This is a genomic window from Nocardia sp. NPDC059154, from assembly GCF_042755705.1.
Classification (GTDB): Bacteria; Actinomycetota; Actinomycetes; order Mycobacteriales; family Mycobacteriaceae; genus Nocardia.
The window spans coordinates 239495-293517 of sequence record NZ_JBHZCS010000002.1 but is presented as its reverse complement, the minus strand read 5'-3'; the positions used below and the strand labels follow the sequence as shown (position 1 = coordinate 293517).

The following is a 54023-nucleotide window of genomic DNA, read 5'->3' as shown; positions in this document are numbered from 1 at the left end:
CCCGCCCGTGGCCAGCACCACCGCACCGGCGGTGATCCGGTAGTCCTGCTCGGCCTGCCGCCGATAGCCGGCCGCCCCGCGCACCACCCCCTCGGCATCGACGAGGAGTTCCAGCGCGGGTGAATGGTCGAGGATCAGCACACCGAGGCGTTTCACCCAGGCCCGCATCCGGCGCATGTATTCGGGCCCCTGCACACCGGTGCGCACCGGCTCGCCGGTGCCGGGATCCACCGGGAACGGGTACCGGCCCTCGACGGCAAGCCGGTTCATGTTCGCGTAGGTCTGGTCGAGGACCCGGTCCATCCAGTAATGGTCGGCCAGATGCCCGCCCAGCGCCTCACGGGCGGCCTTGGCATTGGCGCGGGCTGTGGCCTCGGGCGCGACGTACCAGACGCCGGTGCCGGAAGGCGCTGTGGCGCCGCTGGTTCCGCAGTAGCCCTTGTCCACCAGCACCACCTCCGCGCCCGCTTCCCGGGCGTGCACCGCCGCCCAGCACGCGGCGGGCCCGCCGCCGATCACCAGCACGTCGGTACTGATCTGCCATGGTTCGCTCATCGGCCCGTTCCTCCCGGGAGAGTTGGTGTCCGGAACGGTAAGGCGGCCGGTCGTACTCGCCGAAGGGTTCGAATCAGGACGATCCTTTGGCGGCGGAATTTTCCATATCGTGGAAATCCGCTTGCTTCTCGCGGCGGGATCGGCGCGGGTCAGCGGCAGGCTTCGGCCATGCCGCTGAGCCATTCCCGGACCGCGGCGCGCTGCCCGGGGGTGAACCCGGCTTCCAGTTCGGCTTCGCGGCGGCCGACCGCGGCGTGGGCCTCGGTGTAGATGGCGCGGCCCGCGTCGGTCACGTGGATCTGGTGGGTCCGGCGGTCGGTCGGGTGCGGGCGGCGCTCGATCAGGCCCGCCTTCTCCAGGCCGCCGAGCATCTCGTTCGCGGCCTGCCGGGTGCTGCCGACATCGCGGGCGATATCGGTGACCGACTTCCCGGGCTGTTCCTGCGTCATCATCAGCGTCGCGTACTGCGAGGTCGTGAGGCCGAAATCCTTGAGTTCCTCGCCGATGGCGGAACGCATGCTCAACCACACCGTGCGGACCATGAAGGTCAGGGATCCATCCTGCGATCCGGAACAGCTCACCGCGACAACCCTTTCCAAAGATTGACAGGTTCCTGACAATCACGCACACTGGCGATCGTCAGGTTCCTACCAATCTTATCGAAGGCATCCATGACCGTGCCCGCGACGCTGCCGAGATCCCGGCAGCGGCTCATCCTCGCCGTTCTCCTGCTGTCCTCCCTGCTGATCTGGCTGGACAACACCATCCTCGCCACCGCGCTCGAGACCCTCGCCGATCCGGTGCGCGGGCTGGGCGCGAATCCCGCTCAGCTGCAATGGGCCTCGGGGTCCTACACGCTCGTGTTCGCCGCGCTCATGTTCACCGCCGGGGCGCTGGGCGACCGCTACGGGCACCGGACCGTGCTCGTCACCGGATTGATCGTCTTCGCTGCCGCCTCGGTCTGGGCGGCCTACGCCGGTGATCCCGCCGGGCTCATCGCCGCCCGCGCTGTCATGGGCGTGGGCAGCGCGCTCATCATGCCTGCCACCATGGCGACGGTGACCTGGACGTTCACCGGTCCGGCACGGGCATCGGCCATCGGGCTGTTCTCAACCTCCGCCGGGGTCGGACTGGCAGCCGGGCCGCTGCTGGCGGGGGTGCTGCTCGACCACTTCTGGTGGGGCTCGGTGTTTCTCGTGAACGTGCCCGTCGTCGCGGTCGCACTGATCGGGATCGCGGTACTGGTCCCGAACTTCCGCAGCCCGACGCCGCGGCCGCTGGACCTCGGCGGACTGGCGCTGTCGGTGAGCGGATTGGCGGCCCTCGCCTACGGACTCATCCGGGCGGGCCAGGTCGCCGCGTGGACACCGGTGCAGGTGTGGGCACCCATCGCCGCCGGGCTGGCCCTGCTCGCCGCGTTCGTGGTCGTCGAATTGCGTTCCGAACAGCCGAGTTTCGATCCACGACTGCTGGCGCAGCGGGTCTTCGGCGGCGGCAACGCGGCCCTGGGCCTGCTGTTCCTGGCCATGACCGCGGCCGGCTTCTACGGCGCGTTCTACCTCCAGGGCGCCCGCGGCTTCTCACCGCTCGCCGCGGGTCTGATCAACTCCCCCGCCGCCGTCGGCGTCATCATCGGCGGTCCGCTCGGCGTCCGCCTGGTCCGTCGCTTCTCGCTGCGCGCGGTGACCGCGACCGCCCTCACCGTCGGCGCGCTCTGCATGGGCAGCGCGGTCTTCTTCGGACTGCACACGCCCATCATCTGGAACGTGGCACTGGCTGCGGCACAGGGCTTCTCGATCGGCATGGTGATCGGTTCGGTCACCAGCGCCCTGATGAGCACGCTCCCACTCGACCGCGCCGGCGCGGGATCGGCCGTCACCAATACCGTCCGGCAAACCGGCAGCGTCCTGGGTATCGCGCTCGGCGGCACCATCATGGCCATCACCTACCGCACCGGCATCCAGGCCGCGCTCACCGGCCTGCCCGACGCCGCCCGCGAACCCGCCCAGGTATCCGCCGAACAGGCGCGCCATGTGGCCACCGCCATCAACCGCCCCGACCTGTCCCACGCCGCCGACGACGCCTTCATCCACGCCATGCACGTCGGCGGTGTCTGGACCATGATCTTCGCGCTCGCGGGAGCCGCCGTCCTGGCCCTCACCCTGCGACCCCGCCCCACCCCGGCCACCCCGGACCCGGAGCCGACCCTCGCGGCCGCCGGTCAGAACTGAGCCGACCGGCCCGCTCTCACCGAGCGCCACGCCACGCGTCCTGCGCCACCCGACAGCGGTGCAGGGCGCTGCGCTCGTCATCCCGACCCCGATCGGCCTGCACCAGTTTCGAGTGCACACGCCGTGCTTGCTGCAACGATTTCCGGATCGACATGGCCGGCTTCCTCCTGTTCCGAGGGCACGGTGTTCGCGCCACCTACCTCGTAAGACGGTCCGGAGCAGGGAAATTCATCGCCTCGGGCAACCCGGTTCGACGGATTTCCCACCACACGCGAATCACGCACGCGCGCAGCGCGGGAACGTTTGCTACTCGGACGTCACTCCTGCAGCGAGGAGCTTCCCGGGCAAGGTCGTCAGCTGGACCCGTTCCCCGGGAGTGAGCGCGGCGAAGGCGCCGGCCAGGAAGCCCGGGATCGCGACCTCGGCGGTCCGCAACCGCTCCCGTCCGGCCGCGGTGATGGTGACCGCGTACGAGCGCCGGTCCTTCGGGTTGCGTTCCCGGCGGATGTAGCCCGATCGCTCCAGGTCGTCACAGACGGTCACCATGACGCTGCGATCGATGCGGAGTTCGGCGGCCAGCGTCTGCTGCGCGCACTCACCGACCGCGTCCAGCATCTTCAGCACCAAATGCTGTCCGACTCCCAATTCCGTTGCGGCGGCATGGGCTTCACCAGCCTTGGCCACCGCGGCGGAGGCGCGGCAGAGGGCGATATCGGGGCGTTCGGCGGCGAGAGCCGCGAGGTGGCCGAGATCTTCCGCCGTGCGCTCACACTGAGCGAGGCCGCGCCGCTGTCGCGGGACGACCTGGCGCGCATGCGCATCCGGCCGGGCAGCATGGCGCGGGTGTTCGACGGCGTGCGTCATCTGGCCGACAACATTCACCGCGTGCCCGCGTTCGTGATCCCCGCCGTCGAGGGCCGCACCGACGCCGCCTCGGTCCAAGTCCAGTCCGGCACCTGGGGATCGATCCTTCCCGCGGTCTGGGCTTTCATGCTCGCCGCCCGCGCCCGCGGGCTCGGGACCGTGTGGACCACGGCCCAGGCTCCGCTCGAGCGCGAACTGTCGGCAATCCTGGACGTGCCCTACGACGAGGTCATGCTCGCCGCGTTCCTGCCACTGGCCTTCACGCTCGGCACCGAGTTCAAGCCCGCGGCCCGCGTCCCCCGCGACCGGGTCCTGCACTGGCAGCGCTGGTGACAGGCGGGGCACCGGGCGAATCCCGGGACATGCGGGCATTTCGGGGTTGTCTGTAACCCTAGTTAGCACTTACCTTGGAGTGTGTTGCACCGCACAGGAGCGGCCTCGGCTTCGGCTTCCGGGCGGCGCGGCACAGAGACGAGGAGGCAATGATGGCTCTGACGACGATGTCGGGCTCCGTTCCGGCGGCACGAGACTATGCGGATGTGCTGCACACCCTGTCGGAGGGATCGGTGTACCGCCGATTCGATCCGCATCTCGATATCGCCTGGGACTCACCCGAATTCGCGATCGACCCTCGGGACCCGCGATGGGTGCTGCAACCGGACATCGATCCGCTCGGCGCGACGCAGTGGTATCAGAACCTGCCCCTGGAACGGCAGATCGAGATCGGGCGGTGGCGGATCGCCAATGCCATCAAGGTCGGCGCGGCCTTCGAGAGCATCCTGATCCGCGGCATGATGCAGTACATCATGAGGCTGCCCAACGGGTCGCCGGAGTTCCGCTACTGCCTCCACGAGATGACCGAGGAGTGCAACCACATCCAGATGTTCCAGGAGCTGGTCAACCGGATCGGCGTGGACGTCCCGGGGATGCGGCCCATCTTCCGGAGGCTGTCGCCGTTCATCGGCGTGGCCGGCGGCTATGCCTGGCCGATTCTGTTCATCGGCATTCTCGGCGGCGAGGAACCGATCGACCACTATCAGAAGGCCGTCATCCGCAATGGCGCGAAGCTGCCGCCCGCGGTGGTGCGCTGCATGGAGATCCATATCGCCGAGGAGGCCCGGCACATCTCCTTTGCCAATGAGTTTCTGAAAGAGCATGTGCCGGGTTTCAATCCGCTGTATCGCAATGTCTGCGGTATCGCCTTCCCGCTCGCCATGCGGTGGCTGGCCGGTGAGATCATGGCTCCCCCACCGGAATTCGCCCGCACCTTCGACATCCCCCGCGAGGTCATCAAGGAAGCCTTCTGGCGCTCCCCCACCGCGTCGAAAATCCTCTCCGGATACTTCGGCGACATGCGCTCCCTCGCCGACGACCTGGGCCTGATGAACCCGGTCACCAAGCGGCTGTGGAAGCTCCTGCACATCGACGGCGACCAATCCCGCTACCGCAGCGAACCCGAACGCCGTGCCGCCTGACCCCGGGGATACCCACCGGAATCACCCTCCGAAGTACGATCGGGAAATGCGGTCCATATGGAAGGGCTTTCGGTAGCGCGAAATCGCGAATACCGAAGGCCCACACCAGGACCGACAAACAATCAGCTCAAAGGCCATAGAGGCGGTCCGATATTCCAGATTGCTCGTGCGCAGGGGCCTCGGCGTCTACCGTAATCGGAACGTCGTTCGCCGACGCTGACGACCGCTACTGATCGGACCTGCTCGGCCACGAGTCAATCGTCAAGCTCAGCGAGCACTTTCAGGATCAGCGCACGCGCATCCCGCCCGTAGACCGCAGCCTGTTTCAGTACCTCGAACATCCGCACATATAGGTTGCACTCCGTCGGCTGTGTGACCTGAAGGCTCGCGGTCGGCGTTTCAAGAGCGACGAGGTCATCATCGAAGATCCAGAACCCCGCTGATGCGACCGCCTCGCGTTCTCGCATGAGCGGAATGATGCCGAGCGAGATGTTCGGTAGCGACATCAACTCGAGTAGCCGTCCGAGCTGCCCCGCCTGAACTTCGGCGTCACCGAACCACGTTCGCAGCGCTTGTTCCTCGAGCACCGTCACGAACCGCTTGCCACCTCGCTGCAGGATCCGCTGACGCTCCATCCTGACGGCGACCGCGGCATCGATGTCGTTTGGTGTGCCCAGGAACCGAATCCAGAACGACAGCATGGCGGCGGAGTACTCGGCAGTTTGGAACAGGCCCGGGATCACGTTGTGCTCATAGATCCGGAACACCTTCGTCGCCTCATACCGCTGCTGGGTGTGAGCGCCGAGTACTCGCTTCAGGCCAGCTCGGCTCTGACGCCGGAACTCGAGGTAGGCCGAATCGGCTACCCGCAATGTCGCGATGAGATCGGCCACCTGGTCCTCGGCGCCGCAGACGCGACACCACTCCCTGATGTCATGGTCGGTCGGTGCCTGAATGCCGTTTTCGATCTTGGAGACACGTGTGTAGTGCTGCTGTGTCGCATCAGCGAGGCGGCGGGCACTGAGACCAGCATCTCTGCGGATATCCCGCAGCCTGGCCCCGAGTGCCCGTCGCGCCTCCTGGGCTGAGCTAGAAGGGCTGGTATTCATGGTGAGGAATCGCCAGCTTCCACACCGCCTCGAATGCCGTGCGGCACAGCTGGATATCGGCGGGGTCTGTCGATGCGGCCTTGCCGGTTCCCAGGCCGTTGCCTGCGTAGTGAAGGAACACGGCAAGGCGGTCATCGAACAGGTAGAAGTCGTTGCCTGGCATGGCAATCGACGAGACCAGACGCCTCGGCGTCCAGCGGATATCCTCGCCGGCATCAACCATCGGCCACGCGATGCTGTACGACCACCTCTGGTAGTCGCTGAGCGGTTCCGAGACGATGCGCGCCCGCCGGATCGACTTCCCCGCGGCAGTGTGTTCTCTCAGCGTTGAACACCAGCCCTGGAGCCATTCCAGGTCGTCCGGTTCGCCGGCCGTCCACTGCGCCATGTGCGGCAGCTCTACCACGGTGCCGTAGGCGTCCCGGGTCTCCAAATGGATGGACTCCGTCTGGAATTCGATCAGTAGTTGCTCGAAGTCGTCATCGCTTATCGGAGTCACTGTCTCCCTGTTCGAAGAACGGAACCAGACGGTCCGGAATCTCTACACACGATTCGCCGACAGGAATATCCATCTGCGCCAGCGTTGCCGGATCGTCGATCACCCAGCCCTGTACCACCCATGAACCACGATCGGTGCGGTACAGAGTCGGAGAGCCCGTCGGGTTCGATCCCGGATCCTTGGCGATGAAGGTCAAACGCATGGTGTCCCCCTGCGTGCAGTGCATGCGTGGTGCGGATCAGGGGCCCGCGAGGACATGGTGGCCGACGGTCCCACCCCCACCGAAGCGGTGGCGAACGCGATCCGCACTGCCAACGACGTACTCGAGCACCGGCCCGACTGGCTGAAGAACCCGGACGAGCACACATGAAGCCGTTAGTTCTTTAACCTCCCGATTCCAAACTGTTTGGCCTGCTTGGGTATTCGTGGCAGGCGACCTTCGCCTGATCATGTGCTCCGACCAAGGAATGCACTGATCGAGACGAAGGCCTGGGATGAGTCTGCCGGTCGGCGGCGGGGCAGGGGAAGCGTTTGCCGAACTGTCGCGGATGCGCGGCGAGTTCTACGCGTGCCTGACCGCGCGGGGCGACGATTTGTTCGAGCTCACCGATGCAATGCTGTGCGCGCAGGGCGCGGTGCGGTCGGTGGTGGAGCTGACACTGACCCCCGAGCATCGCCGCGGACACGGCGCGCTCTACGACGGCCTCAATGACGGTCGGGTAGATATCCCACTGTTGCGGAAACTGTTGTCCAGCATCAGTTTACCGAGATTCAGCGCGCACAATAGTCCGGCTGTTATCCGCGTGGTCATGCCACCGCCTTCCACGTGCGCGGGTCACACCCGTTCTCGCACGGCACGAGACCTGTGTGGACCGCCGCGCCGCATTGCACGCAGTGCAATGTGCCAGGGTTTTGGACGACCGATTCCCTGACCGATTCAGAAGCCGATCCCCACAGGCGAATTCTCTGCAATACTTCTCCACTGCTCGATCCGCCTGATGGGTCGGGTACCGTCCTCGACTCGCTGCCAGGTCCAACGTGCCCAGCGGCCAGAACCAGGAGTTCTGTGCACAACCATGCCATTTCGGCCGGATCGTTCACGCGTCGCCTTGTGGTCCTGATCGGCCTCGCCTGCGCCGTGGCCGGTTGCGGGATCGCAACCGACACGGCACATCCGACAACGACGGTCTCGAAATCCCTCCCCCTGGCCACCGTTTCGCAAACAACGACCTTCGCGCCATCGAGCACCCCTGACCCGACGCTATCGCCCCTGGCAACGACTCCTCCCACGACGACGGCTGTCCCGGCATCCCCGGCGGCCGTCATGCCCGCCGTCGTCTGCATGAATCTGCAAGACGCACAGAACAAGATCCACGAGGCTGGTGTCTTCTACTCCCGATCGAAGGACAACACAGGCAAGGGCCGCCACCAGGTCATCGACCGCAACTGGCTCGTGGTCGCCCAATCCCCCTCCCCGGGAACCCCTTTCGGCGAGGGCGACGCGGTCCTGTCCGTCGTCAAATATGGCGAACCCAACAACTGCTGACGACCGGCGATCGCTCAGGCGAGACGGTCCGGGTGTACCGGATTGGTCGTAGAGCTCGGCGATGAGGAACCAGTTGCGTCCCAGCACTTGTGGGACATCGGTGAGGCGTCGGAACGATTCGGGTCGGATCCCGGCATGGTCGCCGAGGTCGCGGTAGCTGTAGCCGATTGCCTGCAGTGCATGAATTCGACGCCGGACACCCAGTGCTGACACGAACAGGGTCGACTGCTCGGCGACGGGAACATGGGTGACGCTCATCAGCCGCATCGCCTGCTCCAGCCGTGTCTTCTCATAGGTCCGCCCGCGGACCAGCCACAGTGTGCGTTGCGGGAGACCCGCAGCGGCGCCGATCCAGCCATCAGTTCGACCCGTTCAGTGCTTGTTGACCTTGGTGCCGGACATGCCGAGCTCTTTGCCGATGCGACCCTTGGCCCAGCCGTGCTCGCGATGAAGGACTCGCGCGTAGACGGGTTTGTCCTTCGCGACGATCGCGAAAGAGCTGCCGGCCAAGATTCGTGTCAGGACGTCCTCGTCGACGATGGTTCGGGAAGGGGGTAGAGGATGTACAGGTCTTCGGGGGGTCGACGGCGAGCAGTCTCCGTTCGAGTTCCAGGTTGACCAGTCGCGAGCGGCCATCGGTCAGGCGCAGCAGGGACATGGACGGCATTGGATCTGCAGCGAAAGCCGGTGGAAGGAAACGCATCTGGTGGCCATGATCTTCGCCAGGTGGGTCTGGGCGCGGGTGGCGTCGATGTAGCCGTCTGCGATCAGCCGGCGGGCAGGGTAGGAGGGTTCGGTGGTGGTCATGCTGCTTCGGCTTTCGGGGAGTAGAGGGGCCACGTGGTCTGCACGTCGGTGAAGGGACGGTCGTGGCGGCGGAGGCAGTCGATGAAGCTGTATGCCTGCTCGCGGTACCAGCGGGCTTGCGCGGCCATGAGTTCGGCGGCGGTGTAGCGGGCGAGATCGGGGTGAAGAAACATTAGCCCCGCTAAAATATGCTGATTCGTGCCATTCGCAGCATTTCCTATGGACATAGGCGTCCCGATATGAATTCATTCCAACCATGCAAGGTCAGCTAGTTATAAGCAGATTTGCAAGATGCCTCGCCGAAGCGCTTCCCCGCGCGTCACCGAGACAATACCGACAGCCAATCGCACGCGACTCGCTTTCGAGGCGAAATGCGCACACGACACACGCTTCACCGCCTCTCGATTCTCCGAACGAAGGGCTCGATGCGATCCGAGGCAGATTCGGGGTGAGCGGGGTCGCAGGCTCGAGCAACGCTGCTGGCCGCCCTCGATAATCTAGGCGTCGGGGTTGATTGCCAGGCTTTGGGCCGACGTGAAGGCAAAGGGGTGCAACGTGATTCCATCCGCGCAAATGCGATCTATGCTGAACGACACCGGCACAAACACAATATTCACCCGAGACGTTGAGACGAGGTGTGCCATGTCCATGTCTCCTACCCTGCAGGATTGCCTGCGCCAGAAATCCTCGCGGTACGAAGTCGTGAACCACCCTCATAGCGATACGAGTATGCAGACGGCCACGGCGGCGCACATCCCCGCGGATCGCCTCGCGAAAACCGTGCTGCTCGAGGACGACAACGGCTATGTCGCAGCTGTGTTGCCGGCGACGCAAGCGGTGCGCCTGGACGATCTCTGGGCGCGGACCGGCCGGCATCTGGTGCTCGCGAAGGAAGTTGAGCTGCGCGAGCTGTTCAAGGACTGCGATACGGGCGCGGTGCCGCCGGTCTGCATGGCGTACGGCATGCAGACGTTCCTCGAGCAGGATCTGGCGCTGGAGCCGGAGGTCTATTTCGAGGCCGGCGATCACGAGGCGCTCATCCATATGGAGCAGCGCGAATTCCTGTTGCTGATGGAAACGGCCGAGGTCGCGCATTTTTCGTACAGGATGTAGGGCATCGTGTCTCGAGCGGCAACCATTGCATGACCGCAAGTAGCGGAGCGGGTTCCCAGCCGCTTTCACGAGCCTGCGAGCACGCGGGCCGGACGGCACGTTGTAGCGGCACCAGGCATCGGGTTCGCGAGCCGAAGCCGTCCACAAGCCGTCAGACGCTCACCGGCAGTCACCAACAACCACCGACGACCAGGGCGAACAGGCAGGTCCTGGCGCGGTGCGGTAGAACGCTGACCTGGGACGACGTACGCTGGCCAAATGCGGTCCATTTGGAAGGGCTCCATCGCGTTCGGACTGGTGAATGTCCCCGTGAAGGTCTACACCGCCACGGAGGACCACGACATCAAGTTCCACCAGGTGCATGCCGCCGATGGCGGGCGCATTCGCTACGAGCGGTTGTGCACGGTGGACGGGCAGCCGGTGCAGTATTCCGATATCGACCGGGCCTACGAATCACCCGACGGGGATCGGGTGATTCTCACCGACGAGGACTTCGCCAAACTTCCGGCGGCCGAGAAACACGAAATTCCAGTGTTGCAATTCGTGCCGTCGGAGCAGATCGATCCGATTCTCTTCGACAAGAGCTACTACCTCGAACCCGATTCGACCACGCCGAAAGCCTATGTGCTGCTGGCGAAGACCCTCGAACGGGTGGACCGGGTGGCGCTGGTGCATTTCACGCTGCGCCAGAAGACCCGGCTCGGCGCGCTGCGGGTGCGTGACGGGGTGCTGGTGCTGCAGACGCTGCTGTGGCCGGACGAGGTGCGGGCGGTGGCGTTCGACAAGCTCGAGGGCGTGACCGAGCCGAAGTCCCAGGAATTGCAGATGGCCGAGACGCTCGTCGACACGCTGTCCGACGATTTCGATCCGAGTCTGTACGTGGATGAATATCAGATCGAATTGAAGAAGCTGCTCGACGAGGCGATCGCCAGCGGTTCCAGCAGGGTCACCCGGGCGCCCGAGGCAGTGGCCTCGGCAATAGATGCCGAGGTCGTGGACCTGGTCGCGGCCCTGCAGCGCAGTCTCGAAGCCTCCGGACGCAAGGCGGGTACCGTACCGGCCGCGCCGGCCAAGGCCACCAAGGCTGCGAAGGCGACCGCGGAGAAGAAGCCCGCCAAGAAAGCCGCGAAGAAGGCTCCGGCCAAACAGACCCGCAAGGGCGCGTGATAGCACGCCACCCGCGCGGCCTCGCTACCCGGCGGGCGCCCGGGTAGCCAGCACCCACCTGGCAAACTGTCGGGCATGGATTCCGACATATCCAGCCATCCGGATATCGCCGTCGTGCCCATGGGGCTCGGGCATCTACGCCAGGTCATCGACCTCGGCTACCAGGCGTTCGACACCCAGGCCAAGCCCTACACCTCGTGGTCGCTGACCTCGGTGGCCGAGCACCTCGACAGTGCCGGCCGATCCTGCTGGGTGGCGGTGGATTCGGATCGGGTCGTCGGATTCGTGCTGGCCTCCATGGAATTCGAGCTGCGCGAGGACTGGGCGTACCTGGAGTGGATCGCCGTGGCGCCCGATACGCAGGGGCGCGGTGTCGCGGGCCGACTCATGACCGCGTGCTGCGATCTGCTGTTCCGGCACGGCGCGGCCCGCATCGTGACCGACGTGGAGAACCACAACACGGCCTCGGCGTCCATGATGCGCAGGAACGGGTTCACCGAGGGCACCACGGTGACATTGTTCGTGCGGCCGAATCCGGACGAGGCCGTGGCCGGGGCCGACGAGCAGGTCACCCTCGGACCCGGCACCAAGCGCGATCTCATCCGGCGCGGCCGGATCACCGGGGACGGGCGGCACGGGCGGCCCGCCCGCTAGTTGTCGGACCCGCGCGCTACGGTCGCGGGCATGACCGCCGTCGACGAGACCATGACCGCCATCAACGACGCCGTAACCCTTGGCCGCCAAGGTGATACGGCGACGGCACGGAAGCAGCTGACCGCGCTGTGGGACACCATCGGCGCGGGCAGCGACCCGCTGCACCGGGTCTCGCTCGCCCACTTCATGGCCGACCTCCAGGCGCATGCGGCGGACGCGCTCACCTGGGACATCCGGGCCCTCGATGCCGCCGACGCGCTGACCGACGAGCGGGCCCAGGCCCACCATGCGGGGTTGAGTGTCCGGGGTTTCTATCCGTCGCTACACCTGAATCTCGCCGACAATTACCGGCGCCTGGGCGCGTTCGACACCGCCCAGCGCCACCTCGACGACGCCCGCAACCGGCTCGACGCCCTCGACGAGGACGGCTACGGGCTCGGAGTGCGGGCCGGCATCGCGAATGTCGAAGCAGCACTGGCGGAACGCTCCACCGAGCAGCTGCCCACGCACCCCGCCGCGTCGTAACGGCCGCCCGGCCTTCGAAAATGTCGGCCCGGTGATCATTGCCGGGCTGGACCAGGCGATATACGCTGGCCGCGACCACCGCCCAGCGAAGGGAGCGCCTCGATGCCGGAGCCGCGATCGGAAGTAGCTGCGCCGCAAGCGGATCCCAGGGGACGACGCGCCGGACTGGGCGTGACCCTCCTGCTGGCCGTCGCCGCGGGCGGACCCGTCGCGATGGCCGGTCCGGTCGCCGCCGATGTACCCGGCACCGCCACGACGGTTTCCTGCTCCCCCGCCGAACTGGCGATGGGCCTGCCCGCCCGCACGCCGGTGGGCGACTGGTCGGAGAATCTGGGATTCGACGCGACCGGGGACATCTGGATCGCGCGCACCTACCGCAATGCGGTGGAGCGGTACGACCGGGACGGTCACCTCGTCGTCAGCGTGCCGGTGTCGAGCCCGGGCGCGGTCCGGCTCGGCCCGGACGGGCTGATGTACGTGACATACGGCAACTCACCGTTCGCCGGGCTCACCGGGCAGGGCGGTGTGCTCCGATTCGATCCCGGCGCGGCCGTTCCGCAGCCCGAAGTCTTCGTCTCCGGGCTCGGCCAGGCCAATGGGGCCGTCTTCGATGCGGCCGGGAATCTGTTCGTCGCCGACACCACCGCCAATACGGTGGAGCGGATCCGGCCGGACGGGACCCTCGACACCGAGTGGACCGAGCGGGCCCGGAACGCGCTGGCGGCCAAGGGATCCGGCGCCGACGGGATCGCCGCGGCCGGGAACATCCTCTATGTGACCCTGCTGGAGAGCCCCACGGCACGCATCGTCGCGCTGCCCATCGACGATCCGGCCCGGGCCGGCGTCGCCGTCGATCTGGCGCCCGCGCCGCTCACCGCACCGCTGCTCCCCGACGATCTGGCGATCGCTGCGGACGGATTGCTCTACATCGCCACCGGCAGTGGGCAATTCGTGCGGGCCGATCCGGTCACCCACACCAGCTGCACGCTGCTGTCGGGACAACCGCTGACCTCCGTGGCCGTCGACCCGTCCGACGACCACACCTTCATCCTCGGCACCGAGGGCGGCGACGTACTGAAGGCGCACCTGCGCTGACGTCAATTGTCCTGCGCGGCACGGGCTCTGCCCTCCCGGAAGAACTCCAGCAGGCGCTCGACCGTCGCCACCTCGGCACGCGGGCGCATCGCCCCGAAGGACGTGTTCCAGAACTCGCCCTCGCGCCGGGTCCACGGCCCTACGTACGCGTACGGCTGCGGGTTGTCCCAGTCCCCCGGGGAGACACCGTAATTCACCTCGTCGATGGCGACGGACAGATCGAAGTGTTCGGGCCACAGCACCGGTTGTTCCTCGGCGAAGCGCCGTAATGCGGTGTCTCCCACCGCGAACCAGTCGTGCACCGTGGTGGCGGCGTCGGCGTCGGCCCTGAAGGGTTCGTCCGGATCCATCCGGGTGCCATCGGCATACAGGCCCGCGGGCGGGGCGTCGGCCGCGAATCCGGCGGTCGAAGCGAGGTCACTGTAGGTGCCGTGCAGGCGGATGCGGCCCTGTGGCCACACCAGATCGGTGCCCGTCACCGACACCGGCCACTTGATGCCGGTGAAGCCGCCCAGCACGATACGCATGCGGATACTGCCGAATCGGCGGTACTGCGGGCCGGCGATCAGCAGTTCGGCCGCCGCGTGCATTGCGAACCGGGTGTCCTCGTAGGTGATGTCGTCCACGGGGAAATCATCTCCGTCCGGCCGGGCGTGTTGCTGGAAAATGGAGTCCGGCAAACAAAACAGCGCCACACCGGACGAATCCGGTGTGGCGCCGGGGTGATTCGCGATCGGTCAGCTCGCGTTGTCGGTGCACGCCGACAGGATGACCTTGGCCTGGCGCGGCGAGGACGACCCCGTGTCCGGGAAACCCGGGGCGCTCTTGCCGAGCACGTTGATGGCGGCCGACTCGGCCTCCACCTTGGACGGGGCCCACGCCCAGCCGAAGCGGGTGTCGGCGCCCTGTGCGACCGCGCCGCAGGCATTGGCGAAGTGCACGACGACCGCGCAGTCGCCGCCGCCGCACTTGTCCACGGCGGTGCTGTCCGCGCTGTCCCAGCTGCCGTAGTTCACGGCATAGGCGACGTTTCCGGTGCTCTTGGACAGCGCGAGCGCGCCGTACAGGTCACCGGAGGTGGCCACGAAGACCGGTTCACTGTCCGCCGCGGAGGCGGTTCCGGCGGCCACGGTGCCGATCGCGGCCATCGACGTAACGGCGAGGCCTACACCGGCCTTGCGCAGCAACGACATTCGATACTCCCCGGGGATGGAAGGTGATAACGGCCGTCATCATGCCAGACGCTCAGACCCTGCGCATGACCGAGACAACCTTACCCAGCACCTGGGCGTGGTCGCCATCGATCACCGGGTAGGCCGCATTGCGCGGCTCCAGATAAACGTGACCATTGGCACGGCGGTAGACCTTGACCGTGGCCTCGCCGTCGATCATGGCGGCCACGATCTCGCCGGTGTGCGCCTCCTGCTGCTTGCGCACCACCACGATGTCGCCGTCGCAGATGGCGGCGTCGACCATGGAGTCACCGCGAACCCGCAGGCCGAAGACGGTGCCGCGGCCGACCAGCTCGCGCGGCAGGGACAGCACGTCGTCGGTGTGCTCCTCGGCCAGAATCGGCGTACCGGCCGCGATATCGCCCACCACGGGCACCGGCACCGAATTCTCGTCCTGCTGCCGCTGCGGCCCGGTCGCCCGCAGGAACAGCCGCACATCCATGGGCCGGGTCACCGATTCACTGCGCTTGAGGAACCCCCGCTCCTCCAATTCGCGTAAATGCCGCGAAACAGACGAAGCCGACTTCAACCCGACCGCATCGCCGATCTCCCGCGTACTCGGCGAATACCCGTGCCGCTGCACCCAATCGCGAATACTGCACAGAATCCGCTGCTGCCGCTCCGGCAATGTGGAGGTGTCGAGATGCTCGAACCCGTCGAAGTCGTCATAGGTCACCGGAGAATCCTACGGTCCGAACCGGCTGTTCCCGGCCACGACCGGCCGTGTCACTCCCGGCGACGACCACCGTGGACCGCGCGAGTGCCGCCTCGGCCGCGGCGGCGAGAACACCGACCAGGTCGAGCCCGCCACCCTCGGACACCGCTGCAGCCAGAGCCCCACCGGCCGACCCACCCATCGGCGCCGACACGATCGGATACCGCACCCCGAGCAGCTCGGTGAACGCACTGCGTAATGCCATGGGCCCCTCCGCTTCCGCACCGACGCGTGGCCGCGAGCCGCCCACGCCGACCTCCACGGTAGCGGCAGGTCTGCGGCAAAACCGGCCGGGACAAGCGCGGCCACGCCTTCGCGCCCAGGATCTGGACGGTGCGGCAGGCTTGGTCGACACTACGGTCGGTCAGGACGATCGACGGCCACAGACTCGGAGAGGCTGTCCAGCAACGGGATACGAGCCAGAGGGACCTGCTTGCCGGGCCGCCGCTGCCACGCCCTGCCCGCGACGGATGCGACGCATCGTGACAGCTCTGCGGGCGACGCGCATAGGGTGGGTGGCGTGCAAGATCACGAGAGGCTGTTCGGCCGGGTGCGCGGGGCGTTGCTGGGTGGGGCGATCGGGGACGCGCTGGGGTGGCCGATCGAGTTTCTGTCGCTGCAGCAGATCCGGGGGCGGTACGGGGCGGCGGGGGTCACCGGATTCCTGCCCGGCCCGGATCCGGCCGCGCCACAGCAGATCACCGACGACACTCAGATGACACTGTTCACCGCCGAGGGCCTGCTGCGCTGTCCGCCGGGTGCGGACCCCGCGCCGGTGTTGCGCCGCGCGTACCTGCGGTGGCGGGATACTCAACAGCAAGAGAAGCCTGCGGCCGATGTGGACGGGTGGCTGGCGGGGCACCGATTCCTGTATGCCATGCGGTCTCCGGGCAATGCCTGCCTGACCGGGCTGCGGCGGCAGGCCGAGGGGTTCGTGCCGCCGTTGGAGTTCGGGGAGCCGGGGCCGGTGAATCCGAAGTCGAAGGGGTGCGGGACCGTGATGCGATCGGCGCCGTTCGGGCTGGCCGGATTCGGCGCCGACCGCGCGTTCTATACCGCCATGCGATGCGCCCAGCTAACACATGGCCACCCGACCGGCTACCTCGCGGCGGGCGCCCTCGCCATCTTGATCGACAGCGTCCTGTCCGGAACCGAACTACCGATCGCGGTGCAGGACACCATCTCCCGGCTCGCCCCGATGCCCGCAAGTGCGGAAACGATCACCGCCCTGGCCGCCGCCCTCACCACCGCGCATCTGGGTGACGCCACCCCGGAGCGGCTGGAGCGAATCGGCGCGGGGTGGTGCGCCGAGGAGTGCCTGGCCATCGCCGTGTACTGCGCACTGCACACCTACCGCACCGGCGACATCCGCACCGGGCTCCTGCTGTCGGTCAACCACTCCGGCGACTCCGACTCCACGGGTGCGGTGGCAGGCAACCTCATCGGCGCCATCCACGGCCTCGAGGCCCTGCCCATGGAATGGGTGGCCGCCGTCGAGGGTCGCGACGAATTGTTCCGAGTCGCCGACGATCTCGTCCTCAACTTCTTCTACAACGATCGCACGGCCCTGGCCGACCGCTACCCCCTCGACCGAGGCCTCGACCAATGATCGGGAAGGGCGTCGTCCACGAATTCAGGGCCGCACGAACCGAATCGCCGAATCCCTTCCAGGTCAACGGCATAGGGGCATGATTCCGTAGGACAAGGCTTTCTCCCCCAGTGAAAACGTCGGCGCACCGTAACACGGTGGGCCGACCGTTCTTTCGGTTCGGCGTCACGGCCCGGTAGCCGGACGACTCAGTCGTCCATGCTGCCCGCGGCGCGGAGGCGGGCGGTGATGTGGCGGGCGGATGGCCGGGGCCGGCCCGGTAGCGCGGCGGGTCGAAGCCGGCGGCGGGAGACAGGCCTTTTGCCTCGTCAGGGATCACTCCTTTTCAGGATCCGACTATCGCACAGTGGTTCCGGTCAGCCGAATGAATATGGACTCCAGCCGAAAACAACGATGCGGGCCGATCCGCATCGGATCGGCCCGCATCGTCGGCGGATTGCTGGTCCCGCTAGACCGTGAAGCCGAGGGCGCGCAGCTGTTCGCGGCCGTCGTCGGTGATCTTGTCGGGGCCCCACGGGGGCATCCAGACCCAGTTGATCTGGAGGTCTTCGGCCAGGCCGGAGCGCACGAGGGCGTTGCGGGACTGGTCTTCGATGACGTCGGTCAGCGGGCAGGCCGGGGAGGTCAGGGTCATGTCGAGTTTGGCGATGCCGTCCTCGAAGGCCATGCCGTAGACCAGGCCGAGGTCGACGACATTGATGCCGAGCTCGGGGTCGACGACGTCGCGCATCGCCTCCTCCATGTCCTCGAGGTGCTGGATCTCCTCGGGGGTGAATTCCTTGGCCTGCTGGTCGGTTTCGCTCATCTCTACTCCCCGTTGCCCATCGTCTTCTTGGCTTCCTCGGCCGAGGCTATCCGTACCACGGCATCCTTGAACGCCATCCAGCCCAGCAGCGCGCACTTCACGCGGGCGGGGTACTTGGCGACGCCGACGAACGCGATGCCGTCGCCGATCACCTCTTCGTCGCCCTCGACGGTGCCGCGGCTCGTGACCATCTCGTCGAAGGCCTCGACCACCTTCAGCGCCTGCTGCACCGGCAGGCCGATGACCTGGTCGGTGAGCACCGAGGTGGACGCCTGGCTGATCGAGCAACCCTGGCCGTCGTAGGACACGTCCTTGACGTCGCCGTCGTCGTCGATGTGCACACGCAGCGTCACCTCGTCACCGCAGGTGGGGTTGACGTGGTGCACCTCGGCGCCGAAGGGCTCGCGCAGCCCTCGGTGGTGCGGGTGCTTGTAGTGGTCCAGGATGACTTCCTGGTACATCTGCTCCATGCGCATGTTCTATGCAACTCCGAAGAAGCTCTGGGCCTTCCGCACCGCGGCCACCAGCTGATCGACCTCGTCGAGGGTGTTGTACACCGCGAACGAGGCCCGCGCGGTCGCGGCGATACCGAAGTGCCGGTGCAGCGGCCACGCGCAGTGGTGACCCACGCGGACGGCGACACCCTGGTCGTCGAGGATCTGGCCGACGTCGTGGGCGTGAACACCGTCCACCAGGAACGACACCGCGCCGCCGCGGTTCACGTTCTCGGTCGGGCCGATGATGCGGACGCCGTCGATCTCGCCCAGGCCCTCCAGTGCCGCGCCGATGAGCAAGTGCTCGTGCGCCGCAACGGCTTCCATGCCGACTTCGCTCAGATACCGGACAGCCGCGCCCAATCCGACGACCTGCGAGATCATCTGCGAGCCCGCCTCGAACCGCAGCGGCGGCGGGGCGAAGGTCGAATGATCCATGTACACGGTCTCGATCATGGAACCACCGGTGATGAACGGCGGGGTGTCCTCGAGCAGCTCACGGCGGCCGTACAGGATGCCGACACCCGAGGGGCCCAGCATCTTGTGACCGGAGAAGGCCGCGAAGTCGACGCCCAGCGCCTTGAAGTCCACCGGCATGTGCGGCACCGACTGGCAGGCATCCAGCACCACGATCGCGCCGACTTCCTTTGCGCGGCGCACCAATTCGGCGACATCGGCGACCGCGCCGGTCACGTTCGACTGGTGGGTGAAGGCGACCACCTTGGTGGCGGGCGACAGCTCCAGCGAGTCCAGGTCGATGCGACCCTCGTCGGTGATGCCGTACCACTTCAGCGTCGCACCGGTCCGGCGCGCGAGCTCCTGCCACGGCACGAGATTCGCGTGATGTTCGAGCTCGGTGATGACGATCTCGTCGCCGGGCCCGACGCGGTACGGGAATCGGTCGTCGGAGAAGGCGTAGGCCACCACGTTCAGCGACTCGGTCGCGTTCTTGGTGTACAAGATCTCGTCCGCGCCGACGCCGACGAACGCCGCGATCGCCGCACGCGCCGCCTCGTAGGCCTCATTGGCCTCCTCGGCGAGCTGGTGCGCGCTGCGATGCACGGCCGCGTTGTGTTCGAGCAGGAATTCCCGCTCGGCGTCGAGCACCTGCAGCGGACGTTGCGACGTCGCACCGGAATCCAAGTACGCCAACGGCTTTCCGTCGCGCACGGTCCGGCTCAGGATCGGGAAGTCGGCCCGGATCCTGGCGATGTCGAGAGTCCCCACGGTGCTGGTCATTTAGGCTCCTACGACAGAATCTGATTCGCGGCTCGCCGCGGATGAGGTGAAGCGCACGTAGCCGTTGGCGTCGAGTTCCTCGGCCAGCTCGGAGCCGCCCTCGGCCACGATGCGGCCGTTCACGAACACGTGAACGAAGTCGGGCTGGATGTAGCGCAGGATGCGGGTGTAGTGGGTGATCAGCAGGATGCCGCCGGTCTCCCGCTCCTTGTAACGGTTCACACCCTCGGAAACAATCCGCAGCGCGTCCACGTCCAGACCCGAGTCGGTCTCGTCGAGGATGGCGATCTTCGGCTTGAGCAGGCCCAGCTGCAGGATCTCCTGGCGCTTCTTCTCACCGCCGGAGAAACCCTCGTTGACCGAGCGCTCGCCGAAGGCCGGATCGATGTCCAGCTCGGACATGCCGTCCTTGACTTCCTTCACCCAGGTGCGCAGCTTGGGGGCCTCGCCGCGGACGGCGGTGACGGCGGTGCGCAGGAAGTTCGAGACCGAGACACCCGGGACCTCGACGGGGTACTGCATGGCCAGGAACAGGCCCGCCCGCGCACGCTCGTCGACCGACATCTCCAGCACGTTCTCGCCGTCGAGGGTGATGGTGCCCTGGGTGACGGTGTACTTGGGGTGCCCGGCGATGGCGTAGGACAGGGTCGACTTGCCGGAGCCGTTGGGGCCCATGATCGCGTGGGTCTCACCGGACTTCACGGTCAGGTTGACGCCCTTGAGGATCTTGATGGGCTCGGCGTTCTGGTCCGGGTTGGCGACCTCGACGTGCAGGTCCTTGATTTCCAGGGTGGTCATCGAATTCGAATTCCTTTGCGGGGATGGGAAGTTGGTGTCAGGCGCCGACGGCGGCGAGCTCGGCCTCGATGGCCGCCTCGAGCCGCTCCCGGACCTCGGGGACCGTGATCTTCTGAATGATCTCGAAGAAGAAGCCGCGCACGACCAGACGCCGCGCCGCCTCCTCGCTGATACCGCGCGAGCGCAGGTAGAACAGCTGCTCGTCATCGAAACGCCCAGTGGCCGAAGCATGTCCGGCGCCCACGATCTCGCCGGTCTCGATCTCCAGGTTCGGCACCGAGTCGGCGCGCGCGCCATCGGTGAGCACCAGGTTGCGGTTGGCCTCGTAGGTGTCGGTGCCCTCGGCCGCTGCGCGGATGAGCACGTCGCCCACCCACACGGTGCGCGCGTCCGGCTTGCTGGAGGACGGATCGCCCTGCAGCGCACCCTTGTACAGCACGTTCGACTTGCAGTGGGGCACCCCGTGATCGATCAGCAGGCGCTGTTCGAAGTGCTGGCCGTCATCGGCGAAGTACACGCCGAGCAGCTCGGCGTCGCCGCCCGGACCGTCGTAGCGGACAGTCGCGGTCAGGCGCACCAGATCGCCACCGAGGGTGACATTGGCGTGCCGCAGGGTGGCGTCCCGCCCCAGCTTGGCGTGGTGCGCGGTCGCGTGCACGGCGTCGTCGGCCCAGTCCTGGATGACGGTGACATTCAGCTTGGCGCTGTCGCCGAGCACGAATTCCACGTTCTCCGCGTAGGTTCCGCTGCCGCGCTGATCGACGACCACGTTCGCGTGGGCGAAGTTGCCCAGCCGGATCTGGGTGTGCCCGTAGGCGGTCTTGCCCTCACCCGGACCGGTGATGGTGACGACGACCGGTTCGGCCACTTCGGTTTCCGCGCCGATCGACACGATGGTCGCGTGCTCGAAACCCGAGTACGCCTGCGCGGCAACGCGATCGGTGGGGGTACCGGCGACACCGAGGCGAGCGTCGTCACGGCCGACGGTCTCCACCGTCACGCCCTCGACAGCGTTCGCCTCGACGACGGCCCGGCCGTCGCGAACGGCGGTGCCGTCGTGCAGGCCACGCAGGCGACGCAACGGGGTGAAGCGCCAGACCTCGTCATGCGCGGACGGCACTTCGAAGGCGTTCACGTCGAAGGACGCAAAAACCTCACCCTTGTTGATCGCCGGCACACGGCCCTCGGTGGCAACGGCAACATTCTCGACCGTCATCAGCCGACGGCTCCTTCCATCTGCAGTTCGATCAGGCGGTTCAGCTCCAGGGCATACTCCATCGGGAGCTCCTTGGCGATCGGCTCGACGAAGCCGCGCACGATCATGGCCATGGCCTCGTCCTCGGTGAGGCCGCGGCTCATCAGGTAGAACAGCTGGTCCTCGGACACCTTCGACACCGTGGCCTCGTGGCCCATGGTCACGTCGTCCTCGCGGATGTCGACGTAGGGGTAGGTGTCGGAGCGAGAGACGTTGTCCACCAGCAGCGCATCGCACTTCACGGTCGACTTCGAGCCGTGCGCACCCTTGTTCACCTGAACCAGGCCGCGGTAGGAGGCACGACCGCCACCGCGCGCCACCGACTTGGAGATGATGGTCGAGGAGGTGTGCGGCGCCAGGTGCAGCATCTTCGCGCCGGTGTCCTGGTGCTGGTCCGGACCGGCGAACGCGATGGAGAGCACCTCGCCCTTGGCGTACTCACCGGTCATCCACACGGCCGGGTACTTCATGGTGACCTTGGAGCCGATATTGCCGTCGACCCACTCCATGGTCGCGCCCGCCTCGGCCTTGGCGCGCTTGGTCACCAGGTTGTAGACGTTGTTCGACCAGTTCTGGATGGTGGTGTAGCGGCAGCGGCCGCCCTTCTTCACGATGATCTCGACCACCGCGGAGTGCAGCGAATCCGAGGAGTAGATCGGCGCGGTGCAACCCTCGACGTAGTGGACGTAGGCGTCCTCGTCGACGATGATCAGCGTCCGCTCGAACTGACCCATGTTCTCGGTGTTGATGCGGAAGTACGCCTGCAGCGGGATGTCCACGTGCACGCCCGGCGGCACGTAGATGAACGAGCCACCCGACCACACCGCCGAATTCAGCGCGGAGAACTTGTTGTCACCCGACGGAATGACCGAGCCGAAGTACTTCTGGAAGATCTCCGGGTGCTCCCTGAGACCGGTGTCGGTGTCGAGGAAGATGACGCCCTGCTTCTCCAGGTCCTCACGGATGGAGTGGTAGACGACCTCGGACTCGTACTGCGCGGCGACACCCGCGACCAGCCGCTGCTTCTCCGCCTCCGGGATGCCCAGCTTGTCGTAGGTGTTCTTGATGTCCTCGGGCAGCTCTTCCCAGGACGCGGCCTGCTTCTCGCTCGAGCGCACGAAGTACTTGATGTTGTCGAAGTCGATGCCCCCGAGGTTGGAGCCCCAGCTCGGCATGGGCTTCTTGTCGAAGATGCGCAGTGCCTTGAGGCGGAAGTCGAGCATCCATTCGGGCTCGTCCTTCTTCGCCGAGATGTCGCGTACGACGTCCTCGGACAGGCCGCGCTTGGCACTGGCACCGGCGACATCCTTGTCGGCCCAGCCGTACTCGTACGTGCCCAGGGACGCGATGGTCTCTTCCTGGGACAGCGGCTGCACCTGGTCGGTGGTCGTCGTCATTCGGCACTCCTTCCGGAGTCATCTGTAGAAGTCGTTGCGGGCTGTGCAACGGGGGTCGATGCGGAATTCTTTTGGGCGGTATTCGATATGGGGGGCACTGCGACGAGCGGGACGTGCGTGGTGCAGGCGCAGTCGCCATTGGCGATGGTCGCCAGGCGCTGCACGTGCGTACCGAGAATCTCCCGGAAGGCCTCGAGCTCGGCCGCGCACAGCTCCGGGAACTCCTCGGCGACATGCGAGACCGGGCAGTGGTGCTGGCAGATCTGCACGCCCGCACCGACCTTCCGGGTCGAGGCCGCGAATCCGGCGTCGGTGAACGCGTCCGCGATCTCCTCCGCCTTGGCCTCGGTCTCGGCCGGGGTGTGCTCGGCGAGCGCGCCGACCCCGGACACGATGGTCGCCACCCGCTGGCGCGCGAACTCGGTGATGGCCTGCTCTCCGCCGATCTCCCGCAGCTGCCGCATGGCGGCTCCGGCGAGGTCATCGTAGGCATGCCCCAGGCGGCCACGGCCGGTGGCCGTCAACTGGAACTGCTTGGCGGGACGACCACGCCCCTTCTGCTGCCACGGCGCCGACCGCATCGCGCGGGCCTCGCCCGATTCGATGAGCGCGTCCAGGTGCCGGCGCACGCCCGCCGGGCTCAGGCCCAGGCGTTCGCCGATGGCGGTCGCGGTGATCGGGCCCTCCTCCAGCAGCAGCTTGATGACGGCTTCCCGGGTATGACCCTCACCCGCCGGCACGGGCACGACAACGGACCGGGCACCGTCGTTTTGGTGCCCGGCCTGTTCCGCGTTCCGCAAACCCACGGTTTTCACAACATCAGTGTGACGGAATTCCATCCCTTGTTCCAGTAAGGGTCACCTGACCTGATCTTCGCGACCTGGGGCGATGGGGTCGGGTGTGATCCGAGCCACCATATATATCCCGGCATTTCGGAAATTCGGCCCGGTCATGGTGGGTTTCCGAAGACGTGAACAGTGTGCTCGTGGTGGGTGCGACGGGAAACGTCGGCCGGCAGGTAGTTGCCCAACTGGTCGCGGCAGGGGTCCGGACGCGAGCGCTGGCTCGCGATCCGGAGACCGCCGCCCTGCCGCCGGGAGTCGAGGTGGTGGGCGGGGACCTGGCCGAGCCGGAATCGCTGGCCGCGGCCGCGGACGGGGTCGACTCGGTGTTCCTGGTGTGGCCGTTCCATGGGACGGAGGGCGCGGCGCAGGTGCTGAAGGTGCTCGCCGGGCATGCCCAGCGCGTCGTCTATCTGTCGTCCACGACGGTGAACGACCAGGGGCCGCAATCGGATCTGATTCCGCAGTTGCATGCCGAGATGGAGGCGCTCATCGAGGCCTCGGGGCTGCCGTGGACCGTGCTGCGCGCGGACACCCTCGCTTCCAACGCGCTGGGCTGGTCGGGGCAAATTCGCGCCGGTGACGTGGTGCGCGGGACCGAGGTCGCGCCGAGCGCGGTGGTGCACGAGGGCGATATCGCGGCCGTGGCGGCGCGACTGCTCACCGACCACTCGCACACCTGGCGGAAATACCTGGTGACCGGGCCGCGGGTGGTCGGGCGGGCGGATCAGGTCGCGGCGATCGGCGAGGTACTGGGTCGTTCGCTGCGGTTCGAGGCGCTGCCGCTGGAGGTGGCGCGGGAGTCGATGACCGGGGCCGGACTGCCGGCACGGCTGATCGAATCACTGCTGTCGATGGCCGAATTCCGGCCACGCTCGGATCTGGTCACGACGACGGTGGCCGACCTCACCGGGCGGCCGGCACGGGATGTCCGGGACTGGGCCGCGGAGCACGTGGAGAAATTCCGGTAGCCGACCGGTCGCCCGATGGCCGCTCGAGGAGGCGCGGGCATAAGTTCGATGCCAATCGAATTATCACTGGGTGCGGGTGCTACAGCGCCTGCCGTCCAGACAACGACATCCACGAAAGCCGGTGCCAGCATGCCCTTCGCACTGTCCCTCCTCGACCTGGCGGTGATCGCGCTCGGTCAGACCGCGCGTGACAGCTTCCGGAACAGCGTCGCGCTGGCGCAGGCGGCGGAACGCAGCGGGTACCGGCGGGTCTGGTATGCCGAGCACCACAATATGAAGTCGATCGCGTCCAGCGCGACCAGCGTGCTCATCGGCCACGTGGCCGGGCATACCGAGACCATCCGGCTCGGCGCGGGCGGAATCATGCTGCCGAACCACTCGCCGCTGGTGATCGCCGAGCAGTTCGGCACCCTCGAATCGCTGTACCCGGGTCGCATCGACCTGGGGCTGGGTCGCGCGCCGGGCAGCGATCAGGAAACCATGCGGGCGCTGCGGCGTAACCCGTCCTCGGCGGACACCTTCCCGCAGGACGTGCTGGAGTTGCAGGGGTACCTGACCGGGAACTCGCGGATTCCGGGCATTCAGGCGGTGCCGCGCGCGGAAGGCGTTGTGCCGCTCTACATTCTGGGGTCGTCGCTGTTCGGCGCGCAGCTGGCCGCGCACCTGGGCCTGCCCTACGCCTTCGCCTCGCACTTCGCGCCCGACTCGCTGCACGAGGCCGTCCGCGAATACCGCGACCGGTTCCGGCCCTCCGAGCAACTGGCCGAGCCGTATGTCATGGCCGGGGTCAATGTGTTCGCGGCCGAGGATCGCGCGCAGGCCGAGGAGCAGAAGACCATCTCCTACCGGGCGCGCACCCGCGCGTTCATCAAGCGCGGCGCGGCGGGCATGGACTTCTCCGACGAGGAGATCGACGCCTTCCTGGCCTCGCCCAATGGCCGTCACCTGGCCAGGATGACCACGTACACGGCCGTCGGCACACCCGCCGACGTCGTGGCGTACCTGGAGGATTTCGCGGCCGGCATCCAGGCCGACGAACTCATCACGGCGCATCACGCCCAGAACGTCGACGACCGGGTGCGCTCGATCGAGCTGACCGGCGCGGCGATGGAAGCACGCGAATCCGTCACGCGCTGAACGACATCAGCCGACCTCTATGCCGACCCATCGCTCTCCGCCGGAGTATTTCGCCGGAGAGCGACGGCGGTGAGAGCGAAAAGGACCAGGGCAAGCCAGATGAAGGCATTGTGCTCGAAGAGGGCGAAAGGGCCCCGGTTCGGGAAGTCGAAGACACTCTCGCGGTGGACGCCGAACAGGATGAACATACCGCCCGAACAGACGAGGAAGACGGCGAGCAGGCCCGCGACGGTGGGGACGGAGCGGTGGCGATTCGCCAGGTGGGCCAGGTAGATCAGCAGGGGCGCGAGCCAGACCCAGTGGTGGATCCAGCTGTACGGGGAGACGACGGTGCTGGTCAGTACGCCTTTCGCGCGTGACGAATCGGGCAAGGCCATATCGGCCAGGACGAGGAGCAGCAGCAACATGTTGACCTGGCCGAACGCCATGGTCTCGCGGATCGGCTCGCACAACAGCAGCAGCCCGGCAGCGGTCGGTCCCACGATCAGCATGCGACGGTCGCGGCGATAGCCCAGCACCGACAGGGCTGACCACACCGATCCGGTGAGCATGAGCAAATTCGCGAGCCCGCCGACCCAGGTGAACGCCGCTCCGTGCAGTGCCGCCAGGGGCACGAACATCAGCGCCGCGAACGGGGTGTAGACGAACTCCCAAACCCCGCGCGTATGGCCGTGCAGTGGTGTGTCGTAAAGAGACACCGTGCACCACCCGGTCCGCCGCAATCCGATAGGCATCGAGATCGACCAGGTGCAGCGCCATCCGCGGTGCCACGATCGCCAGGTGGAGCCAATACGCCCCGGCCAGCGGGCCCAGCACCGCTACCGGCCACACGACATCCAGGGGAATCGAGTGCCGCTGCGGCGCAGCCTGATTCGCGGCCGCCGCCTGATCGATGGCCAGCAACGGCATGCGCACCCCCATGGTCCCGGGTTTCGATTGCCCGCCCGACCGTAGTGACGGGACCCCCCGACCGCGAGCCCCTATTTACTCCTGCGGCGCAATAGGGTTCGATTCGGCGCGGCCGAATGGTCCTCGCGGCCCGGCGGATCGGCCTCGCCAATTTCACCCTGATCGCCTGGGTGGTGAGTCGCTACGTCGTCGCCTGCGCTGCCCTGCTCACCCTCGCCGGCCATCCGGCCCGCGCCCTCGGCCGCGCGCGTATTCCTCGCCGCCCTGGCCGGATTCGCGCTGTCGGCGATCACCGGGATCGCCCCTGGGTGTCGAGGCCGATGCATTCACCCGGTAGGGATACCGGGACCTAGTCGTGGAACGGGTCGGCGTCCTGGCCGGGCAGCCAGGAGCGGCCCGCTTCGGTCCAGCCATTCGCCTTGATCATCTTCTTGGCGGCGCGCTGATTGCGGCCGATGAGGCGGTCCAGGTACAGATGGCCGAGCAGGTGGTCGGTCTCGTGCTGCAGGCAGCGGGCCAGGTAGCCGGTGCCGGAGACGATGACCGGCTGGTTGTGGACGTCGACGCCCGATACCTCGGCCCAGTCGGCACGCCCGGTCGGGAACCACTCGCCGGGCACCGAGAGGCAGCCCTCGGAGTCATCATCGGGGTGGGGCATGGTCTCCGGGATTTCGGAAGTCTCGATGCTCGGATTGATGACGTACCCGCGCCGGCGGCCGTCGGCGGTCATGAGGTCGTACACGAAAACCGCACGGGGATCGCCGATCTGATTGGCCGCCAGGCCCGCGCCCCGGGCCGCGGTGTTCGTCTCGAACAGGTCCTCGACGAAAGCGGCCAGCTCCGCGTCGAATTCGGTGACGGGCACGGCCGGGGTGGACAGTCTGGGGTCACCGGCGATGAGGATCGGTCGAACAGCCATGCCCCTATTTCTTCCAGAAGCAGGCCGGACGGTTTCCGCCGGGGTCCAGCAGCGGAATTCGCGACCCGCTACAGGCGCGGGATATTGCGCAGGTTGCTGCGGGCCATGTCGAGCATGCGGCCGACGCCGCCGGCCAGCACGATCTTGCCCGCGGCCAGGGCGAAACCCTTGACCTGCGCGGCGTCGATGCGGGGCGGGAGGGACAGGGCGTTGGGGTCGGTGACCACGTCCACCAGCATCGGCCCGGGCTCGGCGAACGCCTTGGCCAGCACGGCCCGCGCCTCGGCCGGGTCGGTCGCCCGCAGCGACGGAATGCCCACGGCCGCCGCGATATCGGCGTAGTTCACCGGCTCCTGATCGGTGCCGAAGTCGGGCATGCCGTCGACGAGCATCTCCAGCTTCACCATGCCGAGCGTGGAATTGTTGAACACCACGATCTTCACCGGCAGCCGGTGCCGCCAGACGGTGAGCAGCTCACCCATGAGCATGGCCAGACCGCCGTCTCCCGACAGCGAGATCACCTGCCGGCCCGGGTAGGCCGTCTGGGCGCCGATGGCGTGCGGGACGGCGTTGGCCATGGTGCCGTGCCGCCACGAGCCGATGATGCGGCGGCGGCCGTTCGGGGTGATGTACCGCGCCGCCCAGACATTGCACATGCCGGTGTCGACGGTGAAAACCGCGTCGTCGTCGGCGATTTCGTCGATGAGCGAGGCGACATACTCGGGGTGGATGGGCGTGTGGTGGTCGATATCGCGGGTGTAGGCGTCCACCACGTTCTCCAGCGCGGAGGCGTGCCGGCGGAGCATGTCGTCGAGGAAGGCGCGGCTCGGATTCTGGTGCAGCAGCGGCAGCACGGCGTCGATGGTGGCGGCCACATCGCCATTGACGGCGATATCGACCGCGGCGCGGCGCCCGATGCGGGACGGGTCGCGGTCGATCTGGGCGATCCGGCCGTTCTGCGGCAGGAAGGTGTCGTAGGGGAAGTCGGTGCCGAGCAACAAGAGCAGGTCGGCTTCGTTGGTCGCCTCATAGGCGGCGCCGTAGCCGAGCAGGCCGCTCATGCCGACGTCGTACGGGTTGTCGAACTGGATCCACTCCTTGCCGCCGAGCGCGTGGCCGATCGGGGCGTGCAGTCGCTCGGCCAGGCTCATGACCTGGGCGTGTGCGCCGCGCACGCCCGCGCCCGCGAACAGGGCCACCGTGTCGGCGTCATTGAGCGCCTCCGCGAGGCGGTCCACCTGGGCGGCGGGCGGGACCACGGTCGGCGCTTCGGACACCAGATCCGACTGCCAGCCGCGGTTCTCGGCCTCCGCGCTGAGCACGTCACCGGGGACCACCAGCACCGAGACGCCGTGCCGGCCGAGTGCGGTCTGCATGGCGATGTAGGCGAGCCGCGGCATCTGCTCGGGGGTGCCGACCATCTCACAGAAGTGGCTGCACTCCACGAAGAGTCGCTCGGGGTGGGTTTCCTGGAAGAAGCCGGTGCCGATCTCACGGCTGGGAATGTGCGAGGCGATAGCCAGCACCGAGGCGCCATTGCGATGTGCGTCGTAGAGCCCCTGGATCAGGTGGGTGTTGCCGGGTCCGCAACTGGCCGCGCAGACCGCGAGCCGGCCGGTGAGCACCGATTCCGCGCCGGCCGCGAAGGCGGCGCTCTCCTCGTTGTGGCAATGCACCCAGTCGATGCCCTCGGTCCGGCGCACCGCGTCGACGAAGGGGTTCAAACTATCCCCCACCAGTCCGTACACCCGTTGGACCCCGGCGACGACGAGGGCGTAGACCAACTGGCTGGCGACCGAATTCCGACCCATGATCGCTCCGTTCGCAGTGTCGAGACCGAGCATGACCGGAGGCCACCGATGCACTCTACCGAAATCGGACAGTCAAGATTGCCGCATCGTTGCCGTGCCGCGAATCGGGCCGGCGATCACATGCCGTTGAACTCCACCAGCGGAGCCGGGTAGCCGGGCACGGGAGGTGTTGCACGCCAAGGCTTGTGGATGCGCGCACCGGGAAGATGCGCGAGCTCGGGGAGCCAGCGACGGACGTACTCGCCGTCGGGATCGAACCGCTCGGCCTGGCGGATGGGGTTGAGGACCCGGTTCGGGCGGGTGTCGGTGCCCGTGCCCGCGGCCCACTGCCAGTTCATCTGATTGTTGGCGATATCGCCGTCGACCAGCCAGGTCAGGAAGTGCGCCGCGCCGAGGCGCCAGTCCACGCCCAGCGACTTGGTGAGGAAGCTCGCGACCAGCAGCCTGGCGCGACCGGGCATCCAGCCCTCGGCCAGCAGCTGCCGCATGGCCGCGTCGATGACCGGGTAGCCGGTGCGTCCGTCCCGCCAGGCCGCGAAGGCGTGCGGGTCGTCGCGCGGGGAAGTGGGGCGCGGGCGGAAGTCGGTGTGGGCGAGGTCCGGCCGGGCCGCGAGGATCTGGTGGTGGAAATCGCGCCAGGCCAGCTGACGGGCGAAGGCCTCGCCGCCGGGGGTGGCGAGATCGGTGCGGCGGACCACCTCGACCGGGGACAGACAGCCGAAGTGGAGGTAGGGCGACAGGCCGGAGGTGGCGCCGGCCAGCATGTCACTGTCGGTGTGGTAGTGGTCCACTGGCCCGGAGAGCCAGTCGCGCAACAGTTTCCGGCCGGTGCGCTCGCCACCCACCGACAGGTGCGGGGAGGTCGGCTCGGCGCACAGATCCGCATAGGTGGGCACCGGCTCGCCGCCGATGTCCGGGCCCGCGAGTTGTCGTGGCCGCGGGGCCTGCGGCCGCAGCGGGGTGTCGAGCCAGCGACGGAAATACGGTGTGAAGACCGCGAAATGGTCGCGGCCGGTGGCCGGACGCAGCTCCGACGGGTCGACCACGGTCACCGATGCGGGATGGGCCACCAGCCGGCACCCCGACTCGCCCGCGCGAACGCGCAACTCCCGCTCACGGTTTCGGCTGTACCGGCTGACATCGGCGGCCACCTGCACACTCGTCGCGCCGGTTTCGGCGATCACCCGGGCCACCTCGTCGGCGACCGGGCCCCGGCGGATCACCAATGGTGTGCCGAGCCCGCGCAATTCGGCGTCGAGGTCCGCGAGCGCCGCCGTCAGGAAGCGGAGCCGGTTGGGCGCGACCGGGTTTCGCTCGATGATCCCGGGGTCCAGCACGAACAGCGGCACCACCGCCCCGCCCGCGGCGGCCGCCGCCAGCACCGGATTGTCGTGCACCCGCAGGTCACGGGTGAACAGGGCGATCGCCACCTGCATCGAGCACTCGCTTTCGGATCGATCGGGTCGAACGGGAACGCGGTGTTCTACGGGAGATTCCGCCGGAAACCTATCAGCTGGTCCCGGACCTTCCGCCCGGCCGGGCGCGTCGCCCACGAGACGACCGTGAGCACGAGCAGCAGCGCGAGCACGGCCACCTCGCCGCGGGCATAGCCGACCGTCAGGTGCGAGACGATGCCGCCGCTGTCGACGAAGACGACGCCCGCGTAGGCCCACTCCTTGACCAGGGGAAATCCCGGCATCAGGAGCGCGAGCGCGCCGAGCAGCTTCCAGACGCCCAGCAGGACCAGGAAGTAGGTCGGATAGCCCAGGTGCACGATGGTGTCGCGGGCCTGCGAGTAGCGGGTGATGTCCCACCAGCCGCCGACCACCAGTTCCGCCGCGACCAGCACGGTGGCGGTCCAATAGAGCACCGAGCGGTCGAGAGCTTTTCGTGTGACGATGGTTTGTGTAGTCATGACACCGTGACGTTCGGCGAGCGCGAAATATGTCGGACAGCGACTCGGGATTCCCGGTAGAACGTTTCGAACAGCGGCGCGCCAGACTGAACGCGCTGGCATTCCGGCTGCTCGGCGCGTCCAGCGAGACCGAGGACGCGGTCCAGGAGACGTGGATGCGGTTGCACTGCACCGACATCGACGGCATCCGGAATCTGGACGGCTGGCTGACCACCACGCTGTCCCGGATCTGTCTGGACCGGCTGCGCGCCCGCCGGACCAACCCCGAACGCCCGCTGGGCGACGTCGTGCCCGGACCGCTCCCCTCCGTGGCGACCGCCGGTGAGCCCGAGGAACAGGCAGTACTGACCGACGAACTGGAACGGGCGGTCCTGGTGCTGTTGCGGCGGCTGCCACCGGCCGAACAGGTCGCCTTCGTCCTGCACGACATGTTCGCGGTGCCGTTCTACGAGGTCGCCGACATCCTGCAGCGGTCCCCGAACGCGGCCCGGCTGCTGGCCAGCCGCGCCCGGCATCGGGTGATCGACGGCTCCGACGAGCTCCGGCCGGGCGCGCTGCGGGAACGCCGTGTCGTGCGGGCGTTCCTGGCAGCGGTCCGGGCCGGAGACAACGCCGCGGTGCTGGCGGTCCTGGCCGCCGACATGACGGTGTCCGCGGACCGGACCGCCGCGCCGGGGCCGGTGCCGGTCACCGCGCGGGGCGCGCCGATCGTGGCGCGGCTGGCGGCCGGGTTCGCGGCGCGCGCCGACTTCTCGGCGATGGTCCTGGTCGACGGGCGGCCGGGAGCACTGGTGGCCGGCCGCGACGAACCACCGGCGGTCATGGCGTTCACCGTCGAGGGCGAGTGCATCGTCCGGATCGACGTGCTCGCCGACCCGGAAACGCTGGCGCGACTACCACTCTCGGTATCCGGCTTCAGCGCGTAGCGACGAGTTTGACCGGCGCCTCGAGCAGCGCGTCGATCGAATCCTCCCAGGCCACGGTGCGGGTGGTCACCGCACTCGGATCGAAACGCCCGGCCGCCACCAGGTCGAGAATGTGCGGGATGGACGGGCGGGCGTGCGCCCGGCCGGTGTGGAAAGTGCAGCAGCGCGAATACATTTCGAGCATGGGCAGGGCGACATCCTGGGTCTGGACGCTGACGCTGGTACAGAAGCCATCATTGGCCGTGGCACGGATGGCGGCCACCAGGGCTGTGGAGCCGCCCGCGGCTTCGACGGTGACCGGGAACCGGCCGACCCGGTCGGTCGGCCTGCCCTCGACGGGCTCCGCGCCGAGTTCGGCTGCGATGGCGAGCCTTTCGAGGTCGGTGTCGAGGTAGACGGCCCGGGCGCAGCCGAGCGCCACCGCAAGACCGGCCGCATACAGGCCGATGGACGGTGCGGCCGGACCGCTCAGGACCAGAACTTCGGCGCCGGGGCGGGCGGCGAGTTGCGGGGCGACCGATCGGTAGGCGTCGGCGATATTGTCGCTGGCACTGGCGACCGCCGCCGGATCCACTCCGGCGGGCAACGGGACCAGCATGGCGTCGGCGTGCGGGACGGCGACCAGGTCCGACCACAGCCCGCCCCAGCTCAGCCCGCCCATCGGGCCGAGGCCGTAGCTGGACATGAACGGGTGGGTAGTGCAGTTGCCGGTATGGCCGCGGCGGCAGGAATCGCAGGCGCCACAGGAGATCTGGAACGGGACCACCACCCTGTCGCCAGGGCGGACGGTGGTGACGTCGTCGCCGACGGCCACCACCTCCGCCACCCCCTCGTGGCCGAAGGGGTAGGGGCCCGCCAGGGGGAACCGGCCCTGCAGGATCGCGGGGTCGATATCGCAGGTGGCCACGGCGATGGGGCGGACCAGGGCCTGATCAGGGGCATCGAGGGTGGGTTCGGCGGCGTCTTCCCAACGCAGTGCGTGCGGGCCGTCGAGCACGAGTCGCTTCATGGATCGATCGTCGCTAGAACGTTCTTTCCAGTCAACCCCCCTAGGATGAATTCGCCTCGGCAGCAGCGACTTCCGCGAGACTCAGCCGGATCAACCGGGCCATGGCCACCGAAACCGTGTGCAGCGGCTCATCGGTGCGGCGCACCCGGGCCAGGATGGTCGCGCCCTCGTAGGCCGCGACCACCGTGGTGGCCAGATCACGCGCCTCCCCCGGCGCCAGGCCCAGCTCGGTGAGCAGTTCGGCGAAACCGTGTGTCATCGCCTCGAAGGCCGACACGCACGCGGCGCGCACGGCGTCGACATCACTGCCGCCGTCCAGGGCGGGGGTCCCGACCGGGCAGCCCGCGGCCCAGTCGGTCTCGGCCAGTTTGGTGGCCATGAAGTCGAACAGCGTTGCCGCGGTGCCGAACACATCGCCCGGGGCCTGCCGGATCATGCGCCCCACCAGCACGCCCGTGCCGGTGATGGCCGAGACCGCGATCTCCTCCTTGCCACCCGGGAAGTGGTGGTAGATCGACCCATACGGCAGCCCCGCCGCCTCGCTCAACTTCTTCAGCCCGAATCCGTGATAGCCGTGCCGGGCGAGCAGCCCGGCCGCAGCCACCTCGATCCGCCGTTTCGAATCGGACACCATTCATCCAGAGTATGAGCGGGGTCCGACAGGGGCAGCGCGAATCGTGTTCGGGCAGTGGATCAACCGAGCGCCGCGATGGCCGCGCTCAGCATCTCCGTGGCGCAGTCGGCGACCTCTTGCAGCGCCGGATCGCCCGCGACCTGCACCATCACCTCCGGATTCATGGCCTCCACGATCATAGTGCCGGCGTCCGAACGATCCGCGCGCACAACCACATTGCACGGCAGCAGCAGGCCGATCTGACGGTCCACACCGAGCGCGGTGTGCGCCAGCGACGGATTGCACGCGCCCAGGATGAGGTAGTCCTCCATGTCCGCGTCCAGCTTCTGCTTCATGGTCGCGGTCACGTCGATCTCGGTGAGCACGCCGAAGCCCTGCTCGGACAGGGCCTTCCGGGTACGTTGCACCGCGTCGGCGAAATCGGTGCGCAGAGTGGCCGAGAGGGCGAGAGTCATCACGAATTCCTTTCCGTTGCGGGGCTGCCGGTTCGGGGCACGCCCAGGCGTTGCAGGAGCAAGGTCATCGGACACCAGCCGACGACCCCGAAGAGCACCAGGTTGGCCGCCACCAAGGCGGTCAGCAGCAGCCACCAGGGCGAGAACGCGAGCACCAGCGCAAGGCTGAGCAGCACCACGGTGCCGGCCAGGCCCGGCACGATGCGGTCGATGGACCAGTGGCGGATCGCGATCATCTTGAATTCCTTTCGCTCCCGGCGCTGGGCGATCGCTCGGCAGGGATCGCCCGGAAGAGCTTCAGGCCAGCGCCAGGAAGAGTTTTTCCAGTTCCTCGACTGTCATCGGCTCGGAGTTCTCGGCCCGCTCCCCGGTCAGGCAGTCCCGCAGACCGGTGGCGACGATCTTGAATCCGGCGCGGTCGAGAGCGCGAGAGACCGCGGCGAGCTGGGTGACCACGTCCTTGCAGTCGCGGCCCTGCTCGATCATGGAGATGACGCCCGCAAGCTGTCCGTGCGCGCGGCGCAGCCGGTTGAGGACCAGTGCGATGCTGTCTTCGTCGCCGATCATTAGGGGGGTTTCCTTCCCTGAGTCCGATGACTTCAGTATACCCCTAGGGGTATGGGAGGGTCATGAGAGAGGGCTCACCCTTTCCCACGACCCCACCCGTCAGTGCGCGAAGCTGATGTCCGGCAGCACCCTGCGCAGCCAGCGCGGCGACCACCAGGCGGCGTGCCCGGTCAGGCGCAGCAGCACCGGCAGCAGGATCAGGCGGATCAGCACGGCGTCCAGCAGGACGGCGACACCGAGAATGATGCCCATCTCCTTCGGCGGCAGCGGATCGGCCAGGGCGAAGGTGAAGAACACCGCCACCATGACCGCCGCCGCGGCCGCGATCACCCGGCCCGAGTGGGCGATGCCGTCGATGTGGGCCACCTCCGGATCACCCGAGCGCTCGTAGTGCTCCTTCGCCGTGGCCAGCAGGAAGACCGTGTAGTCCATGGCGATGGCGAAGATCATGGCGAAGAAGAACACCGGACCCCAGCCGTCCAGGAAGCCCTGCGGCGTGAAACCGAGCAGGCCCGCGCCGTGGCCGTCCTGGAAGACCAGTTTCGCCACACCGAACGCCGCCGCGGTCGACAGCAGGCTCACACCTGCCCCGAGCAGGGCGATCAGCGGGGCGCGCAGGGCGACCAGCAGGAGCAGGAAGCCCAGCACCAGGATGATGCCGACCACCAGGGGCAGGTAGTCGTTCAGGGCCTGCTGGAGGTCCAGGTTCTCGGCGACCGCGCCGCCGACCAGCGCACCCGCGGGGAGCGCGGCGCGCAGCGAATGGACGATATCGCCCATGGCCGGATCCGAGGGGTCGACCGTCGGGGTCGCCTGGAGCAGGACCAGGCCGCTGTCGTCGGCGGCGGGTTGCGGCGGGGTGACCATCGCAATCCGATTGTCCGAGGCCGCGATTCGCTGCACGTCCGCGCCGTCGGAGGCGGGGGCCACGATTTGCAGCATGCCGGGCGCACCCGGGCCGAATTCGCGCTGGACCAGCTCGTAGCCCTGTCGCACGGACGCGTCCGCGGGCACCACCTGGATGGACGGCATGGCCACCTTCAGGCTCGTCACCGGAATCGCGAGCGCGACCAGCACCAGCAGGGAGCCGATGGCGAACGGCCACGGGTGGCGGTGCAGCAGTTGTCCCCACTTCGCGAAGACCGGCGAACGATGCTGCTGCCGGGCCACGTACGGCAGCGAGCCCGCGTTCACGCGCCGGCCGAGCGCGCCGAGCACGGCGGGCAGCAGGGTCAGCGTCGCCAGCAGCACGAACGAGACCGCGAACATGATGCCGACCGCCATGGTCCGCACCGCGGGCGCGGGCACCACGAGCACGGCCGACAGGCTCACCAGCACGGTCAGGCCCGAGAGCAGCACCGCCTTGCCGGCGGTCGCCATGGTGACGGCGACGGCGGTGCGCGGTGGCGTGTCACCGCGAATGGCGTCGCGGAAGCGGGAGACCAGGAACAACGCGTAGTCGATACCCAGCGCCAGCGCGAACATCATGGCGAAATTCATGGCCCACACCGAGATCGGCGTGACATGGTTCAGCAACACCAGACCGCCCGCCGAGGCGACGAGGCCGGTGAGCGTCAGCAGCAGCGGCAGTCCGGCCGCCACCAGCGAGCCGAAGGCCAGCACCATGATCGCCAATGTGACCGGCCACGAGAACATCTCGGCCTTCATCATGGCCTCGTGATTGGCCTTGTTGAAGTCGCTCCAGAGCGCCGAGGCGCCGGTCGGATAGATCTCGAAGCCGTTGGATGAGAGGGCCTGCAGTTTCGGGCCGACGTCGGTGACCGCGGCGACCATCTCGTCGGTGTTCGCATTCGCGCCCGCCAGCAGGATGCCGGTGTGGCCGTCGCGGCTGACCGACTGTCCCGGCACGGGTGCGACGATCGCGCCGAATCGGCTGTCGGCCTGCAGGATTCCGGTGAGATCCCCCACCAGGCGTTGCGCCTGCGGACCGTCCATGGTCGCGGTGTCCGAATGGATCACCACCTGCACCGCCGCGGCCGAGTTGCCACCGAAGTGCTCTTGCGCGAGTTCGCGGACACGCACGGACTCTGATCCATTGGCCTGCCAGCCCGCCCCCGCGAGCGAGTCGAACACCGTGGGCGCGGCCGCACCGAGGGCGACCGACAGGATCAGCCAGAAGCCGAACACCCAGCGGGCGTGATCGGCCATGCGGGCCCCGAGGCGGCCCAGCAGACCGCCGGGGGCGGTCGTGATCGGAGAAGTGTCGGCGACGCCGACTGTGGTACTTCGCATCTGACTTCCTTCCATACCCCCTGGGGTATGTCACGACTATACCCCCCGGGGTATCAATGGCAAGTGTGGGTGCCGATCGGCAACTCGCGAGCACATCGGGCGAACCCGCGCTACGGCCATGCGATCGGCGTCCGACCCGCGGCTCCGGACTAGGCTTCGCAGCTGTGGCGGTAGTGGAAGGCGCGCGGCGCAGAGTCATCGATATCGGACGCCGGGCCCTGGGCCTGGACGTTCCCGCCGCCGATCACACCGTCGCCGTCCTGCACGGCGTCGACGCCGACCGGCCCGGCCTGGACCGGCGCGAAACCCTGCAATTGATGCGGATCCGGCTGCTCGGCGCGACCGGGGCCGTGATCATGGCGGTGTCCGCGCTGGGTGTCGGAGCCCAACCGGTGCACCAGAATCCGATCTCCGGCATGCGGGTGCTCGGATTCTTCGCACGGGCCGGCACCTCGACGCTGGCCATGTGCATGATCGGCACCATCCTGGTGATCATGGCGTGGCTGCTGCTGGGCCGCTTCGCCGTCGGCGGGTGGGGCGGGGATCCACGCCACCGGCTCAGCCGCTCGCAGATGGATCGGACGCTGCTGCTGTGGATCATTCCGCTCAGCGTCGCACCGCCCATGTTCAGCAACGACGTCTATTCGTACCTGGCACAGAGCGAAATCGCGGCCCGGGGCATGGACCCGTATTCGGTCGGCCCGGTGGCCGGGCTCGGGCTCAACAATGTGCTCACCAACAATGTCCCCACTATCTGGCGGGACACCTCCGCGCCCTACGGGCCGCTGTTCCTGTGGATGGGACGCGGCATCGCGCAGATCACCGGCGACAACATCCTTCTCGGGGTGTGGATGCATCGGCTGCTGGCATTGGCGGGCGTGGCATTGATGGTATGGGCGCTGCCGCGACTGTCGCGACGCTGCGGAATCGCGGGGGTGAGCGCGCTGTGGCTGGGCGCGGCCAACCCGCTGGTGCTGTTCCACCTGGTCGGCGGCGTGCACAATGACGCGCTCATGCTCGGGCTGATGCTGGCGGGAATGGAATTCTGCCTGCGCGCCATCGACGATTGCCCGCAGTTCAATCAAAGGGCTTGGGCGCTGCTGGTTTTCGGTGCCGTGCTGATCACGCTGTCCTCGTCGGTGAAGATCATCTCCCTGGTGAGCCTCGGATTCGTGGGCATGGCGCTGGCGCGGCGGTGGGGAGGCGGGCTCAAACCGGTACTGGTCGCCGGCGGTGTACTCGGTGTCATCGCCGTGGTCACGACACTTTCGGTCAGCTATGCCAGCGGACTCGGATTCGGCTGGGTCAATACCGTCGGCACCGCCACCTCCGTGCGCAGTTACCTGTCGCTGCCGACCGCCGTCGGAATCATCACCGGATTCGGCGGCGTGCTGCTCGGGCTCGGCGATCACACCACCGCCCTGCTCGACATCACCCGACCCATCGCGGAGCTCGTGGCGGCCTTCGTGACCATCCGCATGCTCATCGCCGCCTGGACCGGGCGCTTGAATGCGATCGGCGCGCTGGGTGTTTCACTCGGCGCGATCGTGCTGCTGTTCCCGGTGGTGCAACCCTGGTACCTGCTGTGGGCGATCGTGCCCCTCGCCGCGTGGGCCAACCGGCCCGCGTTCCGGGTGCCGGCGGTGGTGCTGTCGGTCGTGGTGTCGGTGATGGTCATGCCGCGCGGCGCGGACTTCTACGTCTTCCAGATCGTCGAATCCGCCATCGCCACCGTGATCGTGGGCCTGTCGCTGATCTTCCTCACCCGAAATGTGCTGCCGTGGCGCAATCAGCCGGGGGTGTCGGCTCGGTCACAGCAGCCCACGCCTTACGGTGTCTCATCGTGACCGCAGCTTCCGGACCCGCCGTACGCGTCGACGGCGTCGTGAAACGCTACGGCGAGACCACCGCGGTCGACGGCATCAGCTTCGATATCGAACGCGCACAGGTGCTGGCCCTGCTCGGACCCAATGGCGCCGGCAAGACCACCACCACCGAGATGTGCGAAGGCTTCGTGACTCCCGACGCCGGGACCGTGCGGGTGCTGGGCCTGGACCCGATCGCCGACTCCGATCAGCTCCGACCGCGCATCGGCGTGATGCTGCAGGGCGGCGGCGCGTATCCGGGGTCCAAGGCCGGGGAGATGCTCGATCTCGTCGCCTCCTATTCGGCGAACCCGCTGGACCCGGCCTGGCTGCTGGACACGCTCGGACTGAAAGACGCTCGGCGGACGCCGTATCGGCGGCTCTCGGGCGGGCAGCAGCAGCGGCTCGCGCTGGCGTGCGCGCTGGTCGGGCGGCCGGAGATCGTGTTCCTCGACGAGCCGACCGCCGGATTGGACGCGCAGGCACGGCATCTGGTGTGGGAGCTCATCGACGCGCTGCGCCGCGACGGGGTCAGCGTGCTGCTGACCACGCACATGATGGACGAGGCCGAGCAGCTGGCCGATCAGCTGGTGATCATCGACCACGGGCAGGTCGTCGCGCAGGGCACGCCCGCCGAGGTCACCTCGCACGGAGCCGAGGGCCGGCTGGCGTTCACCGCGCCGCCCAAACTGGACCTGTCGCTGCTGGAAGCCGCACTGCCGGAAGGGTTCACCCCGCGCGAGACCGCGCCGGGGTCGTACCTGCTGCAGGGCGACATCACCCCGCAGGTGCTCGCCACCATGACCGCGTGGTGCGCGCGAATCGACGTGCTGCCCACCGACATTCGCATCGACCAGCGCCGGCTGGAAGACGTGTTCCTCGAACTGACCGGGCGGGAGCTCCGCGGATGACCGAGACCGTGAACCGATTCGCGGCGGGCACCTTCTCCCCCGCGCCGCAGCCGACCACACGCGCCAAGATGCTGGCGGCGCAGACGCGCATGGAGCTGATCCTGTTGCTGCGCAACGGGGAACAGCTGCTGCTGACCATGTTCATTCCGATCACGCTGCTGATCGGGCTGACCCTGCTGCCGATGAGCGGGCTCGGCGAGCACCGGGTGGACCGGGTGGTGCCCGCGGTGATGATGGTGGCGATCATGTCGACCGCGTTCACCGGGCAGGCCATCGCCGTCGGCTTCGATCGGCGGTACGGGGCTTTGAAGCGGCTCGGGGCGACGCCGCTGCCGCGGTGGGGCATTGTCGCGGGCAAGTGCTCGGCGGTGCTGATCGTGGTGGTGCTGCAGTCGATCCTGCTGGGGGCCATCGGGTTCGCGCTCGGCTGGCGGCCGTCGCTGACCGGGCTGCTGCTGGGCGCGGTGGTGATCGCGCTCGGGACGGCGACCTTCGCGGCGCTGGGCCTGCTGCTGGGCGGGACGCTCAAGGCCGAGGTGGTGCTGGCGCTCGCCAACATTCTGTGGTTCGTCATGCTCGGGACCGCGAGCCTGGTGTTCATGTCCGACGACCTGCCGCACGCGGTGAGCCTGATCGCGCGGATCATTCCGTCCGGGGCGCTGTCGGAGTGCCTGGAGCAGGCGATGCGCACCAGCATCGACTGGTACGGGCTCGCGGTGCTGGCCGGCTGGGGCGGGCTCGCGGGGTGGCTGGCCACCCGGTTCTTCAAGTTCGATTGAGGCTGTCCGGGCGGCGGTCACCTCGAAAGTTCGCGCCCGCCCGGGTGTTTAACGACACGTTGTAGTAGGGCCGGTGACGGGGCGAAATGCGGCCCCGCTACCATCGGTGCGTGCTGTCTCGCGCCTTCCAGCGACTTGCCGACCTGTTCCCGATGCCTTCCCTGCGGGTGCAGCGACTCCTCGCCTTCCTGGTTATCCTGTCCCAGGCCGGAATCTCGGTGACCGGCGCGGTCGTCCGCGTCACCGCGTCGGGCCTGGGCTGCCCCACCTGGCCGCAGTGCTTTCCCGGCAGCTTCGTGCCGACCGCGGTGGCCGAGGTGCCGGTGCTGCACCAGGTGGTCGAATTCAGCAACCGCATGCTCACTTTCGTGGTGTCGCTGGCCGCGGCGGCCATCGTGCTCGCGGTCACCCGGGCGCGGCGTCGGCGCGAAGTCCAGGTGTACGCGTGGCTGATGCCCGGCGGCACCGTGCTGCAGGCCGTGATCGGCGGTATCACCGTGCGCACCGGGCTGCTGTGGTGGACGGTCGCGGTGCACCTGCTGGCGTCCATGCTGATAGTGTGGCTGGCGACGCTGCTGTGGGCCAAGGTCGGGGAACCCGACGACGGTATCGACACGGTTCAGGTTCCCAAGCCGCTGCGGCTGCTGACCGCCCTGTCCGGTCTGGCCCTCACCGGAACGCTGATCGCGGGCACCCTGGTCACCGGCGCGGGTCCGCACGCGGGCGACAAGAGCGTCGAGAAGCCGGTCGAACGCCTGCAGGTCGAGATCGTCACGCTGGTCCATCTGCACGCCGAACTCCTGGTCGCCTACCTGGCCCTGCTCGTCGGCCTCGCCTGCGGCCTGGCCGCGGTCGGCATGAACAAGACCATCCGCAACCGCCTCATCCTGGTGATCGCCCTGGTGTGCTCCCAGGCCCTGGTCGGCATCGTCCAGTACTTCACCCACGTGCCCGCCGCCCTGGTCGCCGTCCACGTCGGCGGCGCCGCCGCCTGCACCGCCGCCACCGCCGCCCTCTGGGCCGCCATGCGCACCCGCGAACCCCTCCCCACCTCGGCTCCGGCGCCCGCGGACAAGGCCGCCGCCTGAATCGGTCGGCGGCTCCGCACCGCCGTCGACCGCACCCGGCAGCATGTCCTGTGTGCCCGAGCTACTCGACGACGCCCACCTGGAACAGACTGCGGTAGTGGCGAACTCCGCCATGAACCGCGACCGCCGACTGCCCGCCTACCGTCGCGAACTCGGCTTCGACCCCGTTGCCTGGCTGGCGGCCCGTCCCGCACCCCAGCGCTGGCTGGATGTCGGATGCGGCCGCGCCCACGCCCTGTTCGAGGCGGACGAAACGCTGTCCGGTCACGCCCGGATCATCGGGCTCGACCTGGTGGACTATTTCGGTGGGCCGCCGCGAGCGGGCATCGACCTCGTCACCGGTTCGATATTGACCTGGCATCCCGACGAACCCGTGGATCTGATCACCAGCGTCCACGCCCTGCACTATGTGGGCGACAAACTCAGTGCTCTCACCCGCATGTCCTCCTGGCTCACCTCCGACGGCCTGTTCGCCGCGAACTTCGACGCCACCTCGATCCGTGACACCGGCGGCGCCCCACTCGGTAGACGTGTGACAACCGCCTTGCGTCAAAACGGATTCACCTACACGGCGCGAAGTCACCGCCTCACCCGCAACGGCCGGGCCCTCCCCCGGTGGGAATTCACCTACGCCGGCGCCGATGTCCACGCGGGCCCGAACTACACCGGCCAAGACGCCGTCGCCTCTCATTACCGGCTCTGACGGTGATCTCGCTCCCGCAGGACGGGACAGCGGGTTTTCCCTGACCAGCGCTACGCCTCGGGGATGAGCTCGGGTGAGCGCTGCGGATGATGCCCGGATCACGGCTCGGGGCTACCATCCGGTTATCGACCTCCGCGAATTGCGAATCCGGCGGCGCAGCAGCGCGTTCCGGCCGAGCGCTCGTGGCCACCACGCCAGAAGGGGAGCATATGAGGCTCGTTCGCCGGATTGCCGCTGCGGTCGCAGTCGCCGCAGTGGTCTGCGCGGTGGGGGCCTGCGGTGATGATGCGGCGCGACAGCCGGGAGGGCCGTTGTCGGCCGATGCGCGTGCGGAGGTCGGGCGCGCCCTGGACGCGGCCGTGGTGGCGGGGGTTCCCGGGGTACAGGTGGTCGTGACCGAGCACGACCGGGAGTGGAGTGCGACCTCGGGTGTCGGTGACGTCGCTACCGGCGCGGCCTTTCCGCGGAGCGCGCATGTGCGAGTCGGCAGCAATACCAAGGCGTTCGTCGCGACCGTCATGATGCAGCTCGTCGCGGAGGGTGCGGTGGATGTGGACGCGCCTGTCGAGCGTTACCTGCCCGGCGTCGTTCAGGGTGCGGGCATCGACGGCAACCGGATCACGGTCCGGAATCTCATGCAGCACACCAGCGGTCTGCCCGAGTATCTGGAACTGCCCGAGCTGCAAGGTGATTCGCCCGATCTGCTGACCAAGCGCTTCGACACGGCGGACCTGGTCCGTCGCGCCATGACCCTGCCCGCGGACTTCGAGCCGGGCGCGAAAGCCGAATACAGCAATACCAATTACCTCGTCGTCGGCATGATCGTGGAACGCGTGACCGGGCACCCGGTGGGCGAGGAAGTCACGCACCGCGTCATCGACCGGCTGGGGCTGCGCGACACCTACTTCCCGGCCGCCGGCGACACCGACCTCCGCAGTCCCCACCCGCAGGGCTACGAGGCGGTCGACGGGAAGCCGACCGACGTCACCCGTTTCGATCCGTCGTGGGCGGGCAGCGCCGGTGCGCTGATCTCCACCGGCTCCGATGCGAATCGGTTCTTCGGTGCGCTCCTCACCGGGAACCTGCTGCCCCCGGCCCAGGTGGCCGCCATGCGGGCCGATCCGAAACCGCTGACCAACCGCCCGGGTTACTCGTACGGCCTCGGATTGACCACCGCCCCCGCACCGTGTGGCATCCAGGTGTGGGGACACGGCGGTTCCATCCCTGGCTTCCGAACCTTCAACGCCGTCAGCCCGGACGGCCGCGCGGTCACCCTCATCGCCAATCTCCGGCCCTCGGATCCCACCGTCACCGCTGCCCTCCAGAAGGCGTTCGACACCGCGCTCTGCGCAGCCGACTGAGCCCGGAGCCGATCGGCCGCACGCCGCACAGCGCCAGAGCCACACTCAGGATCGCAAAGAGTTTGGCTCGTGCAGGGTGGACCACCGTGGGGGGTGAAAACGGGGCCGGGCGGGTCTCAGGCGGGGAGGAACTGCCACAGGGCGTTTCGCACCGAACCCTGCTCATGGCCGGCCTGCAATTCCAGCAGGGCGGCTTCGGCGACCAAGCCGACCCACAACCGGGCGGCTGCCTCCGGGTGCGGCCAGCCCAAGACCTCGAAATCGGGTTCGATCAGCGCGGCGTTGTCGGTGTTGCGAGCCGTCACCTCGTCCACGATCAGAGGTTCGGCTCGGGCTTCGAGGAGCAGGGCCTTGACGCCGCGGTCGCGCAGGCAGGCGTCGAGGTAGGCGGTGGATCCGGCCAGGAGACGGTCCCGGCCCGGGGCGAGACCGGAGGTGGCGGAGTCGATTACGGCCTGCAGGCGCTCGTGGAATTCGCGATGCAGGGCCAGCAGGTAGTTGGCGCGGGTGCCGAAATGATGGAAGAACGTGCCTTTCGAGACGCCGAGCTCGGCCACCAGGACGTTCACACTGACACCGCCGAGTCCCAGCCGCTCGGCCAGCAGCAGGCCGCTGTCGACGAGCGCGGCGCGGGTGCGCGCGGCGGAATCCTCCCGCAGATTCATCAGATTCAACCCTCACCGGGGGGCGGTGCCGGCTCGCCCTGCGTTGCGCGACAGGCGATTCGGCGTCCCTCTTGCGTGTGTTCCGGACCGATTGTATGGTCACATCATACTTGACCGACCGACTGGTCAGTGAACGACCGGCCGGTCACCACAATCGAATGAAGGGTTGTTGCGTATGCACATCATGCGCACGTCGGCCGGACGACTGGCCTACGAAGACATCGGCACGGGGCCCACCGTGGTCCTGCTGCACGCCACCCTGCACGACCACCACGACTTCGATCCGATCCTCCCGGCATTGGCCACGGAGCATCGGGTGATCGCCATCGATTGGCCGGGACACGGTGCATCCGAACCGAATTCGACCATCACCGCCGCCGGGATCGCCGACACGCTCGCCGAGGTGGTCACGGCACTCGAGCTGGATCCCGCCGTGTTCATCGGCAGTTCGATCGGCGGATTCGCCGCAGCCTGCCTGGCGCTGGAACAACCGGCGCGCGTCGCCGGGCTCGTCCTCGTCAACACCGGCGGCTTCGTCCGGCAGACGCCGCTGACCCGGGCCTACTGCAACCTCTACGGCTCCGCTCTGGTGGCCCGCCGCTGGCTCCCGCACAGCATCCGCAACTACATGAAACCCGTGACCCCGCACGACGACGCCGTCGTAGAGCGCGCGATCCGCGTTGCAGGCACCGAGATCGGCCGCACCACCTACTCCGCCCTGTGGCACAGCTTCAACGATCCCCGCTACGACCTCACCGGCCGCGCAACCGAAATCGCGGCACCGACCCTGATCGTATGGGGCCGCCGCGACCCGGTCCTCCCGCTCCGCTACGGCAGGAAAGCCCACGCCCTGATCCCCGGCTCCGAGCTCCAGGTCCTCCCCACCGGCCACCTGCCCTTCTCCTCCGCCCCCGAGCAGTTCCTGGACTTCGTCCGCCCATTCATCGAATCCGCATACGCGACACCGGGAGCCAGCCCGTCGACGAAATGAAGTGCGGCACCCATCAAGATCTGGGCCTCGGAGGCGAGATCGGCGAGCTCATGGATGAGCAGCGGAGTCGCACAGTCGAATTCGGGGATGACGGTCGGCTGATCCGCCCGCGAGATCGGGCACGGACGGCGGAAGTGCTGAATACTTCGACGGATGGGTGCGCTCTCGCTGTCCGACACACTGGCACTGCATCGACTGCGGGATTGCGAGCGGGTCCTGGTCAATCCCCTCATGTCGATGGTCTGGGGATTCGACCTGGACGCCGTCGCCGAGCGGGTGCTCTACCGAGACGACATCGCCCACGCCACAACACCATTCGAAGTCGCCGCGGCAATAGAAGCATTCCGCGACCGCACACCCCTGCGGCCCCGTCGAACAATCCCCGTATGACGAGCGAAGTCCCGGTTCACCAGAACAGCCGATGGGTCGATGGCCCCCAGGCGATCACCTGGTAGCGCCAATGGCCGGCGCTCGAGCATCAGCACCGCGCCGAGGGCTCGGGTTACGACTCGCCGCCGGTGGCGGGTCGGCGGAGGAAACGACGGCGCCACCGGCCCGTACCTCGCGACGCGCGGAACGATGCTCCCGGGTCATCGGCCAGGTCCAGCCACGGATTGCCCGCCAGGGTCGGCGCGGGCCGTGCGGATCGCGCCCCGGCGGCCGGGCTCGGTGATGGTGCGGCGCAGGCAAAGCCCTCGGCGGCAAGATCCGCGAAGGAGACGGCATCGGCAAGGTTGAGGGCGCGCAGCAGGGCGGCCGGGCACGTCATCTGGCCGTCGACCGGTTCGGTGAGGCCCTCGACCTGGATCACCACGCACAGCTGGGGTGTGATGATCACCAGGTCGGCCTCGGTGGCGTTGCCGGAGTGGCCGGGGCGCCGGTCGGGGATGTAGCACCCCGAGATGGCGATGCCGCCGATCCTGTAGTCGCCGATCCTGTAGTCGCCGTTCCAGATCCGCAGCCAGTCCGGCACTTCCTTCTCGGTCCCCGGAACTCGGCTTCCATCGCCGTTGATGACCAGCATTCGCGTGCCCCCTGCTCGCGTGGCGGCACCGAAATCAGCGCCGTCACAACACGATATCCACGCCCACCGACACCGGAAGCAGGTCGGCGCGCTCGGCCTGCCCGCGAATCACGTTGCGGCTCAGCTCAGAACGAGCATGTGGCTATGCCTCACGGATTGTGACGAACAGACTCGCGAGATCGCGATCGGGCTCGCCGATATCTCGGTGCCCGCGGTGCGGGAACGGCTGGTTCTGATCGCTGCCGATCCGATGGAAGGGGACGACAACCGCCGGGTCGCGGCGACAAGGATTTCATAAGAGGCCCGCTGGGTGCGGTGGATAACTTCGTCTCATCCAATCAGCCATTCGGGCGGTGGAATTCAGACGGAGGTCAGGCATCATGTGGAACGTTCCCAACGGCGGACGTGGTCTGGTGGCGAAGGCAGCGGCACCGGTGGCCGCTCCCGCGGTCGGGGTGGCGGCCATCGTACTGGCCGCGGCGCCGGCCCAGGCTCAGTCCAATCATCCGAATTCGTGCATCGTGGTGCAGAACCACGCCGGCCGCACCACCACGGTGACCATGAACTACCCGGCGGGCTACAACGGGTCCTGGACGATCTACCCGAACGACCTGAGCCTGCTGCTGTACAACGGTGAGCCGGTACAGTCGCCGACGGGTGATTTCAACATTCAGAAGGACTCGGACCTGCAGACGGTGTGGAACTACGACCCGAACCGCGACACCAACCGCGGCTGCAACGGCTCCTGGGTCGTCACGCTGAACTGACGAGGGTCAGCGCCGATCGGCGATGACGAGGTGACCGCCGGCGCGGACCGAAGTGCGTTTGCCCTCGATTCCCGCCTCGACCGCGACCGATTGCAGGTCGCGGTCGGCGGTGACGGAGAAGCCGCGCTCGGCGAGCACTGCGGCCATCGCCTCGGGGGTCCAGCTCGAACGCTGCGGTTCACCGGCCATGGGATTGGTGCGGCCGGAGACGGACAGCAACAGCTCCATGGCCTTGCGGCCGTAGTGGTGCGCCCGATTGGGGGTCGGGTAGGTGATGATCAGACGGCTGCCGGGCGCACTGCGCTTTGCCACCTCGGTGACGGTCTCGGCGACCTCGGCGGGCGTCAGGTAGGGAACGACGCCCTCCCAGATCCAGGTGGTGGGCCGGGTCTCGTCGTGGCCGGCCGTGGTGAGGGCGGCCCCGAGGGAGTCCCTACCGAAATCGACCGGGACGAAACGGACGTCCGCCAGGGCTTTCCGCTCCCCGAGCCGTTCCTGCTTCTCGGTCTGGGACGCCGGATGATCCACCTCGAACACGGCGACTCCCGCCAGTTCGGGCATGCGCCAGGCGCGCGCGTCCAGCCCCGCGCCCAGAATCACCAGCTGCGGATGCGCACTCTCCCGCACCGCCTCGTCGATGGCGACCGTGCGGGCCGCCAGCACTTCCGAAGTGGCGGAGAGCAATTCGTACTCCATCCGCGCGCCGAACCCCTTCGGCACCGCGCCCGCGCGCACGAGATCGACCAGTTCGCGTTCGCCGTCGACCAATAATTCGACCGCGACCGGGTCGGAGAACCGCCCGACGCCCATTCGCCCGTCCGCCACGGCGCGGCCCTGGCAGACCAGGACCGCCGTCCGGCTCGCTGCACGCTCGGTCACCGGTTCATTATCGGCGCTGCGGCCATGGTTCACCCGCCGCCGGGTCGATCCGGGATTCGCGCCAGAGCGGGCTGTCGACGAAGTGATTGTCGAAACGCTCCTGGGTGCGGAGGATTTCGAGCGGATCTCCGTCGCCGCGGCGGAGCCGCTCACCCATCCGGAAGTATTCGAAGCGTTCGATGCCGGGCGTGAACACGATCAACACATCGGCCGCCGAATCGGCGGGGGCGCCCCAGGCGTGCACCATGGCGGGCGGAACCAATAGGAAATCCCCCTCGCCCATGGTGAGGATCTCCTCCCCGGCCAGCACCCGCAGCGTGCCGCCCAGCAGGAAGAACAGTTCTGCGGACGTGGTGTGGAAGTGCGGCGGCGGGCCGTCGGTGCCGGCGGGCAGGACCGCGCGGTTGGCGCTGAGCTTTCCGCCGGTCATATCGTGGTCGGCATACAGGTGCACGCCCAGGCCCGGCAGCTGTTCGGCCTCGCCGGCCCGGATGAACAGGGCGCGGTCCGCGCCGGAGGGTGTGGTGGTCATGGTCGGTCTCCTCGGCCCCGGGGACCCTCCCCGGACGACAACACAGAGGCGCGGTGACCGCGAACAGTGACATGGGCGCGGGTTTCGGTGACGCGGAACACGATCCGGGCCACCATGTCACAGTTTCCGGGCCGCCCGGCTCTTCGGTGGCGAGAGAAGGGAGACGAATCATGACGGCACAGCCACCGCACGCGGCCTCCGACGAGGTCACCGCGCGCTTTCTCGACTACCGCGAACTGCTGTTCGCGGTCGGATACAACATGCTCGGCAGCGTCGCCGATACCGAAGACGTGCTGCAGGAGGCATGGCTGGCGTGGGCGGCACGGCACCGTGACCCCACCGCGGCACCGGTCGACAATGCCCGCGCCTACCTGGTCCGGGTGGTCGCCAATCACGCCCTGGCGCGGCGCACCGAGATCGGCAAACGACGCGAAACCTATGTCGGCCCTTGGCTTCCCGAACCGCTGGTCACCGCCGAGGACGAGGTGTCCGGCGTCGTGGAACGCAAGGAATCGCTGTCCATGGCGGTCCTCGTGGTCCTGGAAACCCTGTCCCCGCTGGAGCGCGCGGTCTTCGTCCTGCACGATGTGTTCGGCTTCGGCCACCCCGAGATCGCGGCCATGCTCGACCGCTCCCCCACCGCGGTCCGCCAGCTCGCCTCCCGCGCCCGCAAGCACATCCACGAGCGCCGGCCTCGCCGGCGCGACCAGCACTTCCAGGCCGGGCTGAGCGAGCGACTGGCCGAGGCCACCCTGCGCGGTGACCTCGCCACCATGCTCGAGGTCCTCGCCCCCGATGTCACCCTGTGGACCGACAGCGGCGGCGCGGGCCGGGCCCAGAGCCTGGAACCCGTCCACGGCCGCGACCGGGTCGCCGCGGTCTTCATGGCCGTGGCCGCCGACCTCCCCGCCGGGCACCTAGCCATTCGCTACCGCTGGGTGGCCGAAGACCCCTGCGTCCTGGTGTTCTCCGACGAGAGCCCCCTGGCGGCCGTCGTCGTCGACCTGGACCCGGCCGGTACCCGGATCCAGACGATCTACTCGATCACCAACCCGCACAAGCTATCCCGGATCACCTGATCGCACGCCGGACGGCCACCGCAACGGCTGCACGCGAACGGGCACGGCGAGCAGGGACCCGGCAATGCGGACGCTCCCGGACGCAGGCAGCAGGGGTCGCGGTGCACAGCCGAGCGAGTGACCGGACTGCGTCGAGCTGCTCGATCACGAACCCGCAGGCTTTTCCGGATCAGCTCGGTGCGACCGGGGCGGATCGGCCGGGTCGCAGTGCGGCTGTCACGACGACCGTGGCGTAGGAGGCGGTGAAGGTGCCGCCGAGGGCGTCGATCGCCGTGCCGATGCCGTCGAGGACGGCGGTGAGGGTGTCTGGTGGGGCCTGGGTGAGGGTGCCGTGGGTGGGGATCTGGTCGAGCCATTCGTCGCGGGTGTAGGTGCGGCGCCACTCGAACTGCCACTGCTCGGGGTCGGTGAAGGCTCCGGATTCGCGGATTCCCCTGGCCACCGTGTCGAGTATCGGCTGGTAGATCTCGAGGGCGGGGCGGTCCGCGACCCGCGCGACGGGTGTGTCCGGCAGCAGGCGGCGATAGACCGCGGCGAAGGCCGCCGCCGCGTCGGGCGGCAGCTGGGCGAGGGGCCAGAAGGCGGCGAGCCGGCCGCCGGGACGCAGAACCTGCGCCGCCCGGGCCGTGCCCCGCACCGGATCGACCCAGTGCCAAGCGGTTCCGGCGATCACCGCGTCGAAGGTGCGGCCGGCCGGATCCCACTCCTCGAAGGTGCCGACCTCCACGTCGACGCCGGTTTCGCGAGCGAAATCGGCCATGCGGGCATCGGGTTCGACGCCGAGCACCGCGCATCCGGCATCGCGGAACTGCCTGGTCGCAATACCGGTTCCGCAGCCGACGTCGAGGACGTCCTTGCCGGGGCTTGCCGCGAGGATGCGCTCGATCATGGCGGCGGGATACGCCGGGCGGGTGCGGTCATAGCGGGCGGCGTCGATACCGAAAGACTCCGCGATGTGCCGGGCTCGATGGGGGCTCTGGTCTGCGGGTTCGGGGCCCGAGGGCGGTAGAGTGACCATGCGCCCACTTTAAGTGGGCACTTGCCCACTCCGCAAATGGATTGGGTCCGGCCGACGTGAAGGAGTGCGGGGTGCCCACCGGGGTGGCCATTCGGGATGCACGGGAGCAGTTGTTCGACGCGGCCGAGCGGATTCTGTTGCGGGACGGGCCGAGCGGGCTGACGAGCCGGTCCGTCACCGCCGAGGCCGGGTGCGCGAAAGGCGTGCTGCACCGGCATTTCGCCGACTTCGACGGGTTCCTCGCCGAGCTGGTCGAGGACCGGATCGTCCGGGTGGAGCGGCTCGGCGCCGCACTGCGCGACCGGGCCGGGCAGGCCACGGTGCCGGGCAATCTCACCGAGGCGCTGACCGCCGTGTTCGAGACGGTGGCGGTGGCGATCGTCAGCCTGGTCACCTATCGGGACGAGCTGCGCGCCCGGCTGCGGCAGCGCCGGCCGGTCGGTGTCCCCGTCCTGACCGAGGCCACCGAGCTGATCGCCGGATACCTCGCCGCCGAGGTCGACACCGGCCGCCTCGCGGCCACCTGCGACACCGATCTGCTCGCTCGCACGCTGATCGGATCGGGACACCTGCTCTTCGCCGACCGCACCGCGGCCCGGCCCGAGACCGAGGCCGTGCACGCCATGGTGACCGCGATCCTGGGTGGAGCGCTGACGTCCTGAAACACCGAGACGCGGACGGGTGAAAGTCTCACTGCGAGACCACCCTTGACACCGTCGGGGCCGCCGGGAAATTTGACCCCTGCAGTTCAGGTCACCCGCACGAAAGGTCTCCCACCGCAGTGACCATCGACCACACGACCCTGACCCCCGCCGAGGTCGTCACCGCGCTGTGCGCCGAATGGCGTACCGGCACACCGGAATCCATCGCCGAGTTCTTCACCGAGGATGCCGTCTACCACAACATTCCGATGCAGCCGTTCGTCGGCAAGGCCGCGATCCTGGAGTTCCTGCGCGGCTTCATCGGCGCGTTCGGCGGCATCGACTTCACCATCCACCACCAGGCGGTCACCGGCACTGTCGTGCTCAACGAGCGCACCGACCGATTCACCCTCGGCGACAACCACATCGAGTTGCCGGTGACCGGGGTGTTCGAGGTCCGCGACGGCCGGATCGCCGCCTGGCGCGACTACTTCGACATGGCCCCGTTCACCGCCATGCAACAGGGCGCGTAGGGTTCAGAAGCTCTGCCAGGAGGGCTTGTTCGCCACCGCGAACCGGTAGTAGTCGGCGGCCTTCAGGCGCGCCGCCGCGTCCGCGTCCACGATGACCGTGACGTGCGGGTGCATCTGCAGGATCGACGCCGGGCAGAACGCGGAGAGCGGGCCCTCCACCGCGGCGGCGACCGCCTCGGCCTTGCCCGCGCCGGTGGCGATCATGAGCAGATGGCCGGCGTCGCCGATGGTTCCGAGGCCCTGGGTGAGGACGTGGGTGGGCACCTGCGCCAGGTCGTCGTCGAAGAAGCGGGCATTGTCCTCGCGGGTCGTCGGGGTCAGGGTCTTGACCCGGGTGCGCGAGCGCAGCGAGGAGCCCGGCTCGTTGAAGCCGATGTGCCCGTTCGCGCCGATGCCCAGGATCTGCACGGCGATGGGCCCGTTCTCGGCGATGGCGCGTTCGTAGGCGGCCGCAGCCGCCGGGATGTCGGCGGCATTGCCGTCGGGGCTGTGGACGTCGGTGTCGGCGAAGTCGACGTGCGCGGTGAACTCGTCACGGATGAATCGCCGGTAGGACTGCGGATGTCCCGGCGGCAGGCCGATGTACTCGTCGAGCAGGAACGCCTGCACGCCCGCGAAACTGAGGCCCTCCTCGCGATACTGCCGGATGAGCTCCCGGTAGGCGCCCAGCGGTGAGGAGCCCGTGGCCAGCCCGATGGCGCGGGCGCCGCGGCGCACGTGGTCGGCCATGATGCGGCCGGCCAGCACACCGGCCTCGGCCGCGTTGTCGGTGATCACGAGTTCCATAGCGCTCCATCCTTGTACACGGTCACGGGGTTGAGGTGGTGGTCGGCGACCAGGACGTCGGCGCGCATGCCCGGAGCCAGCGCGCCGAGGTCGTCGGCCATGCCGAGCAGGCGGGCCGGGGTGGCGCACGCGGCGGTGGCCGCCGCGGTGAGCTCGACGCCCGCGTGGAAGACGGTGCGGCGCAGCACTTCCACGGCGGTGGCGGTGCCGCCGGCGATGGCGCCCTCCCCGTCCGGGTCGTAGATGCGCGAGATGCCTGCCCGCACCACGACGTCCAGGCTGCCGAGCTGGTAGCGCCCGTCGGGTTGCCCGGCGGCGGCCATGGCGTCGGTGATGAGGGCCAGATTGTCGGGGCCGATGGTGTCGAAGACCATGCGCACGGTGCCGTCGGCCAGGTGCACGCCGTCGCCGATGACCTCGGCCACCACATCCCCGCGTCCCGCCGCGGCCATGGCGGCGGTGAGGAAGTTGGCGTCGCGGTGCGCCAGCTCGGGCATGGCATTGAACAGGTGGGTGATGGACACCCGCCGGCCGCGGCGCATGGCGTGCACGGACTGCTCGTAATCGGCGACGGTGTGTCCCAGGGAGAGAATCACATTCGCGTCGGCGAGCACGTCCGCGAGGGCGTCGAAGTTCGCCGTCTCCGGGGCCACGGTCACCGACACGACGCGGCCGCCCGCGTAGTCGAGGAGCCGCTCCAGCAACGCCGGATCACCGGCGATGATCCGATCGGGATCGTGGGCGCCGCGCCGATGCTCGCTGATGAACGGGCCTTCGAGGTGGATGCCCGCCAGCAGGCCGTCGTCGATGGCCTTGCCGAGCACGTCGATGCGGTCGCGCAGTTCGGCCTCGGTGGCGGAGACGAGGGA

At 68.2% G+C, this 54023-nt stretch carries 65 protein-coding genes (1 of these 65 cut by a window edge); 27 read left to right on the top strand and 38 right to left on the bottom strand.

What is annotated here, in order from left to right; all coding sequences use genetic code 11:
- Together ACFXN1_RS03505 and ACFXN1_RS03500 are read right to left on the bottom strand one after the other, a co-directional pair.
- A partial coding sequence (locus ACFXN1_RS03505) for an FAD-dependent oxidoreductase (protein ID WP_379463476.1) occupies positions 1–555 on the bottom strand: 555 nt, incomplete at its 3' end.
- 149 nt (positions 556–704) lie between these two features.
- Positions 705–1136 carry a MarR family winged helix-turn-helix transcriptional regulator gene (locus ACFXN1_RS03500; protein ID WP_379442901.1) on the bottom strand — a complete coding sequence of 144 codons (432 nt, stop codon included), beginning with the start codon at positions 1134–1136 and terminating at the stop codon, positions 705–707.
- Between the two features lie 90 nt (positions 1137–1226).
- Between ACFXN1_RS03500 and ACFXN1_RS03495 the strand changes: the two genes are divergently transcribed.
- The gene (locus ACFXN1_RS03495) at positions 1227–2786 is read left to right on the top strand and encodes an MFS transporter (RefSeq protein WP_379442900.1); all 1560 of its coding nucleotides are present in this window, start codon (positions 1227–1229) and stop codon (positions 2784–2786) included.
- 306 nt (positions 2787–3092) lie between these two features.
- Here the strand turns inward: ACFXN1_RS03495 and ACFXN1_RS03490 are convergent, their stop codons facing one another.
- Positions 3093–3401, bottom strand: a complete 309-nt coding sequence (locus tag ACFXN1_RS03490; RefSeq protein WP_379442898.1) for a MarR family winged helix-turn-helix transcriptional regulator — start codon at positions 3399–3401, stop codon at positions 3093–3095.
- 12 nt (positions 3402–3413) lie between these two features.
- On the opposite strand from ACFXN1_RS03490, the gene ACFXN1_RS03485 reads away from it, so the two are divergent.
- A complete protein-coding gene (locus ACFXN1_RS03485; protein ID WP_379442897.1) occupies positions 3414–3983 on the top strand; it encodes a nitroreductase family protein in 570 nt (189 codons plus the stop codon).
- Positions 3984–4135: 152 nt separating this feature from the next.
- On the top strand, positions 4136–5125 hold the full coding sequence (locus tag ACFXN1_RS03480) for a diiron oxygenase (RefSeq protein ID WP_379442896.1): 990 nt from the start codon (positions 4136–4138) through the stop codon (positions 5123–5125).
- A gap of 254 nt (positions 5126–5379) precedes the next feature.
- Here the strand turns inward: ACFXN1_RS03480 and ACFXN1_RS03475 are convergent, their stop codons facing one another.
- From ACFXN1_RS03475 to ACFXN1_RS03465, 3 genes are read right to left on the bottom strand one after another with little or no spacing between them, the layout of a single operon-like run.
- Positions 5380–6234, bottom strand: coding sequence for a helix-turn-helix domain-containing protein (locus tag ACFXN1_RS03475; protein ID WP_379442894.1), 855 nt, complete (start codon positions 6232–6234; stop codon positions 5380–5382).
- Positions 6215–6733 carry a DUF6879 family protein gene (locus ACFXN1_RS03470; protein WP_379442893.1) on the bottom strand — a complete coding sequence of 173 codons (519 nt, stop codon included), beginning with the start codon at positions 6731–6733 and terminating at the stop codon, positions 6215–6217. Before ACFXN1_RS03470 ends, ACFXN1_RS03475 begins: the two co-directional genes overlap by 20 nt.
- On the bottom strand, positions 6714–6935 hold the full coding sequence (locus ACFXN1_RS03465) for a hypothetical protein (protein WP_379442892.1): 222 nt from the start codon (positions 6933–6935) through the stop codon (positions 6714–6716). The genes ACFXN1_RS03470 and ACFXN1_RS03465 overlap by 20 nt, the downstream gene beginning before the upstream one ends.
- 292 nt (positions 6936–7227) lie before the next feature.
- Between ACFXN1_RS03465 and ACFXN1_RS03460 the strand changes: the two genes are divergently transcribed.
- Both ACFXN1_RS03460 and ACFXN1_RS03455 read left to right on the top strand, forming a co-directional pair.
- The gene (locus ACFXN1_RS03460; protein ID WP_379442890.1) at positions 7228–7665 is read left to right on the top strand and encodes a transposase; all 438 of its coding nucleotides are present in this window, start codon (positions 7228–7230) and stop codon (positions 7663–7665) included.
- A gap of 134 nt (positions 7666–7799) precedes the next feature.
- Positions 7800–8279: a PASTA domain-containing protein gene (locus tag ACFXN1_RS03455; protein ID WP_379442889.1), complete on the top strand. Its 480-nt coding sequence runs from the start codon at positions 7800–7802 to the stop codon at positions 8277–8279.
- Positions 8280–8651: 372 nt separating this feature from the next.
- Here the strand turns inward: ACFXN1_RS03455 and ACFXN1_RS03450 are convergent, their stop codons facing one another.
- From ACFXN1_RS03450 to ACFXN1_RS03440, 3 genes are all read right to left on the bottom strand, one after another.
- Positions 8652–8789 carry a hypothetical protein gene (locus tag ACFXN1_RS03450; protein WP_379442888.1) on the bottom strand — a complete coding sequence of 46 codons (138 nt, stop codon included), beginning with the start codon at positions 8787–8789 and terminating at the stop codon, positions 8652–8654.
- Between the two features lie 129 nt (positions 8790–8918).
- The gene (locus tag ACFXN1_RS03445) at positions 8919–9086 is read right to left on the bottom strand and encodes a hypothetical protein (RefSeq protein ID WP_379401925.1); all 168 of its coding nucleotides are present in this window, start codon (positions 9084–9086) and stop codon (positions 8919–8921) included.
- Positions 9083–9259: a hypothetical protein gene (locus tag ACFXN1_RS03440; RefSeq protein WP_379442886.1), complete on the bottom strand. Its 177-nt coding sequence runs from the start codon at positions 9257–9259 to the stop codon at positions 9083–9085. The genes ACFXN1_RS03445 and ACFXN1_RS03440 overlap by 4 nt, the downstream gene beginning before the upstream one ends.
- A 475-nt stretch (positions 9260–9734) precedes the next feature.
- Between ACFXN1_RS03440 and ACFXN1_RS03435 the strand changes: the two genes are divergently transcribed.
- The 5 genes from ACFXN1_RS03435 (at position 9735) to ACFXN1_RS03415 (ending at position 13640) form a co-directional block, all read left to right on the top strand.
- Positions 9735–10199: an aminoacyl-tRNA deacylase gene (locus ACFXN1_RS03435; protein ID WP_379442885.1), complete on the top strand. Its 465-nt coding sequence runs from the start codon at positions 9735–9737 to the stop codon at positions 10197–10199.
- Positions 10200–10457: 258 nt separating this feature from the next.
- The gene (locus ACFXN1_RS03430) at positions 10458–11366 is read left to right on the top strand and encodes a Ku protein (RefSeq protein ID WP_379442884.1); all 909 of its coding nucleotides are present in this window, start codon (positions 10458–10460) and stop codon (positions 11364–11366) included.
- A 75-nt stretch (positions 11367–11441) separates the two neighbouring features.
- Positions 11442–12020: a GNAT family N-acetyltransferase gene (locus ACFXN1_RS03425; protein ID WP_379442882.1), complete on the top strand. Its 579-nt coding sequence runs from the start codon at positions 11442–11444 to the stop codon at positions 12018–12020.
- A 30-nt stretch (positions 12021–12050) separates the two neighbouring features.
- Positions 12051–12545: a hypothetical protein gene (locus ACFXN1_RS03420; RefSeq protein ID WP_379442881.1), complete on the top strand. Its 495-nt coding sequence runs from the start codon at positions 12051–12053 to the stop codon at positions 12543–12545.
- A 102-nt stretch (positions 12546–12647) separates the two neighbouring features.
- Positions 12648–13640: a hypothetical protein gene (locus tag ACFXN1_RS03415; protein WP_379442880.1), complete on the top strand. Its 993-nt coding sequence runs from the start codon at positions 12648–12650 to the stop codon at positions 13638–13640.
- Between the two features lie 2 nt (positions 13641–13642).
- Here ACFXN1_RS03415 and ACFXN1_RS03410 read toward each other — a convergent pair whose 3' ends face one another.
- From ACFXN1_RS03410 to ACFXN1_RS03395, 4 genes are all read right to left on the bottom strand, one after another.
- Positions 13643–14266: a hypothetical protein gene (locus tag ACFXN1_RS03410; RefSeq protein ID WP_379442878.1), complete on the bottom strand. Its 624-nt coding sequence runs from the start codon at positions 14264–14266 to the stop codon at positions 13643–13645.
- A gap of 111 nt (positions 14267–14377) precedes the next feature.
- Positions 14378–14833, bottom strand: a complete 456-nt coding sequence (locus ACFXN1_RS03405) for a DUF4189 domain-containing protein (protein ID WP_354846753.1) — start codon at positions 14831–14833, stop codon at positions 14378–14380.
- A 52-nt stretch (positions 14834–14885) separates the two neighbouring features.
- A complete protein-coding gene (gene lexA, locus ACFXN1_RS03400) occupies positions 14886–15548 on the bottom strand; it encodes a transcriptional repressor LexA (protein ID WP_379401918.1) in 663 nt (220 codons plus the stop codon).
- A complete protein-coding gene (locus tag ACFXN1_RS03395; protein WP_379442877.1) occupies positions 15538–15792 on the bottom strand; it encodes a nitronate monooxygenase in 255 nt (84 codons plus the stop codon). Before ACFXN1_RS03395 ends, lexA begins: the two co-directional genes overlap by 11 nt.
- A gap of 315 nt (positions 15793–16107) precedes the next feature.
- On the opposite strand from ACFXN1_RS03395, the gene ACFXN1_RS03390 reads away from it, so the two are divergent.
- Positions 16108–17196, top strand: a complete 1089-nt coding sequence (locus tag ACFXN1_RS03390) for an ADP-ribosylglycohydrolase family protein (protein ID WP_379442876.1) — start codon at positions 16108–16110, stop codon at positions 17194–17196.
- Positions 17197–17644: 448 nt separating this feature from the next.
- On the opposite strand, the gene ACFXN1_RS03385 is transcribed toward ACFXN1_RS03390, so the two are convergent.
- Genes ACFXN1_RS03385 through ACFXN1_RS03355 form a run of 7 tightly spaced genes read right to left on the bottom strand, consistent with a single transcriptional unit; the run spans position 17645 to position 24023 of the window.
- On the bottom strand, positions 17645–18001 hold the full coding sequence (locus ACFXN1_RS03385) for a metal-sulfur cluster assembly factor (protein ID WP_379401915.1): 357 nt from the start codon (positions 17999–18001) through the stop codon (positions 17645–17647).
- A gap of 2 nt (positions 18002–18003) precedes the next feature.
- The gene (sufU, locus tag ACFXN1_RS03380; protein ID WP_379401914.1) at positions 18004–18477 is read right to left on the bottom strand and encodes a Fe-S cluster assembly sulfur transfer protein SufU; all 474 of its coding nucleotides are present in this window, start codon (positions 18475–18477) and stop codon (positions 18004–18006) included.
- Positions 18478–18480: 3 nt separating this feature from the next.
- Complete coding sequence (locus tag ACFXN1_RS03375; protein ID WP_379463475.1) at positions 18481–19734, bottom strand: cysteine desulfurase; 1254 nt, start codon at positions 19732–19734, stop codon at positions 18481–18483.
- On the bottom strand, positions 19735–20532 hold the full coding sequence (sufC, locus tag ACFXN1_RS03370; RefSeq protein WP_379401912.1) for a Fe-S cluster assembly ATPase SufC: 798 nt from the start codon (positions 20530–20532) through the stop codon (positions 19735–19737).
- A gap of 37 nt (positions 20533–20569) precedes the next feature.
- On the bottom strand, positions 20570–21748 hold the full coding sequence (gene sufD / locus ACFXN1_RS03365) for a Fe-S cluster assembly protein SufD (RefSeq protein WP_379435997.1): 1179 nt from the start codon (positions 21746–21748) through the stop codon (positions 20570–20572).
- Positions 21748–23184, bottom strand: coding sequence for a Fe-S cluster assembly protein SufB (sufB, locus tag ACFXN1_RS03360; RefSeq protein WP_354846731.1), 1437 nt, complete (start codon positions 23182–23184; stop codon positions 21748–21750). The genes sufD and sufB overlap by 1 nt, the downstream gene beginning before the upstream one ends.
- Positions 23181–24023, bottom strand: a complete 843-nt coding sequence (locus tag ACFXN1_RS03355) for a helix-turn-helix transcriptional regulator (RefSeq protein WP_379390558.1) — start codon at positions 24021–24023, stop codon at positions 23181–23183. The genes sufB and ACFXN1_RS03355 overlap by 4 nt, the downstream gene beginning before the upstream one ends.
- 131 nt (positions 24024–24154) lie before the next feature.
- On the opposite strand from ACFXN1_RS03355, the gene ACFXN1_RS03350 reads away from it, so the two are divergent.
- Together ACFXN1_RS03350 and ACFXN1_RS03345 are read left to right on the top strand one after the other, a co-directional pair.
- The gene (locus tag ACFXN1_RS03350; protein ID WP_379435998.1) at positions 24155–24997 is read left to right on the top strand and encodes an NAD(P)H-binding protein; all 843 of its coding nucleotides are present in this window, start codon (positions 24155–24157) and stop codon (positions 24995–24997) included.
- Between the two features lie 129 nt (positions 24998–25126).
- Positions 25127–26134, top strand: a complete 1008-nt coding sequence (locus ACFXN1_RS03345; RefSeq protein WP_379436000.1) for an LLM class flavin-dependent oxidoreductase — start codon at positions 25127–25129, stop codon at positions 26132–26134.
- A 17-nt stretch (positions 26135–26151) separates the two neighbouring features.
- Here the strand turns inward: ACFXN1_RS03345 and ACFXN1_RS03340 are convergent, their stop codons facing one another.
- The 5 genes from ACFXN1_RS03340 to ACFXN1_RS03320 form a co-directional block, all read right to left on the bottom strand.
- Positions 26152–26832, bottom strand: coding sequence for a glycosyltransferase 87 family protein (locus tag ACFXN1_RS03340; protein WP_379436001.1), 681 nt, complete (start codon positions 26830–26832; stop codon positions 26152–26154).
- Between the two features lie 560 nt (positions 26833–27392).
- Positions 27393–27962, bottom strand: a complete 570-nt coding sequence (locus tag ACFXN1_RS03335) for a peptide deformylase (protein ID WP_379436003.1) — start codon at positions 27960–27962, stop codon at positions 27393–27395.
- A 68-nt stretch (positions 27963–28030) separates the two neighbouring features.
- The gene (locus tag ACFXN1_RS03330) at positions 28031–29773 is read right to left on the bottom strand and encodes a pyruvate dehydrogenase (RefSeq protein WP_379436005.1); all 1743 of its coding nucleotides are present in this window, start codon (positions 29771–29773) and stop codon (positions 28031–28033) included.
- Between the two features lie 116 nt (positions 29774–29889).
- The gene (locus tag ACFXN1_RS03325; protein WP_379436006.1) at positions 29890–31209 is read right to left on the bottom strand and encodes a cryptochrome/photolyase family protein; all 1320 of its coding nucleotides are present in this window, start codon (positions 31207–31209) and stop codon (positions 29890–29892) included.
- A 47-nt stretch (positions 31210–31256) separates the two neighbouring features.
- Complete coding sequence (locus ACFXN1_RS03320; protein ID WP_379401902.1) at positions 31257–31688, bottom strand: DoxX family protein; 432 nt, start codon at positions 31686–31688, stop codon at positions 31257–31259.
- Between the two features lie 29 nt (positions 31689–31717).
- Between ACFXN1_RS03320 and ACFXN1_RS03315 the strand changes: the two genes are divergently transcribed.
- The gene (locus ACFXN1_RS03315; protein WP_379436008.1) at positions 31718–32614 is read left to right on the top strand and encodes a sigma-70 family RNA polymerase sigma factor; all 897 of its coding nucleotides are present in this window, start codon (positions 31718–31720) and stop codon (positions 32612–32614) included.
- Here ACFXN1_RS03315 and ACFXN1_RS03310 read toward each other — a convergent pair.
- The 6 genes from ACFXN1_RS03310 to ACFXN1_RS03285 form a co-directional block, all read right to left on the bottom strand.
- Positions 32604–33623 carry a zinc-binding dehydrogenase gene (locus tag ACFXN1_RS03310; protein WP_379436009.1) on the bottom strand — a complete coding sequence of 340 codons (1020 nt, stop codon included), beginning with the start codon at positions 33621–33623 and terminating at the stop codon, positions 32604–32606. The genes ACFXN1_RS03315 and ACFXN1_RS03310 overlap by 11 nt on opposite strands.
- Positions 33624–33663: 40 nt before the next feature.
- Positions 33664–34257, bottom strand: a complete 594-nt coding sequence (locus ACFXN1_RS03305; protein WP_379436011.1) for a TetR/AcrR family transcriptional regulator — start codon at positions 34255–34257, stop codon at positions 33664–33666.
- A 59-nt stretch (positions 34258–34316) separates the two neighbouring features.
- Positions 34317–34712, bottom strand: coding sequence for a DUF302 domain-containing protein (locus ACFXN1_RS03300; RefSeq protein WP_379387235.1), 396 nt, complete (start codon positions 34710–34712; stop codon positions 34317–34319).
- Positions 34712–34948 carry a DUF2892 domain-containing protein gene (locus tag ACFXN1_RS03295; RefSeq protein WP_379401897.1) on the bottom strand — a complete coding sequence of 79 codons (237 nt, stop codon included), beginning with the start codon at positions 34946–34948 and terminating at the stop codon, positions 34712–34714. The genes ACFXN1_RS03300 and ACFXN1_RS03295 overlap by 1 nt, the downstream gene beginning before the upstream one ends.
- A gap of 61 nt (positions 34949–35009) precedes the next feature.
- Complete coding sequence (locus tag ACFXN1_RS03290) at positions 35010–35279, bottom strand: metal-sensitive transcriptional regulator (RefSeq protein WP_354846695.1); 270 nt, start codon at positions 35277–35279, stop codon at positions 35010–35012.
- Between the two features lie 99 nt (positions 35280–35378).
- Positions 35379–37532: an MMPL family transporter gene (locus tag ACFXN1_RS03285; protein WP_379436012.1), complete on the bottom strand. Its 2154-nt coding sequence runs from the start codon at positions 37530–37532 to the stop codon at positions 35379–35381.
- Positions 37533–37696: 164 nt separating this feature from the next.
- Between ACFXN1_RS03285 and mptB the strand changes: the two genes are divergently transcribed.
- The 6 genes from mptB to ACFXN1_RS03255 all read left to right on the top strand — a co-directional run bounded on the left by mptB (position 37697) and on the right by ACFXN1_RS03255 (position 44239).
- On the top strand, positions 37697–39379 hold the full coding sequence (mptB, locus tag ACFXN1_RS03280; RefSeq protein ID WP_379436014.1) for a polyprenol phosphomannose-dependent alpha 1,6 mannosyltransferase MptB: 1683 nt from the start codon (positions 37697–37699) through the stop codon (positions 39377–39379).
- Positions 39376–40308, top strand: a complete 933-nt coding sequence (locus tag ACFXN1_RS03275; protein WP_354846689.1) for an ABC transporter ATP-binding protein — start codon at positions 39376–39378, stop codon at positions 40306–40308. Before mptB ends, ACFXN1_RS03275 begins: the two co-directional genes overlap by 4 nt.
- Complete coding sequence (locus ACFXN1_RS03270) at positions 40305–41087, top strand: ABC transporter permease (protein WP_379387230.1); 783 nt, start codon at positions 40305–40307, stop codon at positions 41085–41087. Before ACFXN1_RS03275 ends, ACFXN1_RS03270 begins: the two co-directional genes overlap by 4 nt.
- Before the next feature lie 110 nt (positions 41088–41197).
- Positions 41198–42175 carry a heme A synthase gene (locus ACFXN1_RS03265; protein ID WP_379436015.1) on the top strand — a complete coding sequence of 326 codons (978 nt, stop codon included), beginning with the start codon at positions 41198–41200 and terminating at the stop codon, positions 42173–42175.
- 52 nt (positions 42176–42227) lie between these two features.
- The gene (locus tag ACFXN1_RS03260; protein ID WP_379436017.1) at positions 42228–42878 is read left to right on the top strand and encodes a class I SAM-dependent methyltransferase; all 651 of its coding nucleotides are present in this window, start codon (positions 42228–42230) and stop codon (positions 42876–42878) included.
- Between the two features lie 209 nt (positions 42879–43087).
- A complete protein-coding gene (locus ACFXN1_RS03255; RefSeq protein WP_379436018.1) occupies positions 43088–44239 on the top strand; it encodes a serine hydrolase domain-containing protein in 1152 nt (383 codons plus the stop codon).
- 116 nt (positions 44240–44355) lie between these two features.
- Here ACFXN1_RS03255 and ACFXN1_RS03250 read toward each other — a convergent pair whose 3' ends face one another.
- Entirely contained in the window at positions 44356–44904 is a 549-nt protein-coding gene (locus ACFXN1_RS03250; RefSeq protein ID WP_379436020.1) for a TetR/AcrR family transcriptional regulator, read from the bottom strand.
- A gap of 175 nt (positions 44905–45079) precedes the next feature.
- On the opposite strand from ACFXN1_RS03250, the gene ACFXN1_RS03245 reads away from it, so the two are divergent.
- On the top strand, positions 45080–45895 hold the full coding sequence (locus ACFXN1_RS03245; protein WP_379436021.1) for an alpha/beta fold hydrolase: 816 nt from the start codon (positions 45080–45082) through the stop codon (positions 45893–45895).
- Positions 45896–46048: 153 nt separating this feature from the next.
- Positions 46049–46285: a hypothetical protein gene (locus ACFXN1_RS03240; RefSeq protein ID WP_379436022.1), complete on the top strand. Its 237-nt coding sequence runs from the start codon at positions 46049–46051 to the stop codon at positions 46283–46285.
- Between the two features lie 112 nt (positions 46286–46397).
- Here ACFXN1_RS03240 and ACFXN1_RS03235 read toward each other — a convergent pair whose 3' ends face one another.
- Complete coding sequence (locus ACFXN1_RS03235) at positions 46398–46919, bottom strand: hypothetical protein (protein ID WP_379436023.1); 522 nt, start codon at positions 46917–46919, stop codon at positions 46398–46400.
- Between ACFXN1_RS03235 and ACFXN1_RS03230 the strand changes: the two genes are divergently transcribed.
- Together ACFXN1_RS03230 and ACFXN1_RS03225 are read left to right on the top strand one after the other, a co-directional pair.
- Positions 46909–47217 carry a hypothetical protein gene (locus tag ACFXN1_RS03230; protein WP_379436024.1) on the top strand — a complete coding sequence of 103 codons (309 nt, stop codon included), beginning with the start codon at positions 46909–46911 and terminating at the stop codon, positions 47215–47217. The genes ACFXN1_RS03235 and ACFXN1_RS03230 overlap by 11 nt on opposite strands.
- A gap of 82 nt (positions 47218–47299) precedes the next feature.
- Positions 47300–47686 carry a hypothetical protein gene (locus ACFXN1_RS03225; protein ID WP_379463474.1) on the top strand — a complete coding sequence of 129 codons (387 nt, stop codon included), beginning with the start codon at positions 47300–47302 and terminating at the stop codon, positions 47684–47686.
- Between the two features lie 6 nt (positions 47687–47692).
- Here the strand turns inward: ACFXN1_RS03225 and ACFXN1_RS03220 are convergent, their stop codons facing one another.
- Positions 47693–48565 carry a class I SAM-dependent methyltransferase gene (locus ACFXN1_RS03220; RefSeq protein WP_379436025.1) on the bottom strand — a complete coding sequence of 291 codons (873 nt, stop codon included), beginning with the start codon at positions 48563–48565 and terminating at the stop codon, positions 47693–47695.
- 7 nt (positions 48566–48572) lie between these two features.
- On the bottom strand, positions 48573–49097 hold the full coding sequence (locus tag ACFXN1_RS03215; protein ID WP_379436026.1) for a cupin domain-containing protein: 525 nt from the start codon (positions 49095–49097) through the stop codon (positions 48573–48575).
- Positions 49098–49267: 170 nt separating this feature from the next.
- Between ACFXN1_RS03215 and ACFXN1_RS03210 the strand changes: the two genes are divergently transcribed.
- Positions 49268–50176, top strand: a complete 909-nt coding sequence (locus ACFXN1_RS03210) for a sigma-70 family RNA polymerase sigma factor (RefSeq protein WP_379401883.1) — start codon at positions 49268–49270, stop codon at positions 50174–50176.
- 169 nt (positions 50177–50345) lie between these two features.
- On the opposite strand, the gene ACFXN1_RS03205 is transcribed toward ACFXN1_RS03210, so the two are convergent.
- On the bottom strand, positions 50346–51194 hold the full coding sequence (locus tag ACFXN1_RS03205; RefSeq protein ID WP_379436027.1) for a class I SAM-dependent methyltransferase: 849 nt from the start codon (positions 51192–51194) through the stop codon (positions 50346–50348).
- A gap of 71 nt (positions 51195–51265) precedes the next feature.
- On the opposite strand from ACFXN1_RS03205, the gene ACFXN1_RS03200 reads away from it, so the two are divergent.
- Together ACFXN1_RS03200 and ACFXN1_RS03195 are read left to right on the top strand one after the other, a co-directional pair.
- On the top strand, positions 51266–51856 hold the full coding sequence (locus ACFXN1_RS03200) for a TetR/AcrR family transcriptional regulator (RefSeq protein ID WP_379436028.1): 591 nt from the start codon (positions 51266–51268) through the stop codon (positions 51854–51856).
- 140 nt (positions 51857–51996) lie between these two features.
- The gene (locus ACFXN1_RS03195; protein ID WP_379436267.1) at positions 51997–52368 is read left to right on the top strand and encodes a limonene-1,2-epoxide hydrolase family protein; all 372 of its coding nucleotides are present in this window, start codon (positions 51997–51999) and stop codon (positions 52366–52368) included.
- Positions 52369–52371: 3 nt separating this feature from the next.
- Here ACFXN1_RS03195 and nagB read toward each other — a convergent pair whose 3' ends face one another.
- Positions 52372–53154 carry a glucosamine-6-phosphate deaminase gene (gene nagB, locus ACFXN1_RS03190; RefSeq protein ID WP_379436029.1) on the bottom strand — a complete coding sequence of 261 codons (783 nt, stop codon included), beginning with the start codon at positions 53152–53154 and terminating at the stop codon, positions 52372–52374.
- On the bottom strand, positions 53142–54023 hold the 3' portion of the coding sequence (locus tag ACFXN1_RS03185) for an N-acetylglucosamine-6-phosphate deacetylase (protein WP_379436030.1). The gene runs 285 nt beyond the window's last position; only the last 882 of its 1167 coding nucleotides appear in the window; its start codon lies beyond the right edge, outside the window — the gene reads right to left on this strand; the stop codon is at positions 53142–53144. The genes nagB and ACFXN1_RS03185 overlap by 13 nt, the downstream gene beginning before the upstream one ends.

Bases quoted from the DNA above. Each gene is read 5' to 3' on its own strand.
- ACFXN1_RS03480 (WP_379442896.1), top strand. From the start codon at position 4,136: ATGGCTCTGACGACGATGTCGGGCTCCGTTCCGGCGGCACGAGACTAT.
- ACFXN1_RS03345 (WP_379436000.1), top strand. From the start codon at position 25,127: ATGCCCTTCGCACTGTCCCTCCTCGACCTGGCGGTGATCGCGCTCGGT.
- sufD (WP_379435997.1), bottom strand. From the start codon at position 21,748: ATGACGGTCGAGAATGTTGCCGTTGCCACCGAGGGCCGTGTGCCGGCG.
- ACFXN1_RS03435 (WP_379442885.1), top strand. From the start codon at position 9,735: ATGTCTCCTACCCTGCAGGATTGCCTGCGCCAGAAATCCTCGCGGTAC.
- ACFXN1_RS03465 (WP_379442892.1), bottom strand. From the start codon at position 6,935: ATGCGTTTGACCTTCATCGCCAAGGATCCGGGATCGAACCCGACGGGC.
- ACFXN1_RS03230 (WP_379436024.1), top strand. From the start codon at position 46,909: ATGACCAGCATTCGCGTGCCCCCTGCTCGCGTGGCGGCACCGAAATCA.
- ACFXN1_RS03490 (WP_379442898.1), bottom strand. From the start codon at position 3,401: ATGCTGGACGCGGTCGGTGAGTGCGCGCAGCAGACGCTGGCCGCCGAA.
- ACFXN1_RS03250 (WP_379436020.1), bottom strand. From the start codon at position 44,904: ATGAATCTGCGGGAGGATTCCGCCGCGCGCACCCGCGCCGCGCTCGTC.
- ACFXN1_RS03460 (WP_379442890.1), top strand. From the start codon at position 7,228: ATGAGTCTGCCGGTCGGCGGCGGGGCAGGGGAAGCGTTTGCCGAACTG.
- ACFXN1_RS03405 (WP_354846753.1), bottom strand. From the start codon at position 14,833: ATGTCGTTGCTGCGCAAGGCCGGTGTAGGCCTCGCCGTTACGTCGATG.
- ACFXN1_RS03305 (WP_379436011.1), bottom strand. From the start codon at position 34,257: ATGGTGTCCGATTCGAAACGGCGGATCGAGGTGGCTGCGGCCGGGCTG.
- ACFXN1_RS03325 (WP_379436006.1), bottom strand. From the start codon at position 31,209: ATGCAGGTGGCGATCGCCCTGTTCACCCGTGACCTGCGGGTGCACGAC.
- ACFXN1_RS03315 (WP_379436008.1), top strand. From the start codon at position 31,718: ATGTCGGACAGCGACTCGGGATTCCCGGTAGAACGTTTCGAACAGCGG.
- ACFXN1_RS03310 (WP_379436009.1), bottom strand. From the start codon at position 33,623: ATGAAGCGACTCGTGCTCGACGGCCCGCACGCACTGCGTTGGGAAGAC.
- ACFXN1_RS03245 (WP_379436021.1), top strand. From the start codon at position 45,080: ATGCACATCATGCGCACGTCGGCCGGACGACTGGCCTACGAAGACATC.
- ACFXN1_RS03290 (WP_354846695.1), bottom strand. From the start codon at position 35,279: ATGATCGGCGACGAAGACAGCATCGCACTGGTCCTCAACCGGCTGCGC.
- ACFXN1_RS03205 (WP_379436027.1), bottom strand. From the start codon at position 51,194: ATGGTCACTCTACCGCCCTCGGGCCCCGAACCCGCAGACCAGAGCCCC.
- ACFXN1_RS03295 (WP_379401897.1), bottom strand. From the start codon at position 34,948: ATGATCGCGATCCGCCACTGGTCCATCGACCGCATCGTGCCGGGCCTG.
- ACFXN1_RS03420 (WP_379442881.1), top strand. From the start codon at position 12,051: ATGACCGCCGTCGACGAGACCATGACCGCCATCAACGACGCCGTAACC.
- ACFXN1_RS03485 (WP_379442897.1), top strand. From the start codon at position 3,414: ATGCTGTCCGACTCCCAATTCCGTTGCGGCGGCATGGGCTTCACCAGC.
- nagB (WP_379436029.1), bottom strand. From the start codon at position 53,154: ATGGAACTCGTGATCACCGACAACGCGGCCGAGGCCGGTGTGCTGGCC.
- ACFXN1_RS03355 (WP_379390558.1), bottom strand. From the start codon at position 24,023: ATGGAATTCCGTCACACTGATGTTGTGAAAACCGTGGGTTTGCGGAAC.
- ACFXN1_RS03240 (WP_379436022.1), top strand. From the start codon at position 46,049: ATGGGTGCGCTCTCGCTGTCCGACACACTGGCACTGCATCGACTGCGG.
- ACFXN1_RS03440 (WP_379442886.1), bottom strand. From the start codon at position 9,259: ATGTTTCTTCACCCCGATCTCGCCCGCTACACCGCCGCCGAACTCATG.
- ACFXN1_RS03415 (WP_379442880.1), top strand. From the start codon at position 12,648: ATGCCGGAGCCGCGATCGGAAGTAGCTGCGCCGCAAGCGGATCCCAGG.
- ACFXN1_RS03385 (WP_379401915.1), bottom strand. From the start codon at position 18,001: ATGAGCGAAACCGACCAGCAGGCCAAGGAATTCACCCCCGAGGAGATC.
- ACFXN1_RS03255 (WP_379436018.1), top strand. From the start codon at position 43,088: ATGAGGCTCGTTCGCCGGATTGCCGCTGCGGTCGCAGTCGCCGCAGTG.
- ACFXN1_RS03475 (WP_379442894.1), bottom strand. From the start codon at position 6,234: ATGAATACCAGCCCTTCTAGCTCAGCCCAGGAGGCGCGACGGGCACTC.
- ACFXN1_RS03445 (WP_379401925.1), bottom strand. From the start codon at position 9,086: ATGACCACCACCGAACCCTCCTACCCTGCCCGCCGGCTGATCGCAGAC.
- ACFXN1_RS03285 (WP_379436012.1), bottom strand. From the start codon at position 37,532: ATGCGAAGTACCACAGTCGGCGTCGCCGACACTTCTCCGATCACGACC.
- ACFXN1_RS03430 (WP_379442884.1), top strand. From the start codon at position 10,458: ATGCGGTCCATTTGGAAGGGCTCCATCGCGTTCGGACTGGTGAATGTC.
- sufU (WP_379401914.1), bottom strand. From the start codon at position 18,477: ATGCGCATGGAGCAGATGTACCAGGAAGTCATCCTGGACCACTACAAG.
- ACFXN1_RS03425 (WP_379442882.1), top strand. From the start codon at position 11,442: ATGGATTCCGACATATCCAGCCATCCGGATATCGCCGTCGTGCCCATG.
- ACFXN1_RS03330 (WP_379436005.1), bottom strand. From the start codon at position 29,773: ATGGGTCGGAATTCGGTCGCCAGCCAGTTGGTCTACGCCCTCGTCGTC.
- ACFXN1_RS03215 (WP_379436026.1), bottom strand. From the start codon at position 49,097: ATGACCACCACACCCTCCGGCGCGGACCGCGCCCTGTTCATCCGGGCC.
- ACFXN1_RS03210 (WP_379401883.1), top strand. From the start codon at position 49,268: ATGACGGCACAGCCACCGCACGCGGCCTCCGACGAGGTCACCGCGCGC.
- ACFXN1_RS03300 (WP_379387235.1), bottom strand. From the start codon at position 34,712: ATGACTCTCGCCCTCTCGGCCACTCTGCGCACCGATTTCGCCGACGCG.
- sufB (WP_354846731.1), bottom strand. From the start codon at position 23,184: ATGACGACGACCACCGACCAGGTGCAGCCGCTGTCCCAGGAAGAGACC.
- ACFXN1_RS03225 (WP_379463474.1), top strand. From the start codon at position 47,300: ATGTGGAACGTTCCCAACGGCGGACGTGGTCTGGTGGCGAAGGCAGCG.
- ACFXN1_RS03270 (WP_379387230.1), top strand. From the start codon at position 40,305: ATGACCGAGACCGTGAACCGATTCGCGGCGGGCACCTTCTCCCCCGCG.
- ACFXN1_RS03320 (WP_379401902.1), bottom strand. From the start codon at position 31,688: ATGACTACACAAACCATCGTCACACGAAAAGCTCTCGACCGCTCGGTG.
- ACFXN1_RS03335 (WP_379436003.1), bottom strand. From the start codon at position 27,962: ATGGCTGTTCGACCGATCCTCATCGCCGGTGACCCCAGACTGTCCACC.
- sufC (WP_379401912.1), bottom strand. From the start codon at position 20,532: ATGACCACCCTGGAAATCAAGGACCTGCACGTCGAGGTCGCCAACCCG.
- ACFXN1_RS03235 (WP_379436023.1), bottom strand. From the start codon at position 46,919: ATGCTGGTCATCAACGGCGATGGAAGCCGAGTTCCGGGGACCGAGAAG.
- ACFXN1_RS03395 (WP_379442877.1), bottom strand. From the start codon at position 15,792: ATGGCATTACGCAGTGCGTTCACCGAGCTGCTCGGGGTGCGGTATCCG.
- ACFXN1_RS03495 (WP_379442900.1), top strand. From the start codon at position 1,227: ATGACCGTGCCCGCGACGCTGCCGAGATCCCGGCAGCGGCTCATCCTC.
- ACFXN1_RS03375 (WP_379463475.1), bottom strand. From the start codon at position 19,734: ATGACCAGCACCGTGGGGACTCTCGACATCGCCAGGATCCGGGCCGAC.